The organism is Candidatus Limimorpha avicola (assembly GCF_056978975.1).
This window is the reverse complement of the sequence record NZ_DBMCYK010000007.1, coordinates 1-57,671: the sequence shown is the minus strand read 5'-3', so window position 1 is coordinate 57,671 and position 57,671 is coordinate 1. Positions and strand designations below refer to the sequence as shown.

General features: G+C 39.2%; 45 protein-coding genes (1 of these 45 running past the window's edge). 15 read left to right on the top strand and 30 right to left on the bottom strand.

Features of this window, described 5'->3' with window-relative positions; translation table 11 throughout:
- From ACZOVS_RS04885 to ACZOVS_RS04830, 12 genes are all read right to left on the bottom strand, one after another.
- On the bottom strand, positions 1-672 hold the 5' portion of the coding sequence (locus tag ACZOVS_RS04885; RefSeq protein ID WP_483996107.1) for a tyrosine-protein phosphatase. 78 nt of this gene lie to the left of the window's left edge; only the first 672 of its 750 coding nucleotides appear in the window; the start codon lies at positions 670-672; its stop codon lies off the left edge, out of view.
- Positions 673-864: 192 nt separating this feature from the next.
- Positions 865-1,953 carry a glycosyltransferase family 4 protein gene (locus ACZOVS_RS04880; protein WP_483996106.1) on the bottom strand — a complete coding sequence of 363 codons (1,089 nt, stop codon included), beginning with the start codon at positions 1,951-1,953 and terminating at the stop codon, positions 865-867.
- Positions 1,954-2,370: 417 nt separating this feature from the next.
- The gene (gene kamD / locus ACZOVS_RS04875; RefSeq protein WP_483996160.1) at positions 2,371-3,924 is read right to left on the bottom strand and encodes a lysine 5,6-aminomutase subunit alpha; all 1,554 of its coding nucleotides are present in this window, start codon (positions 3,922-3,924) and stop codon (positions 2,371-2,373) included.
- 2 nt (positions 3,925-3,926) lie between these two features.
- Entirely contained in the window at positions 3,927-5,294 is a 1,368-nt protein-coding gene (locus tag ACZOVS_RS04870; protein WP_483996105.1) for a MutS-related protein, read from the bottom strand.
- Positions 5,285-6,298, bottom strand: a complete 1,014-nt coding sequence (gene kamB, locus ACZOVS_RS04865) for a lysine 5,6-aminomutase reactivase subunit KamB (protein WP_483996104.1) — start codon at positions 6,296-6,298, stop codon at positions 5,285-5,287. The genes ACZOVS_RS04870 and kamB overlap by 10 nt, the downstream gene beginning before the upstream one ends.
- A 48-nt stretch (positions 6,299-6,346) precedes the next feature.
- Positions 6,347-7,639 carry a lysine 2,3-aminomutase gene (kamA, locus tag ACZOVS_RS04860; protein WP_483996103.1) on the bottom strand — a complete coding sequence of 431 codons (1,293 nt, stop codon included), beginning with the start codon at positions 7,637-7,639 and terminating at the stop codon, positions 6,347-6,349.
- Positions 7,640-7,713: 74 nt separating this feature from the next.
- Complete coding sequence (kdd, locus tag ACZOVS_RS04855) at positions 7,714-8,757, bottom strand: L-erythro-3,5-diaminohexanoate dehydrogenase (RefSeq protein ID WP_483996102.1); 1,044 nt, start codon at positions 8,755-8,757, stop codon at positions 7,714-7,716.
- Positions 8,758-8,808: 51 nt separating this feature from the next.
- Positions 8,809-9,636: a 3-keto-5-aminohexanoate cleavage enzyme gene (gene kce / locus ACZOVS_RS04850; RefSeq protein WP_483996101.1), complete on the bottom strand. Its 828-nt coding sequence runs from the start codon at positions 9,634-9,636 to the stop codon at positions 8,809-8,811.
- 1 nt (position 9,637) lies between these two features.
- Positions 9,638-10,036, bottom strand: a complete 399-nt coding sequence (gene kal / locus ACZOVS_RS04845) for a 3-aminobutyryl-CoA ammonia lyase (RefSeq protein ID WP_483996100.1) — start codon at positions 10,034-10,036, stop codon at positions 9,638-9,640.
- Positions 10,037-10,044: 8 nt separating this feature from the next.
- Complete coding sequence (locus ACZOVS_RS04840; RefSeq protein ID WP_483996099.1) at positions 10,045-10,695, bottom strand: CoA transferase subunit A; 651 nt, start codon at positions 10,693-10,695, stop codon at positions 10,045-10,047.
- Between the two features lie 1,249 nt (positions 10,696-11,944).
- Positions 11,945-12,145 (bottom strand): hypothetical protein, encoded by a 201-nt coding sequence (locus ACZOVS_RS04835; RefSeq protein ID WP_483996098.1) that lies wholly within the window; start codon positions 12,143-12,145, stop codon positions 11,945-11,947.
- A 70-nt stretch (positions 12,146-12,215) separates the two neighbouring features.
- Positions 12,216-12,803: an RNA polymerase sigma factor gene (locus tag ACZOVS_RS04830; protein WP_483996097.1), complete on the bottom strand. Its 588-nt coding sequence runs from the start codon at positions 12,801-12,803 to the stop codon at positions 12,216-12,218.
- A 192-nt stretch (positions 12,804-12,995) separates the two neighbouring features.
- Here ACZOVS_RS04830 and uvrA point away from each other — a divergent pair, with 192 nt between their 5' ends.
- Positions 12,996-15,797 (top strand): excinuclease ABC subunit UvrA, encoded by a 2,802-nt coding sequence (gene uvrA / locus ACZOVS_RS04825; protein ID WP_483996096.1) that lies wholly within the window; start codon positions 12,996-12,998, stop codon positions 15,795-15,797.
- A 193-nt stretch (positions 15,798-15,990) separates the two neighbouring features.
- On the opposite strand, the gene ACZOVS_RS04820 is transcribed toward uvrA, so the two are convergent.
- Together ACZOVS_RS04820 and ACZOVS_RS04815 are read right to left on the bottom strand one after the other, a co-directional pair.
- The gene (locus ACZOVS_RS04820) at positions 15,991-16,701 is read right to left on the bottom strand and encodes a peroxiredoxin (RefSeq protein WP_483996095.1); all 711 of its coding nucleotides are present in this window, start codon (positions 16,699-16,701) and stop codon (positions 15,991-15,993) included.
- A gap of 273 nt (positions 16,702-16,974) precedes the next feature.
- Positions 16,975-18,867: a PEGA domain-containing protein gene (locus ACZOVS_RS04815; RefSeq protein ID WP_483996094.1), complete on the bottom strand. Its 1,893-nt coding sequence runs from the start codon at positions 18,865-18,867 to the stop codon at positions 16,975-16,977.
- A 939-nt stretch (positions 18,868-19,806) separates the two neighbouring features.
- Here ACZOVS_RS04815 and ACZOVS_RS04810 point away from each other — a divergent pair.
- Positions 19,807-21,063: a T9SS type A sorting domain-containing protein gene (locus ACZOVS_RS04810; protein WP_483996093.1), complete on the top strand. Its 1,257-nt coding sequence runs from the start codon at positions 19,807-19,809 to the stop codon at positions 21,061-21,063.
- A 122-nt stretch (positions 21,064-21,185) separates the two neighbouring features.
- On the opposite strand, the gene ACZOVS_RS04805 is transcribed toward ACZOVS_RS04810, so the two are convergent.
- Positions 21,186-22,751 carry a sulfatase gene (locus ACZOVS_RS04805; protein ID WP_483996092.1) on the bottom strand — a complete coding sequence of 522 codons (1,566 nt, stop codon included), beginning with the start codon at positions 22,749-22,751 and terminating at the stop codon, positions 21,186-21,188.
- 189 nt (positions 22,752-22,940) lie between these two features.
- Here ACZOVS_RS04805 and ACZOVS_RS04800 point away from each other — a divergent pair, with 189 nt between their 5' ends.
- The gene (locus tag ACZOVS_RS04800) at positions 22,941-23,807 is read left to right on the top strand and encodes an aldose 1-epimerase family protein (RefSeq protein ID WP_483996091.1); all 867 of its coding nucleotides are present in this window, start codon (positions 22,941-22,943) and stop codon (positions 23,805-23,807) included.
- A 129-nt stretch (positions 23,808-23,936) separates the two neighbouring features.
- Here ACZOVS_RS04800 and ACZOVS_RS04795 read toward each other — a convergent pair whose 3' ends face one another.
- The 3 genes from ACZOVS_RS04795 to dnaE form a co-directional block, all read right to left on the bottom strand.
- The gene (locus ACZOVS_RS04795) at positions 23,937-24,866 is read right to left on the bottom strand and encodes a DUF58 domain-containing protein (RefSeq protein ID WP_483996090.1); all 930 of its coding nucleotides are present in this window, start codon (positions 24,864-24,866) and stop codon (positions 23,937-23,939) included.
- A gap of 139 nt (positions 24,867-25,005) precedes the next feature.
- Positions 25,006-25,323 carry a thioredoxin gene (trxA, locus tag ACZOVS_RS04790; RefSeq protein WP_483996089.1) on the bottom strand — a complete coding sequence of 106 codons (318 nt, stop codon included), beginning with the start codon at positions 25,321-25,323 and terminating at the stop codon, positions 25,006-25,008.
- 41 nt (positions 25,324-25,364) lie between these two features.
- Positions 25,365-29,945 (bottom strand): DNA polymerase III subunit alpha, encoded by a 4,581-nt coding sequence (gene dnaE / locus ACZOVS_RS04785; RefSeq protein WP_483996088.1) that lies wholly within the window; start codon positions 29,943-29,945, stop codon positions 25,365-25,367.
- Positions 29,946-30,403: 458 nt separating this feature from the next.
- Here dnaE and ACZOVS_RS04780 point away from each other — a divergent pair, with 458 nt between their 5' ends.
- Positions 30,404-30,976, top strand: a complete 573-nt coding sequence (locus ACZOVS_RS04780; protein WP_483996087.1) for a 30S ribosomal protein S16 — start codon at positions 30,404-30,406, stop codon at positions 30,974-30,976.
- 69 nt (positions 30,977-31,045) lie between these two features.
- On the opposite strand, the gene ACZOVS_RS04775 is transcribed toward ACZOVS_RS04780, so the two are convergent.
- The gene (locus ACZOVS_RS04775; protein ID WP_483996086.1) at positions 31,046-32,137 is read right to left on the bottom strand and encodes a hypothetical protein; all 1,092 of its coding nucleotides are present in this window, start codon (positions 32,135-32,137) and stop codon (positions 31,046-31,048) included.
- A 285-nt stretch (positions 32,138-32,422) separates the two neighbouring features.
- Complete coding sequence (clpB, locus tag ACZOVS_RS04770) at positions 32,423-35,011, bottom strand: ATP-dependent chaperone ClpB (RefSeq protein WP_483996085.1); 2,589 nt, start codon at positions 35,009-35,011, stop codon at positions 32,423-32,425.
- Positions 35,012-35,464: 453 nt separating this feature from the next.
- Between clpB and ACZOVS_RS04765 the strand changes: the two genes are divergently transcribed.
- Genes ACZOVS_RS04765 through coaE form a run of 5 tightly spaced genes read left to right on the top strand, consistent with a single transcriptional unit; the run spans position 35,465 to position 38,893 of the window.
- A complete protein-coding gene (locus ACZOVS_RS04765) occupies positions 35,465-36,511 on the top strand; it encodes a T9SS type B sorting domain-containing protein (RefSeq protein WP_483996084.1) in 1,047 nt (348 codons plus the stop codon).
- Positions 36,512-36,547: 36 nt separating this feature from the next.
- Positions 36,548-37,000: a DUF1573 domain-containing protein gene (locus ACZOVS_RS04760; RefSeq protein WP_483996083.1), complete on the top strand. Its 453-nt coding sequence runs from the start codon at positions 36,548-36,550 to the stop codon at positions 36,998-37,000.
- A 15-nt stretch (positions 37,001-37,015) separates the two neighbouring features.
- The gene (yajC, locus tag ACZOVS_RS04755; protein WP_483996082.1) at positions 37,016-37,327 is read left to right on the top strand and encodes a preprotein translocase subunit YajC; all 312 of its coding nucleotides are present in this window, start codon (positions 37,016-37,018) and stop codon (positions 37,325-37,327) included.
- Between the two features lie 19 nt (positions 37,328-37,346).
- Entirely contained in the window at positions 37,347-38,291 is a 945-nt protein-coding gene (locus ACZOVS_RS04750; protein WP_483996081.1) for a YbbR-like domain-containing protein, read from the top strand.
- A gap of 8 nt (positions 38,292-38,299) precedes the next feature.
- Positions 38,300-38,893, top strand: a complete 594-nt coding sequence (gene coaE, locus ACZOVS_RS04745; protein WP_483996080.1) for a dephospho-CoA kinase — start codon at positions 38,300-38,302, stop codon at positions 38,891-38,893.
- 15 nt (positions 38,894-38,908) lie between these two features.
- Here the strand turns inward: coaE and ACZOVS_RS04740 are convergent, their stop codons facing one another.
- Positions 38,909-40,948, bottom strand: coding sequence for an alpha-L-fucosidase (locus ACZOVS_RS04740; RefSeq protein ID WP_483996079.1), 2,040 nt, complete (start codon positions 40,946-40,948; stop codon positions 38,909-38,911).
- 122 nt (positions 40,949-41,070) lie between these two features.
- Here ACZOVS_RS04740 and galK point away from each other — a divergent pair, with 122 nt between their 5' ends.
- The 4 genes from galK to ACZOVS_RS04720 are packed head-to-tail and all read left to right on the top strand — an operon-like array spanning position 41,071 to position 45,506.
- Positions 41,071-42,219 (top strand): galactokinase, encoded by a 1,149-nt coding sequence (galK, locus tag ACZOVS_RS04735; protein ID WP_483996078.1) that lies wholly within the window; start codon positions 41,071-41,073, stop codon positions 42,217-42,219.
- Positions 42,220-42,238: 19 nt separating this feature from the next.
- Positions 42,239-43,138 carry a nucleotidyltransferase family protein gene (locus tag ACZOVS_RS04730; protein ID WP_483996077.1) on the top strand — a complete coding sequence of 300 codons (900 nt, stop codon included), beginning with the start codon at positions 42,239-42,241 and terminating at the stop codon, positions 43,136-43,138.
- A gap of 24 nt (positions 43,139-43,162) precedes the next feature.
- Positions 43,163-44,218, top strand: coding sequence for an aldose epimerase family protein (locus tag ACZOVS_RS04725; RefSeq protein ID WP_483996076.1), 1,056 nt, complete (start codon positions 43,163-43,165; stop codon positions 44,216-44,218).
- 10 nt (positions 44,219-44,228) lie between these two features.
- Positions 44,229-45,506, top strand: coding sequence for an MFS transporter (locus tag ACZOVS_RS04720; protein ID WP_483996075.1), 1,278 nt, complete (start codon positions 44,229-44,231; stop codon positions 45,504-45,506).
- Positions 45,507-45,643: 137 nt separating this feature from the next.
- On the opposite strand, the gene ACZOVS_RS04715 is transcribed toward ACZOVS_RS04720, so the two are convergent.
- Together ACZOVS_RS04715 and ACZOVS_RS04710 are read right to left on the bottom strand one after the other, a co-directional pair.
- Positions 45,644-46,048 (bottom strand): YkvA family protein, encoded by a 405-nt coding sequence (locus tag ACZOVS_RS04715; RefSeq protein WP_483996074.1) that lies wholly within the window; start codon positions 46,046-46,048, stop codon positions 45,644-45,646.
- Positions 46,045-47,133 (bottom strand): phosphotransferase enzyme family protein, encoded by a 1,089-nt coding sequence (locus ACZOVS_RS04710; protein WP_483996159.1) that lies wholly within the window; start codon positions 47,131-47,133, stop codon positions 46,045-46,047. The genes ACZOVS_RS04715 and ACZOVS_RS04710 overlap by 4 nt, the downstream gene beginning before the upstream one ends.
- Positions 47,134-48,061: 928 nt before the next feature.
- Here ACZOVS_RS04710 and ACZOVS_RS04705 point away from each other — a divergent pair.
- The gene (locus tag ACZOVS_RS04705) at positions 48,062-49,492 is read left to right on the top strand and encodes a Gfo/Idh/MocA family protein (protein WP_483996073.1); all 1,431 of its coding nucleotides are present in this window, start codon (positions 48,062-48,064) and stop codon (positions 49,490-49,492) included.
- Positions 49,493-49,507: 15 nt separating this feature from the next.
- Complete coding sequence (locus ACZOVS_RS04700) at positions 49,508-50,050, top strand: ferritin family protein (protein WP_483996158.1); 543 nt, start codon at positions 49,508-49,510, stop codon at positions 50,048-50,050.
- A 363-nt stretch (positions 50,051-50,413) separates the two neighbouring features.
- Here the strand turns inward: ACZOVS_RS04700 and ACZOVS_RS04695 are convergent, their stop codons facing one another.
- The 7 genes from ACZOVS_RS04695 to ACZOVS_RS04665 all read right to left on the bottom strand — a co-directional run bounded on the left by ACZOVS_RS04695 (position 50,414) and on the right by ACZOVS_RS04665 (position 57,500).
- Entirely contained in the window at positions 50,414-51,352 is a 939-nt protein-coding gene (locus tag ACZOVS_RS04695) for an LpxD N-terminal domain-containing protein (protein ID WP_483996072.1), read from the bottom strand.
- A gap of 15 nt (positions 51,353-51,367) precedes the next feature.
- Positions 51,368-51,934 carry an elongation factor P gene (gene efp / locus ACZOVS_RS04690; protein ID WP_483996071.1) on the bottom strand — a complete coding sequence of 189 codons (567 nt, stop codon included), beginning with the start codon at positions 51,932-51,934 and terminating at the stop codon, positions 51,368-51,370.
- Positions 51,935-52,042: 108 nt separating this feature from the next.
- Positions 52,043-52,333, bottom strand: a complete 291-nt coding sequence (locus ACZOVS_RS04685) for a DciA family protein (protein WP_483996070.1) — start codon at positions 52,331-52,333, stop codon at positions 52,043-52,045.
- Entirely contained in the window at positions 52,330-53,430 is a 1,101-nt protein-coding gene (recF, locus tag ACZOVS_RS04680) for a DNA replication/repair protein RecF (RefSeq protein WP_483996069.1), read from the bottom strand. The genes ACZOVS_RS04685 and recF overlap by 4 nt, the downstream gene beginning before the upstream one ends.
- On the bottom strand, positions 53,430-54,494 hold the full coding sequence (gene porQ, locus ACZOVS_RS04675) for a type IX secretion system protein PorQ (RefSeq protein WP_483996068.1): 1,065 nt from the start codon (positions 54,492-54,494) through the stop codon (positions 53,430-53,432). The genes recF and porQ overlap by 1 nt, the downstream gene beginning before the upstream one ends.
- 43 nt (positions 54,495-54,537) lie before the next feature.
- Positions 54,538-55,500 carry a transcription antitermination factor NusB gene (gene nusB / locus ACZOVS_RS04670; RefSeq protein ID WP_483996067.1) on the bottom strand — a complete coding sequence of 321 codons (963 nt, stop codon included), beginning with the start codon at positions 55,498-55,500 and terminating at the stop codon, positions 54,538-54,540.
- A gap of 44 nt (positions 55,501-55,544) precedes the next feature.
- Positions 55,545-57,500 carry a glycosyltransferase family 2 protein gene (locus ACZOVS_RS04665; RefSeq protein WP_483996066.1) on the bottom strand — a complete coding sequence of 652 codons (1,956 nt, stop codon included), beginning with the start codon at positions 57,498-57,500 and terminating at the stop codon, positions 55,545-55,547.
- Positions 57,501-57,671: the final 171 nt, after the last annotated feature.

The window sequence follows — 57,671 nt, the reverse complement described above, 5'->3', positions numbered from 1 at the left end:
TATCCAATTCAGGAAAACTTTGAGATTATGTATATCGGATGCCACAAAAGTATAAATATCATTATCAAGCAGGTGCAATGCCTTTTTCTTCACCGACAAACCATAATAACCTGATAATGAAAGTATATTCAATTGAAACAGACAGCCTGTTTTTAGATGTAGCAAGAACAGATCCACATCGTTAAATTTATGAAACTCAGGATGAGCGAGTACAGGAATCTTTCCATCGGAACAGACCTGCATCAGTCCATCATGGAAAAAGCTCTCCGGTGTCTTCACAGAAGTTTCCATCAACACGTAGTTGGATTTTCCAAGTGTCATGAAGCCGTCGTTTTTATGAGACATAAAACCGTCATCTATTACATACTCTGCAGCCACGTCAAGTTTCATTTTAGTTTTTGTCTGCATTATCGTCCTGTTAAGATGGAAAAACTCCGCTGTCACTGCCGGTTTTCTGTTATGACTGTACCCTACTGTAAAATGCGGCGTCATTATCATTCTTTTGATGCCGACAGCTTCAAAACGTCTTATCACATCCACAGTCTCGCACATCGACTGTACTCCATCATCTATACATGGCATTATATGTGCATGTATATCACTTGTCCCGTCGAACAAACCCTCAGGTAATTTCTTTTTTATCACCTTATCTATGACAAAAACATTTTTCATCTTATGATATACAGGACTTTAAAACATATTTTACAACATTTTATCTATAACATGTTACGGTAGAATGAAATACGAGCACGATATTCACATCCTATCATAAAAAATAATCATAAATCAAATAATAAAATCCAACAATTTTATCTTCAACAGATTACTTTTGACATGACAAGTCAAAACGACAAGAATATTTTGTCAATTAACGATATCTTCATAAACATTTTTCATTTTCGTTATATACGAAGAAGCGTTATACTGCACGTTCACCTCATTTTTCACCACTTCGGCAATGAGACGGGAATTTTCGTTACGCATGACGGCATTAGTTTTTTCTGCAAAATCATTTACATCGTCGGTTTTATACAGATATGCATATTTCCCGTTATGAGACAATTCCCTTGTAACTTCTGTATCGTTTACGACAACGGGAACACCCAATGACATAGCCTTTATCATGTCAAAACCGACATTATCAGACTTTACGACATATACGAAAACATCAAACTGTTTCATGACACCGTCATAATCTCCCGTGTTAATCAATGTAACATAATCCAAAATACACTTTTTAAGACAATAAGAAACGCATTCATTATAAAGACCAGAAATATCCTTGTTTCTTCTACCTGCAATAACACAATGGAAGTCACGACCTTTCTTCCAAAGTTGTCTGACCATTTTGCAGACAAAGAGAAAATCTCTCTCGGCTGTAAAATCACCCACAGTGCCGATGAGATAACAATCCGATGGAAGAAAAAGTTTATCTCTCAATGACTTTTCTTCGACAGTATCGACTTTGCGTGGAAACAGACAATTGGAAACAAGAAAGTTTTTCTTTTGATAAATGCCATATCTTGACATGACATTCTTTCTTTGTGTATCCAAAATGAAGAGAAGAGCATCTGAACGACGTAATAAACAAGGAACCATCAACTTAAAAACACCATTGACATCCAATGCTTTATCCTGAAGTGTCAAAACAGTTTTCACCGGCAGACGCCATGATGCCAATTTAGCGAAGATAACATCAGTAATATGCTGTACATGAATGATATTGACTTTATTTTTTACAAGAAAAGACCTGAAGCGCACAAGTTCAAAAGGATTATAACAGCACAATTCTGATTTATTTAACGGCATGTCAGTTTCAGCATCCGACAGTGGTTTGGCAGCAAAAACGCCCACAATGTCAAATACGGATTTTTCAGTCTTTCTGACGATCTCCAAGGTCATATTTATTACATCAGGATTATTGTCTTTGCCAAGAAGATAAACAACGCGCATAATTCTGAATCATTTTTCAGACATATTAACAAAAACATGTGATAAAATGTTCAGCAAACACAATAGAAGCAAAGCAATAAGAGATGAGTTTTTAATACATTGGTGACCGATAAAAACCGTTATATGTAAAATCATTATTTAACCCACCAGTGCCATCTTATCAACATATTGCAGAGACGCCATGCTATGACGTCTCTACGTGTATGAATACAATCATTGTAAATACTATAAATAATTGATTATCAATAAAAAAAAACATGACAATACATCTGTTTTTCAGACATAAAATCATATTTTTAGATATTATTCAAAGAGAGGCAAAAAAATTTATAGAACATTGATAATTGAAAAAACAAAATCCCCTCCTGTTGGAACATGTCTTCACAGGAGGGGACAGTTACAAATTCATCGAAAAAATTATCTTTTTCCTTTCATCAGTTCCACAAACGGATTATAATAATTCTCGCCCTTAGCTGTCACGCCTTCGAGGCCTTTACCACCATTTTTAGGACGTTTGACATCACCGAAAATGCCTTTTTCGAGTGCTGTAAACAACCCTTCTTTGTTTATCTCCTCGAGCAATGTTATAGTATTGTCCAAAACGAGTTTTGCCCTGTTGCGACAGATGCCGTTTTCTTTAAACTCCATCTCATCGCCTATGCTGCGCATATTGTTGAATATGTATTTGGCATTTTCAATAGACAGATAACGGTCGCTCATAAAAGGCGTATGGATTGCCTCTGTCGGCATGCCGAGGAGCTGGATACCCTGATGTGTCCAGATACCAATCATATTGAACAAGGCGTCCTGAATATGACCGCGGAAGATGTTACCTGTCATAAACTTGGTAGGAGGCATATATTTCAAGGTAGCCTTAGGGAATATCTCTCTTGTCATCTGAGCCTGAGCCAATTCATAGAGGAAGCCGTTTTCGAGCATGGGGTCCATCTCGAAAGCATGCCCCAGCCCCATCTGTTCCTCTTTCAAACCGGCTATCAATGCAAGTTGTTCGTTGATAAGGTCAGAAGCCAAAACGGTATGAGCCGCTTCCACTGCATCAGCGGTAGTAAGATAGTTGTCTTCTCCCGTGTTGATGATGACGCCGGCAAAACCGTTTATAATACGAGACATATACTGGTCGATGAGGGTACGCTGCATGTTGATGTCTCTGAACAGTATGCCGTACAAAGCATCGTTCAACATAACGTCGAGACCTTCAAAAGCGCCCATTATGGCAATCTCCGGCATACAAAGTCCGGAGCAATAGTTACACAGTCTGATATAACGGCCGAGTTCCTCGCCCACCTCATCCAAAGCCTTACGCATGATACGGAAGTTCTCCTGAGTGGCGAAGGTGCCGCCGAAGCCTTCAGTAGTGGCGCCGTAAGGCACATAATCCAGGAGGCTCTGTCCCGTAGTCCTGATGACGGCGATGACATCGGCGCCCTGTCTTGCGCCGGCCTGTGCCTGAATGACATCTTCGTAAATATTGCCTGTAGCGACGATGATATACAGATAAGGTTTCGGTCCCTCACCTATGGTGTTGAGATAATGTTCCCGACGTTCTCTGCGAGTTCTGATGCGGTTGATATTCTCATCCACCACCGGCTGGAGCACGGCAGCGATCTCTTTGGCATCTCTCGTCACCACCTTGGTAATATCCAATTTTCCCAACGCCATCTGTTCAGCTATCTGTTGTGGTTTCAAGCCCGTCTGTATCATGGCATTGGCAATGAAAAACAGCACGCCTTCAGCGAGCACGCCTTTGTCTTTCAGATATTCAACCACAACATTGGGCAGCGGCACCTGATTGTCATCAACGCCGTCGATACCCATGAGACGGCATAGAGTACGTTCCACCGCCACTGTCGTATATTGGTCAACAAAACCCTGCACCTGAACGGCAATATTCTTTGCAAGTTGACGCGCATGTGCTACTTTCTCGAAATCTAATCCTATCTTACTATTCATATTCATATTTTATTTATTGTATTTCCATTATATTCATCATCAAGAAGCATCTTGGCATCAGCTATCCATTCTTCATCCACTCCGAGTGCTTCCGCAATATTCAATGCCTCATGAGGCACGTCACCTTCCTTTGCCTCCACAAGACTGTAATTCATCTTGCCATTCTCGAAACCTGTCACTCTGAGACATCTGCTGTTGAATGTCTTTATATTGTAATGTGTCACTATCACAAGGCTCAAATCCTTGTCCTGCAACAGTTTCACCAAAGCCGACACCAGGGCGGTACCTTCTGTCGGATTTGTGGTCCTTGCAGGTTCATCTACAAGAGCGAGGAAACGTGATTCTTTTCTCGAAGCCTTTATAATAGCGTCAATATTATGCATCTCTGCTGCAAACGACGACAAGCCCTTTTCTACAGACTGTTCATCGGTAAAGCAACAAAAAACATCATTTTGTAACATTATACCGGCTCTCTTTGACGGTATGCCCATGGCAAACTGAAACAAGAACTGACATAAAGCCAAAGTCTTTATCACTACAGTTTTCCCACCCATGTTGGCACCCGTTATTATAGTAGGCATCTTGCCTAAACATATATCAACTGCCTGATAATCTTTATTGTTTTTATTCAATATAGCCTTCACCTCCGGGTTAAACATTCCCTCATACCATGTTTTATCATCTTCAACAGAAGGAAAACACAAACCCATTTTTGTCATCTGTCTTGCTTTTGCGATATTCAAGTCTATAATTGCAAGAGCTTTCTGTGCATCATGCAAAGCGTCTGCATATTGCTGCAACGAAGCCGACAAATGTCCTCTTATCTCATCTTCTATCTCAGCTATCTCATTGAAAACATCTTCATCGACAGTCTCGCTGTTTTTCATTATCCCTCTCAAATATTTCAGTCTGTCGGAGTAGGAATCGTAAATATAAAATGATGCAATACGAAGTCCATCAGGGTCCAGCAGACTCACCACCTCGGCGAGGTCGGGAATATGCACATATTCATCCAAATGCAACTCTCGCATAACAGATTTTATCTCGGCAGACAAGATGGCAAGATATTTCACCTCGAAAAGTTCTATCTCATTCAAGACGCTTTTATTTCTGAGGCTGCGGAAAGTGCCGGCGAGGTCTTTTAGATTACACAATTTAAACATCAAAGTGTCAACAGATATTCTGTTTTCAGAAGACGACACCGCATCATAAAACGCTGACAATACAGAATATTCATGTTCAAGAACATTTCTGTCCTTACACATCTCCGAATCGAGCAAAAGACGTCTTGCATAACCCGAATGTATCTCCAAGTCATCTATCATGAAGCGCAAACCGCAAGGTATATCAGTCAATTGTCTCAGTTGCATAAATTTTTCTTTAAATCATATACCGGAAGGTTAATGGCTTCCGACAACTTGTCACACAATTTCTCCGAGTCAAGGACAATGCCGTTAGGTGAGGTAGGATTCACTGTCACAGCAATAAGTTTACTTTTTTGCATTACGCATAATCTGTTGCCGCCACCGGTGAACATCCTGTAAGTCAAAGGAGATATAAATATCTTTGTAAAATCTCTGACAACGAGTTCAACCCCTTTAAACACCTTATTCCGGCGCAGTCGATTCAAAAAAGCATCTGTCAATGCGCCGGTCACGAACAATGTCCTGCAATGCTGCATGTCACCAATATCAAATTCAGGAGACAATGAAGATGCTGCATGCATATCTCTCAGTCTTCCTTCATCGTCAACAGCCCAGACTCCTGTTATAATATCATTAAATCTCAAGACGTTATCATCCGATGTCCTGTCGAGATTTATCATTTCCACCATGAAAGCGGTTTTTTGAACGAGATTCATGATATTGGCAGACAAGGCAGCGCCGGTTGACAATATCATAGACTCGCTTATCGCAGGTGAAGCAAGGCTCATGCGTGACAATGCCCCATCCACGATAATCAAGTCAACATCATATTTTTTCATAGAGTCCATCCATCTCTTCAATCCACTGCCCGATGAGGGTCCGGACAGGAGCACCTTACCATTTGACAATGCCTTTGCTGTCACCACGTAACCCAATGATGTACTCTCGTTGCCGACTTCAAGCAATTCCGACAACACCTTTCTCATGAGATAATGTTTCTCGCTTGTAGCAAAATACATGCCCTCTCTCAACATTATCTCCGGTTTTGCCGTATGAGTCACCTGGTCGGTAGTCTCTCCGTCTATGCCAATAGAACTGACAGCGACTTTTATTATGTCTAACGGCAATCTTCTCATCACATAATTGAGACACTCCGTTTTGCCGGTATTTTTTTCCATACCGACAATGGAACAACTGCTGTATTTCATCAGTTCATCAATGAAAGGCATAGCAATATCATTAACTGTCAATTGTCAAACGACTATTGACAACACTTGTCATTTCAGTTTCTTTTGGCGTTCATGACGGTTAAGATGAGCCGGTTCAATGTTCATCTTCTCGCCTTCGAGCAAAGAAATAACACCATCCACCGGTTTATCCTTGTCTGTTTCTTCACGGACAGCCATCTCCGCCATTCTGCGTTTCTCACATTCGGCACAATGGCAGTCGTTGTGATATTCAGCAGGTTCTGTATATGTAGTGATAACGCCTTCGAAGTTACGCAACACCACTTTGCCGGGAGCCTGTGATATGACATACTGAGGCATAACGGGAGTCTTGCCGCCGCCACCGGGAGCGTCAATAACGAAAGTAGGTACGGCATAGCCTGAAGTATGACCTCTGAGACCTTCTATTATCTCAATGCCCTTTGAGACAGGAGTACGGAAATGTTCCAGCCCCATCGAGAGGTCGCATTGATAAATGTAATAAGGTCTGACACGCATCTTAACCAAAAGATGAACAAGATGTTTCATCACATGGACACAGTCGTTGACATCACGGAGCAACACGCTTTGGTTTCCGAGCGGCACGCCGGCATTGGCGAGCATCTCGCAAGCCCTGACAGCCTCCGGAGTCACCTCGTTAGGATGATTGAAGTGTGTATTCAACCAAATAGGATGATATTTCTTCAGCATCTCACAGAGTTCAGGAGTGATACGTTGAGGGCACACCACGGGAGTACGTGTCCCAAGACGCACTATCTCGACATGTGGTATGGCGCGAAGACGTGAGATGATATATTCCAATTTCTTGTCGCTGACCATAAGAGCATCACCGCCAGACAACAGCACGTCGCGCACCTCTTCAGTCTTCTCTATATATTCTATAGCTTTCTCTATTCTGTCGGCAGGAGACTCGTCATCTTTCTGTCCGGCAAAACGGCGACGGGTACAGTGACGGCAGTACATGGAACACATGTCGGTGATAAGGAACAGCACTCTGTCCGGATAACGGTGTGTCAGTCCGGGTACAGGAGAATCCTCATCTTCATGCAACGGGTCCAACAAATCGGCACGTGATATATGTGTCTCAGCAGCTGTAGGAATACATTGACGACGCACCGGGTCATGAGGGTCGTCAGGATTTATCAGACTCAAATAATAAGGTGTTATTGCCATACGCAGTGTTGTCAAAGCATTACGCACGCCGTCCTCTTCCTCAGGAGTGAGTTTGATATATTTTTTCAACTCGTCCAATGTCTCGATACGATTCTTAACCTGCCATTTCCAATCGTTCCACTGTTCGTCTGTCACTTCGGGGAACAATTGTTTTCTTCTTGATTCTGCCATAATATTAATACTCCATAATTAAAGATGTGGACTCATACATCTCTGCACAAATCCACATCATCATTTCAAATCATTTAAGCATATAGTTCTTCAAACACCTTACGGAGTTCAGCGTTCTCGCGCAACTCCTGCAATGTAATCTCGGCATGGCCTTTAGTATAGCCATTACCTATAATCATATTGACGTCGGCACCAACGCCTTCAGCACCGAGGGCTGCCTTGGTGAAGCTTGTAGCCATAGAGAAGAAATACACAGTACCATTTTCTCTCGTACACAACACCGATGTCATCTCAGTATCCGGTATGTTAACATTGTTGATGGTGATATCAGCCATCTTGCCGTTTGTCAAATCGCTTACGATTTGCATAGTCTCAACCGGGTTTGTAGCATCGCCCGAGAACACATGGTCGCAGAAGCCGAGTTTTATCAAACGCTCTGTTGACTTAGGGCTGTGGCACATTCCAATGACCTTACCTGTCACGCCGACACGTTTCTTTGCCTCATAGCAGCATAGCATGCCTGACTTGCCACCTGCGCCAATGATAAACACTGTGTCACCGGGTTTGCAAAGTTTAGCTGTCTGTGCAGGAGCTCCGGCTACGTCGAGAGCCGACAATGCGAGTTTCTCAGGCATATCGGTCGGTATCTTGGCGTAAATGCCGCTTTCGAAAAGTATGGCTTTACCTTTTATGTCAACCTGATCGACATCAGGACGTATTTCAAGAATTTCATCGATGCGAAGAGGTGTCAATGACAATGATACCAGGGTAGCTATTTTATCACCTTCCTTAAGGTCGATCTTTCCCTTCAAGGCATCTCCTATTTTCTCAACTGTACCAAGCAACATACCACCTGAACCTGTCCATGGGTTGCGGTGTTTACCCTGTTTCTCAACGATTTCTAACATTATCTTCTTGATTTGTTCCGGATCGTGGTTAGCTCTGTTGGAAATATCTGTAAATGAAGCTGAGTCTATATTCAAAGTCTTGACATCGATTAAAATCTCGTTATCGTAGATTTCATCCATGTTGTTATCAATCTTGTTAGCCGGTTGTGGGAGAACGCCTTTCGGCTCAATTACACGGTGTATACCGTATTTATTACCATGTTTTTGCATAAAACTTAATTTAATTTTGTTGTTAGATAATTTTAATTATTTAATATTCAATTATTTTCTTGGTTTAAGTCCCAATATTGCGCGAGCCTCTTCCGAGGTAGCCACCGGACGACCGAGTTCATTGGCGATACGGACTACTTTAGCCACGAGTTCGCCGTTTGATTTAGCGAGTACACCTTTGGAGAGGTACAGGTTATCTTCGAAGCCAACTCTTACATTTCCGCCCATTGCTATTGCTGCCGCTGCCATAGGGAAAGCATGACGACCTATGCCCGTCACTGTCCAGGTAGAGCCTGCCGGTATGGCATTCACGAGCCAGCACAGATTAGGCACTGTAGCCGGAGTACAGCCGGGAACACCGAGTACGAAGTTGAATTGCAGCGGATTGCCGGGCACCTCGCCTTTACGTACCATGGTAAGTACCGTATCGAGATGACCCATCTCGAAGCACTCGTATTCCGGTTTTATGTTATTCTCCATCATACGTTTGCCAAAGGCTCTCATCATCGGCATGGTGTTGTCGAAGATTTCGTCGCCGAAATTACATGTGCCGCTGTCGAGCGTTGCCATCTCCGGGAACAACTCCGTAGGCTGCAGTCTCTCTTCAGCCGACATTCCCACTGCGCCTCCTGTAGAAGGAATGAGAATGACCTCGGGACATGCCTTGTATATGGCGTCAATACACTCTTTGAAACGGGCCTTGCTCTGTGTAGGAGTGCCATCGTCTTCACGTACATGAAGATGTACTATTGCAGCACCTGCATCCACTGCCGATTTCGCCTCACGCACTATCTCTTCCACTGTATAGGGCACCGCCGGATTCTGTTCTTTTGTTACTTCAGCACCGCATATTGCTGCTGTTATGATAAGTTTATCCATATTACTTGTTATTTCTTTGACATTCTTTTAATGTAACACATGTTCCCGATGCCCTGCACACCACCACAGGTTCTGCAAGTACATCGGCAGCCGAATCGGAGATGTCGGGACGCGGCATGATGACTTTTCTTGCCTCGAAGACCATCTTACGCGAAGTATTGCCTTCCGACACTATCTCACCGACAGCCTCTATATAGTCGCCGGCATAAACAGGGGCCAAAAACTCCACGTTGTCGTATGCTCTGAAGAGACCCTCGTCGCCGTCACGCATTATCAACAACTCGGTAGCCACATCGCCAAAAAGATGCAACATGTGAGCACCATCTACCAGATTACCTCCGTAATGAGCATCTTTGGCACTCATACGGACTCTGATCATCGATTTATACTTCTTTTCCATTTCCATAATTATTTCTCTACATAAATACCATTCACGAAAATTCCCGACACATGAACATGTTCAGGAGCTATCTCTCCCGTTTTGACCAACTTCTCCGCCTCAACTATCACATAGTCGGCTGCCATTGCCATCAGAGGGTTGAAGTTCTGTGTCGTTCCTATGAACACCATATTACCCTCTTCGTCCACTATGTTCGCTCTCAGGAAAGCTATGTCTGCTTTAAGAGGTTTCTCCAACAGATAGTCTTTACCATCCACATTGATAATCTCTTTTCCTTCGGCTATGACAGTACCAAGACCTGTAGGTGTCAGAACTCCACCCAAACCGGCGCCGTAAGCTCTGATACGCTCTGCCAATGTCCCCTGAGGCACATATTCCACTTCCAAAGTGCCTGCATTCTTCTGTGCCGCTGTCTCCTTGTTGGTTCCCGTATGAGACACTATGGCTTTCTTAACCTGATGATTAGCAACAAGTTTACCATGTGCGACATTATCATACGCCGTATCATTTGAAATGATGGTTAAATCTTTTACGCCTTTTTCCACCAAAGCGTCTATGATTTGAACTGCACTGCCAACACCAAGGAATCCACCAAACATAATTGTCATTCCATCATGGACTCTCGAAATGGCTTCTTCTAATGTAATCTGCTTATTCATAGCTGTTTATATTTTAAATTTTATTACTTAACCTAAGTTTAAGACTGCAAATTTAGTAAAAATTCTTTAGAGTTTCACTTTTTATTTATTAATATTTAATGTTTTTCGTTTAATTTGTGTTTCAGATTGCAAACCTAATCTTTTCCGGCATTCATGCAATGCCCTTGCAATAAAAAATCCATTTCTCATCAATGATTAGAAACTTATCATGACCATACAAAAATCCTTAAATCAGAAGCATTCCATATTGTTCATATTTTAATGTCAAAATACAATAAAAAATCATTGATTTAATATACAAAAAAAACAAAATCATCTTTTCCTTTTAAATTTCATGAAATCATCAATCATAATTGAATATAAAATTCACTTTTAACTCGATAACAAACGGATATAATCATCTCAACATATTACAAATCTTTTCTTCGAAAACAATTATCGCAAAATCAAGTACGATCAACGATTTTCACTTAAAAACATCGACTATTAAGTCAATGAGTTTTCAAATATCTATATTGAACAGAATCACAATCTTATTACATTTCAACCGCAGTGTATTATTTTTATTTCAATTCTTACCTGATAAAAAAACATCATTGACATAAATTCTTTTCAAATCATAATATTAAAAACAACATAAAAAAATTTAAAATCTTAATAATTATACAATTCCGAAATGATTAAAACATATACTTTCTTTCAACATTAATGATTTTCAGAACATGTTGTCAACTTTTTTTAAAAAAACTGTTATTTTTTCTTGACTTTTCATAAAATTCAACTTATCTTTGTCACAAATTTAAAACTTGTCAGGTTATGTTGACAATAATGATTTTAACTATTCTTGTGTTCGGATTGCAACTTGTAGTGTCACACTACACAGAGGAAGGCGATATACCTTCAAAAAATTCATACAAAAGGAATATGACAATATACATAATAAGTGCCATTGTCTGTACCATTTTGGCAATACTTTTCGGTAAAAACATTTACGACAAATGGATTGAGGGGGAATCGAGCATAATATTGATAGCGATATACATTGTCTTTATAATCGGAAGTACAATTCATTTTATACATAGTTTCAGGAAAATAAAAAATCAATCATTATAAAAACCGTTCTATTCATTTCTTTTACAGTGATTTATGAGCATCATCGATGATGCTGTATTTCAAGAAGAAAAGAAATTTCAGCAAAAAACGCGAGTTTGAATATCAGACCCGCGTTTTTATGATTACGATTGTAAGTTTAATTTAAAATAACATCCACATTTCCGATCTTGGTATCGAGACATTCATAAGATGCCGCATATTGCAATATGGCAATTCTGACTTTCTCACTTGGTTTAGCATCACTACAAAATGCGCGTACCGAATCTTTAATGCGTGCCTCAAAAGAGACGTCATTATCACAATGTGATGGTAAAAAATGTGTAACTTTTAAACTCATAGGCGATATTTTCGTTAACAAATACGGAAATATAACGGCTATGAGTTTTATTTAGTATGACGATACAAAATTATTTTATCGTCAGCACCAAATCTTTCTCTTTCACCATTTTACGCATATTAATCAAGGCATAGCGCATTCTTCCGAGAGCAGTATTGATACTCACGTTGGTAGCCTCCGCTATATCCTTGAAAGACATCTCGGAATACATTCTCATGTGCAACACCTCTTTTTGTTCCGGCGGAAGAAAATCAATCATTTTACGCACATCTTCATAAATCTGTTCCGTAATTATGGTTTCCTCTATAGACGGGTCCGCCAGTTTGGCGTTGTCCATAAGGTCGTATTCCTTGTTAACAGCCTCAACGACAGGCAGACGTTTCGATTTGCGGAAATAATCAATGACAAGATTATGCGATATACGCATCGCAAACTGTATAAATTTGCCTTCCTCCTTATAAGAGCCGGCTTTTATTGTTCTTATTATTTTAAGTATGGTGTCCTGATAAATGTCATCGGCAAGTTGCTTATCCTTCACAAGCATCAAGACATAGGAATAAATTTTATTCTGATGACGGTCAATTAAAATTTCAAAACTTGAAATATCACCTTTACGGTAATTTTCAACCAACTGTCTATCATTTAATATCTCAGACATATTTCCTCCCTTTATTTAATGGTTTCGTATGTAAAGGGTAAAATCTATTCTATAATGTCTCTCCTATTTTTTAACTGTTTAACAATTCGACGACTTCTTCTATTTAATTTTCTGCAAATTTAATGCATTTTTTAATGATGTCAAGGTTTTTTTTGTATTTTCGTGAAATTTTTTTCGAGAAGGTATAGAGTGATGAAGAAATCAGACAAGATAGAGATACGTGGTGCAAGAGTCAATAACTTGAAAAACATCGACATAGACATACAGAAGAACAAGTTGACCGTTATCACCGGTTTATCGGGTTCCGGAAAATCGTCTTTAGCTTTCGACACCATTTATGCTGAAGGACAGCGTCGTTATGTCGAAAGTCTCAGTGCTTACGCACGACAGTTTATGGGCAGACTGCGCAAACCGGATGTTGACAGAATATCAGGTCTGTCTCCTGCCATTGCCATCGAACAACGCACCAATTCTTCCAATCCTCGTTCTACAGTTGGCACTACTACAGAGATTTATGAGTATTTGAAACTGCTTTTTTCAAGGGTGGGTCATACTTTCTCTCCCATATCAGGTGTGGAAGTAAAAAGCCATCAGGTCGGCGACGTGGTGGATTTCATCTTCTCTCAAATCAACAATGCGGTATATATTCTCTCTCCTGTTATCCTTCCTGAAGGCAGAACATTGAAGGAACATTTGGAGATATTATTGCAACAAGGATTTAACAGATTGATTGTCAATAATAAAATTATACGTATCGAAGATTGTCTCAAAGAAAACATAACAGAGAACACCGACAACATCAGAATCTTGATCGACAGACTGAAAGTCAATGACAAGACACAGGAGCTTGTGGGACAGATTTCCGACTCGGTGCAGACAGCATTTTACGAAGGTAAAGACAGCTGCATAATACTTGTGGATAATAACGGAAGTTTCTCCGAACATTATTTTTCTTCACGTTTTGAAGCTGACGGCATGACATTCGAACAACCGTCGGTACATCTGTTTTCATTCAACAGTCCTTACGGGGCATGCAGTGTCTGCGAAGGGTTCGGCACCATCATAGGCATAGACGAGAATTTGGTTATTCCAAACAAAAGTCTGTCATTATACGACAATGCCGTTGCCTGCTGGAGAGGCGAGAAAATGAGTGCATGGCGCGATGCCATCATCAAGAAAGCTCGAAAATGCGACTTCCCCATTCATACTCCTTACAATCAGCTTACTGAAAAACAGAAAGACTTGCTTTGGAACGGATGCAGTTATTTCCAAGGCATTAATGACTTCTTCAAAGAGGTTGAGTCTCAGACTTACAAGATACAATACAGAGTGATGATGTCTCGATACAGAGGCAAGACAACATGTCCGAAATGCAAAGGCATGCGACTGACAGAAGCCGCTCAATATGTGAGAGTAGGCGGTAAAAACATCAATGAACTTGTATCCATGCCGTTGGAGAAACTGAAAGACTTTTTCGACAATCTAACGTTATCTGAAACAGAACATTCCGTGGCGGAACGTCTTCTCGTTGAGATACGCAACCGTCTTGACTTTCTAATAGACGTAGGTCTCGGGTATCTCACATTGAACAGGACCTCATCCACCTTGTCAGGCGGTGAGTCGCAGCGCATCAACCTCGCCACCTCGCTCGGGAGCAGCCTCGTGGGGTCCATTTACATACTCGATGAACCGAGTATAGGGCTTCACTCCCGTGACACACAACGACTTATCAAAGTACTAAAACATCTGCGCGACATAGGCAATACCGTCATTGTTGTGGAACATGACGAAGATATAATAAGAAGTGCAGACGAGATAATCGACATAGGCCCATACGCCGGAGTTTTCGGCGGAGAACTCGTATTTCAAGGCGACATAAACACCATGCTGAAAGAAGGGAAAAGTCTCACTGCCAGATATCTCTCGGGCGAGATGAGTATCCAAACACCTGCAACACGCAGGAAATGGAACAATTACATCTCTTTTAAACACTGCTCTGAGAATAACCTCAAAGATATTACAGTAAAAATACCTGTCGGCATAATGACAGTGATAACGGGTGTCAGCGGCTCCGGGAAGTCATCATTGGTTAACAACATCATTTACCCTGAACTGAAGAGATATTTGGACGGCACCATAGACAGAAGCGGAGTTTTTGAAAATATCACATTGACAACCCATCAGTTAAAAGCCGTAGAATATATAAACCAGATGCCTATAGGCAGGTCGTCGCGCTCCAATCCGGTAACATATATAAAGGCTTTTGACGACATACGACAGCTGTTTGCCGAACAGAAACTTGCCAAAATGCGTGGATATAAGGCAGGATATTTCTCTTTCAATGTTCCCGGCGGACGTTGCGACAATTGCGAGGGTGAAGGACAACTGAAAGTGGAGATGCAGTTTATGGCAGACGTTTATCTCATTTGCGATGTTTGTCACGGGCAACGTTACAAGGAAGAGGCGTTAGAGGTGAAGTTCATGAATAAAAACATAAACGACATTCTTAACATGAGCATTGACGAGGCTCTGGATTTCTTTTCCCGTCCCAACGACTTCAGCAACATAACGGAAAGGATAACAATGAAACTCAAGCCACTGCAAGATGTGGGGTTAGGTTATCTGAAGATGGGACAGCCTTCATCGACGTTAAGCGGCGGTGAGGCACAACGTATCAAATTGGCATCTTTCCTCGTAAACGGTTATAATGAGAAACCTACCCTTTTCATTTTCGATGAGCCTACTACAGGACTTCATTTCCATGACGTCAAAAAACTCCTTGCCGCCTTCGACGCACTGATAAAAAACGGCCATTCCATCATTGTCGTGGAACATGACCCCGATGTCATAAAGTCAGCCGACTGGATAATAGACCTTGGTCCGGAAGGAGGCGACCTCGGAGGGAACATCGTATTCGAAGGCACTCCGGAAGAACTTTTGAGATGCGACAAGTCTTATACTGCCGAGGTTTTAAAAAGAGTGATGAACAGATAACAACTGCCTGTAACTCATTTATTTACTACTGTCAAGATAGCGAAAAACCTTTGAAAAATCATCAAAAACGACAATCTTTCAAAGGTTTATTCATTCCATTCATATCCCGAAGTTATTTCAGCTTCATAAGAATTTCATTATCTTCAAGATAAATTAACAAGGCGAGTAACGGAACAATACACGCCGGCAACAATTATTTTTTTACTATTTTACGTTCTATCTCTTCCACCGGCAATTCTTTAGTACACAAGAACCAGTCGTGACAGCGGACATTTTTGTCATGACCTTCCATACGTTTCTGTGCTATGCCGCAAGAATTGGCAGTAGGGACTATCACATCGTCGCCGGGGCGCCAGTCTGCCGGCAGGGCAACGCCGAAATGGTCTATGGTCTGCAGTCCTATAAGCACGCGTTTTATCTCGTCGAAATTGCGTCCCAAAGCGAGGGGATAATACATAATACAGCGTATCTTGTCTTCCGGGTCTATGAAAAATACAGTCCTCACTGCCGCCGTATCAGTCTCGCCCGGATGTATCATGCCATATTTTTTTGCTATATCCATTCCAATATCCACTATGACAGGGAACTGCACCTGTATGTCGCTCATGCCGTTGAATTCTATCTTCTCTCTAATAGTCCTGAGCCAGGCGATATGGCTGTACAGACTGTCTATCGACAATCCGATAAGTTGACAGTTAAGCTCTTCAAAAGTCTTTGCCATACTGCCGAAAGTCATGAATTCCGTAGTACAAACAGGTGTGAAATCAGCAGGATGGCTGAATAAGATTTTCCATTTCCCCTTAAAATCTTCAGGGAATGAGATATTGCCCTGAGTGGTGACAGCAGTAAAATCAGGAGCATAATCTCCTATCCTTGGCATTGTGTTTTCGTTTCTTGTTTCCATATTCATGTTTTTAAAAGGAAACAATCATCATTGATTAAAGATTGAAAACAAAAGTTAAATTAAAATCTTTCTTGTAAATTTGATGTACAAGATTCATAGAGAACCATAGATACTGTTCCAAAAAAGTGTGTAAAATTCAAATTTTATCATTTTTTCGATGTCGCTATTTTTGAAAAAATTTCCGACCGCCGAAAGGCGGTATCTTTATCGTGCGGCTTTTAAATGCCGCACGAATAAATCAAATGAACCAAATAAATACAACGCGCTTCGCTTCTATTCTGAAACAGGGCGCACGGAAAGACCGTAGTAGCGGATGTTCCAACCCGTGCCGTGATTGTCACTGATGAAGTAAAGGTTGTACGCGTCCTGAGTATTGCTCTCGTACGGCGTAGAACTCCAATAGTATCCGTTCGAACCTGCGTCGTAAAGCGACGTCCCGTTACGGCCACCCGCAGCAGGAAGAAAAATACTGTTACCATTTGGGCCGATTACCTTATAACCTTTATTTCCGTCTTCATTCGTCATTATCCATGTACAGTTTTTCAATAATTCATCAAACTCCGCTTTTGTCGGCATTCGCCACGTCCCTCCCCAATTGGCTCTCGCTGCATCGTAACTCGCATTACCTCCTATATCTCCAATCTTTTTATTATATGTTTTACTGTTTTCATAAGTATAACTCGTTTTTGTCGTCGTTTCTCCCCAGGCATAATAATCACCGTATTCCGATGGTGAATTAGCTCCCACATTGCATGTAGCCCATTTCAATCCGCTCGGCAACCCAAGGTCAACATATTCATGCCCGTTAATCTTGTTTTCCGTAACTTCAAAATCATATCTCGTAGAACCATTCTCCGTCTGCACATACTCTTCTTTTTTTTCAACATGAGTTTTTTCATCCTCACTCGAGATTTCTCTTTTAACAAAACTCAATTTCTCATTCACATTCAGCACTTCTTTCTCTATTATTGTTATTTTCTTGCTCACTGTTTCATATCCTTGTTTTTCAAGTCTCAACTCTCGGGTACCCACCAATATGTCGGTGATATATTCCGGCGTCGTTCCAAGCATTTTACCATCCACGTATATATCGGCTCCCATCGGCGTCGTTGCCACATCCAACGTACCGTACACCGGCTCAGGATTCGGTATCACCACTCTCTCTTCCTTTCCTGTCGTCAGTCTCACATTCACTGTCGCCGTAATATGAGACTCCTTTCTCGCCTCAAACAGATGTTCCCCTCCCATCAGTTTTCCCATCCAGCTCCCGGTTCCTTTATATTCATTGTCAACATATATTTCTGCTCCGGCTTCCGTTTCCACTGTCACATTTGCATAATTTCCCCTCATCTCCATCTTTGCTTCCGTTGTCTCTCCATCCCTTACTACATAAGTCCTCTCCTCAGGATAATACATCTCTTTCACCACTCTCACCTTATACTCACCACTCTTGATTTTGTCTGCCTTATATGGTGTCTCTCCCATCTTTATTCCATCAACATATACGGCAGCTCCGCTCTCCGGCATGCTCGTAACATTAAGACATCCAAATGCAGGTCGCATTATCTTATCTATCACTGTCTTTTCAGTATAACTAATCTTAACCTCTCCGCTCTCCGCATGATACATGTTGCATTCTATCTTCCACCTGTGTGTCTCTCCCGCATTGTATAACAGAAACACTTCTTTCTCCCCTACAAAGACATCATCAACATATATCAACGCATTGGGCTGGTCCGCTTTTATTATCAGATAGTTTCTTACTACATTATTAACTTCCTTGTCTGCCGTTATTACCATGGCATAACACGTCTTCTCTTTCAGTGCATACGGCATGTCGTATATGGTCTTGCCATAGTCGTCATGTCTTATCACCAACTGGCTGCGTCCCGGTGACAGATACACCCATATCTCTCCGGGTGGAAAACTGACATCTACTATCTGCGTCGCCATATCTCCTGTGAAAAAGAACTTCCTCCTCTGCTCTCCGTCTATTCCCATTGTCGTTATCTTCAACAATGCACAATTGAACCCGTTACGGTCCTGCTTGGGATTTATCCTCGCCGTAAGGTCTGCCTCGTCAGGTTCTATGGACAATACCTTTATCTGAGAATATGAAACCATTGTTACAAACAAAAATAAAACGGATATAAGTATTTTCTTCATGGTTTACATTTATTTTTTGCAAAAATATAAAATAGGCCTTTTATTTAAAAATTTATTTGTAAAAAAATTTACAATAATTTTGTAGAAACGGCATAATATACAGCCGTATAGAAATGGCATGTACATACGATGAAATATAGTCTTTTCTTTTTGGATTTTTCAAGACGCCATACCATGATGTCTCTACATGTAAATCATATTTGGATTTCATTGGAATCCGATATTGACAAATTGTTTTGTGGCAGAATGAACATTATTAAGGAACAATATCAGGATTTGAATGAAATGGAGTTCAAGATATGTATTCGGTCACATTTTGATTTGTCCAAAAAATAAGAAACCGATTTCATGCATTGTTCTGTTTGTAACATAGATAAATACAGTTCCAAATTATGCGGTAAAATGACGAAAACAAACAGTAATACCATGTAAATGCCGAAAAAAAGTTTGTAAAAAACGCCTTGTACTTTCTTCATATAATATTTATAATCAACATTTTATATATATAACTGTACTAAAAAAAGTTTGTAAAGCTTTTTTCAGCCTGTTTTTTTCATATTTTATTCATTAAATTTGCGTAATTGAAAAAGAAAAAAATGTTATGAAATTAAATTCAGTAAATAAGGAAGCATTACTGAGAGAGAACAGGCCAAAAAAAGTTATTCACAAAATTTTTGGAGGCAATGTTTACGACGAAGTAACAGACAACGGAGTACGAAGTAATATAATAAAAATATAAAACATCAATTCATGAAACGTATATTGAAATACATTGATAAAGTCTCCGCAAAAAGAGTTGCCGTTTGCGAAGACTATCAACGACTATCGGAAAAATAATTTGAAACGACTCTTTGTCACGAAAATAATGACAGTATATGCCATGAAGAAAAGTAAATAAAAGACATATAATCTGATTAAAGAAATCTAAAAATCAATGTTATGAAAAAATTTTATACAACTAAGAAAGTGATAATGCTATTGATAATGGCAATGACAGCAACTTCGGTTTTGCAGGCACAGACAATGAAAGTAAAAAAGATTGTCAGTGAAGCAAAAGATGAAAAGAAAGAAGTTTATGAAGATGTAAATCAGCAGAGAGACAGGAATCCCGTCACGGATTTGGAGTTGGAGAGGAAGGAGAACAATGCTGTATTGTTGACATGGAACTATCCCGAGGGATTTATTCCCAAGGAGAGGGCAACATTGTCGTGGAGCGGAGATTTTAGCAGTATGGTTGCAGCAGGACAGTCAGAGGGAGATATAGCCCACAGATATGAAGTCTCGGATTTGCAGGACTATATAGGATGGAAAGTAAAATACATAGGGATTGTGCCAATAAGTGACGGACATTATCATTCGGTGAGGATATGGGAAGGACCGGAGGGAGACAGTCTGGAACAGGTGGCGGACAACCTGACACTGATATACGAAAAATCAGCAGAGAATCTGTCGTATAATGTAAGAAACTACATTCCGATAGATAGTGAAATAACGATAGAGGAAGGGAAAGAGTTTTGGTTTGGAATACGGACAGTACCTATTTACATGACTTTTCAATATACATGGCCTATTGATGGAGGTCCTGTAGTGTCAGAAAAAGGAGATCTTTATCGGTATGTTGATGGATATTATGAGTATGAATGGGAATCTTTGTTACTATATGGTGGTATTAATTCCAATTTCTGCATAGAAGTTATATTGGAGAATCCTGATGGCAAGATGGTAAGAATGGGATACGGGAATGGAGACGATGAGACGGAAGAGCTTGAGGGTTATGAGATATATGCCGATGAAGAACAGATAGCAGTAATAACGGACCCTCATTTTCTGGAATATGAGGACTATCGTTTTGTGAGAGGAGAAGTAAACTATTGTGTAGAGGCGGTATATACGACAGGCAATGCGGAAGCCGTATGCGGAAGCATAGAGATATTGACAACGGAAGAAGGAGGGATGACAGAAACATCAATATCGAAAGTATATCCCAATCCGGGAGAGAATATCTTGAACATCAGGACATCATTTCCGGAAGGAAGGATAGAAATATATGACATTCTCGGGAAAATGATATATAAACAGTATATCACCGAAGAGGTCACGAAGATATCGACAGAAGGATGGGCAAAAGGGATGTATTTGTGGAAAGTTTTCAGTGAAGGAAAAGAGACAGAAAGCGGTAAATGGATAAAGCAATAGTAGTTTTTAAGAAATAGTTAAAAAAACATTATAGATTAAGAGAGGCTGTTTGACACTTTTATTGTCAGGCAGCCTCCACTCTACTATAACGTTTCCACGGTGTGTTTGTCTCAAATACTGAATTATTTCACTTCATCAGGATAAGGACAGATAACTCCTGTTGCCTTATAAGACGGCCGTTGAGCATTTGACGTTTTCAAACAATCCGTCAATTCTTTGGAAAGTTGTTTTACTATTTCCGGGAACTCCCGTGCAATATCGTTTTGTTCACCTATATCATTCCTGACGTCATACAGGCGTTTTTGTTGTGTTTCCCAATGATAAATCAAATGGTAATCGCCTTTCAGTATGGCAGAATATGCGCCATAACCCTCTTCCGTATTCTGAGTCTCGCCCCACAAGTTAGGGAAATGCCATATCACTGGTCTCTCACGTTTTATTGAGGGGTCGCGCAACACATCGGCGAAACTGATGCCGTCAACAGTCTGTACTGTCTCATAATCATGCACGCCGGCCATTTCCAGGATGGTAGGAAAAAAGTCTTCAATCATCACTCGTTGAGATATTTCAGTGCCTGCTTCCGTCACACCCGGCCAATATATCATCATGGGTTCTCTTACGCCACCCATGAAGGCAGACCCTTTTCCTGCGCGTGCCGGATAATTCTGGTCACGGTTTTCCAAGCCTTGCCGCACATTATTCAATGCCTGTCCTCCATTGTCCGACATGAACAATATTATCGTATTGGCAGCCACTGCAGGTTGCGACTGTAAGAAATCCATAATATCGCCAAGACTTTTATCCATACCTTCGACCAGAGCTGCATATCTTGCTTCATTTTCGTTCAAGCCGGCATTGAGTTGTGCATCATATCTGCCACGATATTTATCGCTGAACCGGGCATCGTCGTTATATGGAGAATGTACTGCATAATGTGACATATATAAGTAAAACGGAACATTTTCCCGTATAGGTTTTTTCATTGCCTCAACAGCTTCCAATGTCAAGGCTTCCGTAAGAAAGATATCCTGTCCATGATATTTTTCCAATCCGCGCACCTCGAATGCCGTTCCTTCACCGAAATTCTCAGTACCGAGATAGCTGCCCGGAGCTCCATTTGCTCCACCTCCAATATTAACGTCAAAACCCATGTTATCGGGGTCTTCTCCGGAAGTATTCCTTGCTCCGAAATGTGCTTTCCCGCAATGTATGGTATAATAACCATGCTGTTGCAGTATCTTTGGAAAAGATGTTATCAAAGCGGTGTTTTTCAAATCATCCGGATTATCTGTGCTGTCCGGCTGTATTCCGTTGTAGTTCCATTCAGGCAATTGAAGAACATCGCTTCCGGCATCCGTCTTCTGGTCATAGTTCAATGTCCAGTTTGTTACACGATGACGTGCAGCATTCATGCCCGACATCAGACTGCAGCGTGTAGGCGATGATATGGCACAAGCGTATGCCTCGGTAAATCTCACACCCATTGCCGCCAAACGTTCCATGTTAGGTGTATGATAACGGGCATTCAAGGCTGTGGAATCACTATAAAATGGAACCGAAGTATCTTGCCATCCCATGTCATCTACCAAAAACAATATAATATTCGGACGTTCCTGCGCCTGTATGGCTCCGACACCTGCCATAGAAGCCAGAAACATGACATTTTTCAAAGCATTTTTGTGCTTCATGATTCTTTAGTTTTTGCAATTTAAAATGCAATATTAACAAAATTCCTACAAATAACAAATCGTGTTAAATTTATAATTTACAAAAAATTCATAAAAACAGAAAAAACATTCGTTTTCATATATCAAGATGAGACAAATATTCTATTTTTGCATAAAATTGTTTTTAAACCACCAACAACTATTCTTATTATGGTTTACACATTATCCAATTCCGAACTTTGTATAAAAGTCGATTTGCATGGGGCAGAATTATGCAGCATCAGGCGAGGCGACATAGAGTATTTATGGCAAGCCGACCCTCAATATTGGAAAAGGCATTCTCCTATTTTATTTCCAGTCGTTGGTTCGGTCTATCAGAATTGTTACCGTCTCAACGGTCGTGAATATCAAATCTCTCAGCACGGATTTGCACGCGACATGGATTTCGATTTTCTTTATGCAAAAGATGATGAATTGCGCTTTACCTTGAAGGACAATGAAGAGACGCAAAAGAAATATCCTTTCCCATTCGAGCTTGAAACAGGATACAGACTCGATGGCAAAACCATTGAAATATCATGGAAAGTCTGCAACACAGGTCAAGAAATCATGCCTTTTCAGATAGGCGCCCATCCGGCTTTCAATCTCCCGGATTTCATGCCGGAAGATGCGATAAAAGGATATCTCGGCTTTGACAATCAAGATATCAGCTATATTCTTATCGACAACGGAGGTGCTGATACGGAACGGAAACATCACTTGACACTGACAGACGGCATCTTACCACTGACAGAGCAAATTTTTGAAAAAGATGCACTAATAATCGAAAACAGTCAGATTCACGATGTTTGTCTCTACGACAAGAAACACAACCCATGGCTTTCCGTAAGATTCGAAGCACCGGTAGTGGGTCTGTGGTCTCCACCAAAAAAGAACGCTCCGTTTGTATGTATTGAACCATGGTACGGCCGTTGTGACAGAACCGGTTACACAGGAGAATTTGCCGACAAGGACTGGATTCAGAAACTTGCTCCTAAAGAGGTCTTTGTAAAAAACTATATTATTGAAATTTATTAATTGACTTTCAAAAGACAATAATATCGATTTAATGTAATATCAGACAAGAAATTGCACCGTATTGAAAAAATAGTAAAGGCAATTACATAACTCCGTAAGGCAACAACAATACATCGAGTACCGATAACATCAATTCAACCTTTTTCGTTTAACGAGATAGGCTGACAGTATGTGGTCGAAAGACTTATTGATATCCGCCTCGACATAATCTATCTTATATTGATAGCAATGCCGAAGTATGTCGTCTTTACGTTGTCTCATAATCATAGAATAACGCTCTTTCACCTCAACGGGGTTCAATTTAATCACCTCTTTAGACTCGAGGTCAACGAAACGATAAGGACGATTTTCGAACTCCAAATCCTGTTCAAGAGAACCATCAAAAACATGAAACAGGACCACCTCATGTTTATTGTATTTCAGATGTTCGAGGGCATCATAAAAGGCATCGAGCGACTGAATGTTGTCAAGCATATCGCTAAAAACAATCACAAGTGAGCGACGATGCGACATCTCGGCTATCTTATGGAGAGTGCTGACGGAATCAGTAGGTATTTTAGACACTTTGTCATAAGGAAGCAGCAATCTCTCCAAATTGGAATAAAGCATGGCGACATGAGGTTCCGACAACTTAGCCGGAGCATGAAAAGAAATATCATCATCGAAGAAGTCGAGACCTACGGCATCACGTTGCCGGCGCATCAGTTCTATCAAGGATGCAGCACTATATACCGAGAACCATAACTTGTTAAGATTATCGATATCAAGACGTTCTCGAACGGGAAAAAACATACTTGAACTTTTGTCAATGACTATCTGGCAACGTAAATTAGTCTCTTCCTCATAACGTTTGACAAACATCTTATCTGTACGGGCGTACAATTTCCAATCTACATTACGCACAGGTTCGCCGGCATTATAGGGACGATGTTCGGCAAACTCTACTGAAAAGCCATGAAAAGGACTTTTGTGAAGACCGGTAATAAAACCCTCCACTATCTGTCTTGCATGAAACTCAAGACTGCCGAAGTCTGCTATGTAATTGTGATTTATTGGCATAAAAGAAAAATCATTGTGTCGGACGGCGACATACATCAATTAGCATGTTCGATTTATGCAAATGTATCTCCCCGTTCCAACACAACACAAGGAAGGCATGTCAAGCACTACACCGACATTCCCTCATAAAAACACCATACTACAAAAACTTTTTAAGTTTGTCTTCAAACACTTGTTTTGGAGCACCTCCAACGTGTTTTTCGACCACCTGACCATTCTTGAAGATAAGCACTGTAGGAACATTTCTTATACCGAATTTGGCAGCAAGTTCGACGCATTCATCAACGTCTGCCTTGACCACTTTAGCTTTTCCGGCATATTCCTCAGCAAGTTGATCCATATATGGAGCTATCATGCGGCAAGGACCGCACCATGTTGCACCAAAATCCACCATTACCGGGAGTTCGCAATTGACAACTTCTTGATCGAAAGTTGCATCTGTAATTTGAATTGCCATATTGATAATTTTTTAGTTTATAATTTTTGCAAAGATACAAATTATTTTAATAATTCATATTTGACATAATCAAGTTTATCCAAAATTTCAAACAACGTCTCAGCATTGACGCCTCCTTTTTGAGCATTCATCATACACGACATATTATTCTCATCATCAACAAAAGCTACGGAAAAATGTTGTTTTCCTTTGTTGTTTTTTACAATTTTTATCAACTCTTTACATCTTTCGGAATCAAGTTTATTTACATCCACAACAAGTTTCACTTTGCGGTTAGTGTTGGCCAACAAAGATTCAAGAAGCTGAACATCAGTAATAAAAAACTCATTGGCATTATCTCTAACGTTATCATGATTATCAGAATTATTATCTTTTTTACGATATAACTCTCTCACTTCCCCTGTAAGCAACACTGAAGAACCCATGTCCAAGTAATGACAAAAACTCTTATATTTCTCACTGAACAAGCTAAACTCATATCCGCCACTGTCGTCTTCAATACGGAACCTTCCATATTGTTTTCCTGCCAAGGATATTTTATGTTCCACCATGGTGACAAAACCGGCGACCTTTATTTTAGCACCTCTCCTATTCCTGATTATATCGTCCAACTCTTCCAGTCTGATATTGTCGGCAAACAGTTCTATTGTTTTTCTGAATGTATCGAGAGGATGGGCGCTCATAAAGAATCCTATCACTTCTTTTTCATTTTCAAGTTCTTTAATCTGAGCCCAGCGTTCACATTGAGGTATTGGCAAAGTCAATCCGACATTGACATCATCCTGTTGAAAGCCGAACAAGTCTATCTGCGCGGCATTTTTCCTATCAATTATTGTATTTGCCATTTTGATGGATTTCTCGAGGAAAGTAACCTTCTCACCCGGAGCAATATAAAAATAGGCAGCTCTATGCAGTTCCTTGAAGCAATCCAAAGCGCCGGCCTTTATCAAAGACTCCAAAATATTTTTGTTAAGGTCCTTGGCTCCCACTCGCATCATAAAATCGGCAAAACTCTTGTATTTTCCATTTTTGTCTCTTTCTTCCCTTATAACAGTAGATATTTCGCCAACGCCTTTTATTCCTCCTAAACCGAACACAATCTTGCCGTCTTTATTGACGATAAAACTATAATCCGACTCATTGACATCTGGAGGGAGGACATCTATTCTCATTCTTCTGCATTCTTCAGTCATCAAGGTGATCTCCTTGCCATCGTTGATACCGCTGTTCAACACGGCAGCCATAAACTCAGCCGGATAATGAGCTTTCAAGTAGGCAGTTTGATATGACACCCAAGAATAACATGTGGCATGAGACTTGTTAAAAGCGTATGAAGCGAACTTCTCCCAATCTTTCCAAATTTTCTCGAGCACTTCTCTGTCATGTCCATTTTTCTCGCCTTGAGTAATAAACTTATCTTTAAGTTGAAGCATCTTATTGATATCTTTTTTACCCATAGCCTTACGAAGTGTATCTGATTCTCCCCTTGTAAAACTTGCGAGAAGACGCGACAGTTGCATCACCTGCTCTTGATAGACAGTAATACCGTAGGTATCTTTCAGATAAGTCTCCATCTCCTTTATAGGATATTCTATGGGAGCTCTTCCCTGTTTTCTGGCTATGAAGTCCGGGATATACTCCATAGGTCCTGGACGATAGAGGGCATTCATAGCCACGAGGTCTTCGAAAACAGTAGGTTTAAGTTCCTTAAGATATTTTTGCATTCCGGGAGACTCGAACTGGAATGTTCCTATGGTATTGCCTGAAGAATACAACCGGTAAGTCTCCTTGTCATCTATAGGGATATGGTCAATATCCAAATCTATGCCATGTGTTTGTTTTATATTAGCCAAAGCACCTTTGATTTGTGTAAGGGTCTTTAGTCCGAGGAAATCCATCTTAATAAGTCCGACAGACTCCACAAAATGGCCATCATATTGAGTGACAACGACTTTTTCTTTAGTTTTCTTATCTTCTATGACACTCAAAGGCAACAGATTTGTCAAATCCTGGGAGCCAATGATAACGCCGCAGGCATGAATGCCGACCTGTCTGTTGGTATCTTCCAACTCCTGGGCATATTTAAGCATGGAAGAAATGTTCTCGTCATCACCTTCCACGAGAGCTTTTATCTCGGGAACATACAAACAACAGTTCTTGATATTCACCTTAGGAGATTTACCCTTGCTGTCTTTAATATTCTCGGGGAAGCTCTTCTCCGGAATATAACTCTTGACGAGATTCACCTTTTCTCTCGGGACACCCTGCACCTTGCCCACGTCGGCTATTGCCGATTTTGAGGCCATAGTACCGAAAGTGATGATATGAGCAACTTTCTCCTTACCGTATTTTTTGACGATCCAGTCGAGTACTCTGCCTCTGCCGTCATCATCGAAATCCACATCTATATCAGGCAGTGAGATACGGTCCGGATTAAGGAAACGTTCAAACAGCAAATTATACTTGATAGGGTCTATATCAGTGATTCTCAGACAATATGCCACCACAGAACCTGCAGCCGAGCCTCTTCCCGGTCCTACTGACACACCGAGTTCCTCACGCGCAACACGTATATAATCATAAACTATAAGGAAATAACCCGGGAAACCCATGGTTTTCATTATGTGCAATTCAAAGATAATACGCTCTTTCAGTTCATCTGATAGTTCTTCACCATAACGCATCTTAGCACCCTCCCATGCAAGTTTCGCCAAATAATCAGCCTCCAACTTTATCCTGTACAACCTGTCGTAGCCTCCGAGTTTGTCGATTTTTTCCAAAGCCTTGTCTTCCGTCATGACCACATTGCCATGTTCATCACGAGTAAACTCGTTAAAAAGGTCTTTTTCGGTATAACGTTCTCTATAACTCTCCTCCGTACCGAACTCTTCAGGAATGTCGAACACCGGCATATAAGGGTTGGAGTTGATAGAATAGCTCTCCACCTTGTCGGCAATCTCCTGAGTATTAAGCAATGCCTCAGGTATGTCGGCAAACACCATCGACATCTCTTCGGGCGACTTGAGCCACTCCTGTTTGGTATAGCGCAAACGTGACTCATCGAGTTTCTTCTGTGTGCTGACACAAATAAGACGGTCATGGGCTTCGGCATGTTCCTCCTCCACAAAATGCACGTCGTTTGTTGCAACGACTTTGACACCATGCTTTTCAGACAGTTCTAACAGCACTTTGTTGACTTCTTTCTGTCGTTCATAAACCTCTCTGTCACCACCTTCCTTATCAGTCTTATGCCTTTGCAATTCAAGATAATAATCATCGCCGAACAATGACTTGAACCACAGCACGGATTCTTCCGCACCTTTAAAGTCGCCGTTCATTATCTTCTGTGGCACCTCGCCTCCAAGACACGCGGAACATACTATCAGACCTTCTTTGTACTGCTCCAACAATGAATGGTCGATACGAGGCTTGTAATACAAGCCGTCTATATAGGAAAGCGAACTGAGTTTACAAAGATTTTTGTATCCGGTCTTGTTCTTTGCCAATAGAATAAGATGCCAACCGCTGTCAGAACGGCTTTCACGTTTTTCTATACTCACCGGAGCACAATAAGCCTCAATACCGAAGATGGGTTTAAAAAACCTGTTTCTTAAACTGTCTATAGAGTTTTGAATCTCCACTTTCTTTTCTTCATCAAGGTCATCATCTTCGAGTTTTTTCTCCAACTCTTTAATCTTATTCCTGTTAGTATTATTGACATTATCTACATAATCGGCAAACTCTTTGATACCGAACATGTTGCCATGATCAGTAAGAGCCATGGATGTCATGCCTGTTCTGAGACATTTGTCCACGAGGTCAGGTATTTTAGACAAGCCGTCGAGTATGGAATAATGAGAATGTACATGTAGATGAGTAAACTTATATGTTTTTATATCATTTGCGGTACTCTCCGGCTCAACAGTATCTTCATTTGAATTTTCACTTTCGTTAGAAATGACCTCAATATTTGCAGATTGCACGACATAGGGATTAGCCTCTTTGAACTTTGTAAAAAAAGAATCCTCTTCCTTAATTTCATCATGATTGATGACACCAAGTCGCAACAATTCAAGAAAGACACGAGCCGTGGCACAAACGTCTGCAGAAGCATTATGAGCAGAATCGAAATCATTACCAAACAATATGTTATAAATCTCCGCCAATGAAGGCAGTTTGTATCTGTTACGCGATTTGGACACCTTGCAGAAATTGGCAGTTTTCTCTGTACAAGTGTCCACATACAGCCATTTCTCAATACAATTGACACCTTTGACACGCAAAAACTCACAACCAAGGACACTCAAATCGAAAGACACATTATGTCCGACAAGATATTTAGCCTTCTTAGCCGATTCAAGAAAAACATCCAATACTTTTTCAAGAGGCTCGCCAACTTCCATGGCATGTTTTGTAGTAATATGGTGTACCATAGTGGCATTTATAGGGATCTCAAAACCATCGGGACGTATTATATGGTTATGCGATTCCACAAAAACACCTTTCTCATCATGAATCTGCCAAGCAAGTTGAACCATACGCGGCCAATTGCCGAAATCGGTCAAAGGAGCATTCTTATCTATTGGCAGACCCGTGGTCTCAGTATCAAAAATCAAAAACATAATACACTACCGTATTTATCTGAAAAACGACATACATATATGATTGTCAGGAATATACACAATCACATACTTTTCTCCAAAAGTAAATATATTTTTATGACCACAGGATTTTTTTCATCTGTTTTTTTCAACAATTTTAAAAAATCACTGTTGATTTCTATAATTTATCTTAACTGAATTTTTCGAAAGAAAAAATTGTCAAGACAAATACCGAATCCTGCAACAAAAAGAAAAACGAGTAAAAAATTCTAACAACATTCACAGTATCACATTCATTATCAATAACATAATAAACATATTATAAAATATCATCAAAACAATCGTAATAATCATATTGATTATCAAAAAATTTTATTCAAAAGGTATGTATAAATAAAAAAAGTCGTATATTTGCACCCGAAACCTCGGGTAGGTTTTAGCTTAATTAAATAATTAAAAATCAATTAAAAAAAGTTTTTATGCCAGCAAAAATCAGATTACAGAGACATGGCAAGAAAGGTAGTCCTTTCTATCACATTGTAATTGCAGACAGTCGTTCACCACGTGATGGTAGATTCATTGAAAAGATCGGAACTTACAATCCATTGACAGATCCGGCAGAAATAAATTTAAAATTCGACAAAGCCATTGAATGGCTTGACAAAGGTGCACAACCAACCGACACAGTACGTTCCATATTATCGAAAAAAGGCGTATTGTTGAAGAGACATCTTTTAGGTGGGATCAAGAAAGGTGCTTTGACACCGGAACAAGCTGAAGTTAAATTTCAAAACTGGCTGAAAGAAAAAGAAGCCAAGAATGCCAAGGAGATTAAAGACAATGCTGAAAAGATGAGAGAAGATCGTAAAGCAAGAATCGAGGCTGAATGTAAGGTTAAAGAAGCACGTGCTGCTGAGATAGCCAAGAAAAGAGCTGAGATAGAAGCACAAAAAGCTGCTGAAGCCGCTGCCGCCAATGCAGAAAATGCTGAGACATCAGAAAATGTCGAAGTATCGGAAAATACGGAAGCAACAGAAGCAACTGCTGAATAAATCGATGAAAATCCACAATGACAGAGACGCTCGCAAGGCGTCTCTGTTTGTTTTTTCAACACCTAAATTTCATTTCAACTTGCGATACAACAGCAGGTCGTCCGCCACACATTGCAATTTTCTGCTCCTGCTGACATTTTGTCCCGACATTGCCACAGCATCGGCCTTTTCAAAATATTCCTGTATGCCGGTACATACATACAAGGCGGAGAATATAAAAGCCTTTGTCTCGATATTTGTCACAAAGACAAGACTTTTGACAGTATTATCGACAGCTGATTCAAGTTCTTTTCCATTGCCAAGAATATAGTGGAGCATCATCATCATGGCATTAAATCTGCCATACAGTTTTTTCGACTCCAATTTCACCTTTCCATAACGCGTCAGATAATATCGAGCCAAAGCGATATCGTCTGTTTTCAACACATCATTGACCCTTTTGTGCATCAAATCACGAATATTGTCCTGCAATTCATCAAGTACATCATATAAATGAGTGCCATTCTTAGAAAATTCCAACACTTCAATATGCTTGGGAGAAACTGTCAACAAAGGCACCGTAATAAGATTACCGACAGGAAACATCACTATCTCACCATTACGATTATGACGCTGCAATACTCCCTCCACACCACTGAAATCACCATCGAGGATACGTACTTTGTCGCCTTTCAGCAATGTAGTTTGAGATGACAACAATGTAGGTACATTATTACAATATGCCTTGGCAACAACGATAAAACTCTCCATCTCACGGTCAGGAACATACATATAAGGGTCTTTCGTCACATTATCACTATCTGCTCCTTCATTTTCATTTTTTCCATCTTTTAACGATGTTTCAGAAGAAACATCCCACCTTTTAAGTAGTTGAAAATTAGTATGTATCAAACGAAATTCCTTAATATCCTTTATGTCGGAATGAACAAAGACATAGTTCAACACCAACGGCTGCTGCATGGTTTTCTTCGTCTTTCCTTTACTACCGACAATGATATTAGGAGCAAAATATTCCAACTCCGGCATCGACATCTTTTTTCTTCTCTTATTCTCCTCTTCTAATTCAGAATTTTGATTTCTTCCCATAGAAAGATAGCGCATGACATACCATCTGACTATACCTTTATGTTCCGTATCACTTTGATTTCTATTGTCTTCCAAAATATTCAGTGTTTGGTTTATTAACAATATCCCACATTTTCAATATCAAATAAAAATATAAAATACTGATATTCAATACAATTTAAAATCATCTAATCAAACCATATTTCTTCACTATCTGATGATTTAATGTTTTTGCAAAAATATAAAAATTCCTCAAATTATAATATAAAAAATAAAATTATCAAAAAGAACATGGTGTATATTACACATATTCAGATACAATAAAGGCGGTGTGCCATAAAAAGGACAGACACACCGCCTCAAAAAAACAATTATAGAATATCAGTTTTTAAATACAAGACCTTTATCATTTGCATCAACTATTATTGGAGTATCCTTGTTGACTTTATCAGAGAGCAACATCTTTGACAAGTCATTAAGCAATTCCTTTTGCATCATTCTCTTGACAGGACGGGCACCGAACAGCGGGTCATAACTTATTTTTGCGATATAATCCACAGCATCAGGAGTCATCTCTATATCAATATCATTATGTTTTAGCATATTTTTAATGATATTGAACTGCATCACGACCACCTCTTGTATCTGTTTTTCTGTCAAAGGTCTAAACACAATTATGTCATCGATACGATTAAGAAATTCAGGACGCATATATTGTTTAAGAGCATTCATCAACTCCTGTTTCATGGTATCGAAAAGTCTTTCAGAAGGTTCATTATTGATATCTGAGAGTTTATCTTGAATAATACTTGCACCAATATTAGAAGTCATGATAATGATAGTATTTTTAAAGTCCACAAGACGTCCCTTGTTATCAGTAAGTCGTCCGTCGTCAAGCACCTGCAGCAAGATATTAAACACATCGGGGTGAGCTTTTTCTATCTCGTCGAGCAATACGACTGAATAAGGTTTACGACGCACAGCCTCTGTAAGTTGGCCGCTTTCCTCGTATCCGACATATCCGGGAGGCGCTCCTATCAAACGAGATACTGCATGACGTTCCTGGTATTCAGACATATCGATACGAATCATATTATTTTCATTATCGAAGAGGAACTCGGCGAGAGCCTTAGCCAATTCCGTTTTACCAACGCCTGTCGAGCCGAGGAAAATGAACGAGCCTATAGGACGACGCGGGTCTTGAAGACCGGCTCTACTTCTGCGAATGGCATCTGCCACAGCTGTTATGGCATCATCCTGTCCAACGACTCTTTTATGCAATTCCGTCTCGAGATTCAGCAGTTTCTCTCTTTCGCTCTGCATCATCTTATTGACGGGTATGCCTGTCCAGCGTGACACTATCTCAGCCACATCGGCAGCAGACACTTCTTCATCGATAAGAGGGGCATCGCCCTGAACCTGTTTCAGTTCATTTTTGGCCTTCTCTATTATCATCTCCGATTCCCTGATTTTACCATATCTCAGTTCAGCCACCAAGCCATAATTGCCGTCACGTTCAGCGGCATCAGCCTGTATGCGGTAACGCTCTATGTTCTTTTTCTCTTGCTGTATCTTTTCCACGAACCCGCGTTCTGTTTCCCAACGAGACCTTATCCTGGCTCTTTCATCATTAAGTTCTGCCAAAGCCTTGGATATGGTATCGAGTTTTTTGACGTCGTTTTCTCGCTTAATAGCCTCACGTTCTATCTCCAACTGACGTATCTTGCGTTCCACATTCTCCAATTCCTCAGGCAAAGAATTAATCTGAAGTCTCAATCGCGATGCAGCCTCATCAATAAGGTCTATTGCCTTATCGGGGAGGAATCTGTCGCTGATATAACGCACCGACAGTTCGACAGCAGCTATTATTGCCTCATCGAGGATACGCACCTGATGATGTGTCTCATATTTTTCTTTCAGACCTCTAAGAATAGATATGGCTGACTGTTCATCAGGTTCATTTACCATCACTATCTGGAAACGACGTTCGAGAGCCTTATCTTTCTCGAAATACTTCTGATATTCATTCAATGTAGTAGCACCAATTGCGCGCAACTCCCCACGGGCAAGAGCCGGCTTCAGAATATTGGCAGCGTCCATAGCACCCTCTCCGCCTCCGGCGCCCACAAGGGTATGTATCTCATCTATAAAAAGCACCACCTCGCCTTGACTATCAACGACTTCTTTGATAACAGCTTTCAGACGTTCCTCAAACTCACCCTTATATTTAGCCCCAGCCACCAAGGCTCCCATGTCAAGGGAGAATACCTTCTTCGATTTCAAATTCTCCGGCACATCGCCACTCACTATTCTTTGTGCAAGACCTTCTGCTATTGCCGTCTTACCAACACCCGGTTCACCTATTAATATAGGATTGTTTTTAGTACGACGCGACAATATCTGCAACACACGCCTGATCTCCTCATCTCTTCCTATCACAGGATCCAACATTCCTTTCTCTGCCAACTCATTGAGATTACGCGCATAACGATTCAAAGAATCGTAATTCTGTTCCATATTCGGAGAATCCACCTTTTTGCCATTACGGGTTTGTCTTATCACCTCTTTAAGTTCCTTTTGTGTTATACCGTTATCTTTCAATATAGAAGATGCCGTTCCTTTGGATTCAAATATAGCAAGCAAAATATAATCTATTGAAACATATTCATCGCCTGATTCTTTGGCAATATTGATAGACTTCAAAAGTGTATCATTTGTCTCGGAGGATAGATACATTTCTCCTCCTTCAACCTTAGGCAATGCTTTTATAGCATCCTGTACAGCCTCTGAAAAAACAGGCATGTTGACACCCAATCTTTTCAGCATATTAGGTATCAGATAATCATCGCAATCTATAATTCCTTTCAACAGATGCACATTCTCAATAGACTGATTATTATTGAGTTGTGCAATCTCCTGAGCTTTCTGTATAGCTTCTTGAGCCTTAATTGTAAATTGATTTAGATTCATTTATTAAATTCCTTTCACTTGTTTTACTTTATTCTTAACAATTTCTTTTCCAAAATCAAAAATGAGTTATTTTGTCACATTTATTCTAATCATTCATATTTACAACATGTCATTTTGTCATAATTTCATTAAAAAATACTAATAAATAGAAACAATGACAGATTGATAATGTTAATAAAAAAAAAGAAAAAAAACTTATTCAGGAAAATTAAAAAAAGTCGTTCAAAAAAAATAAGAAACAAAACAATAAAACTCTTCAAAACACATTTATTAATAATAAAAAATAGTATCTTTGCAAAAATTTCATATTGATATTGAAAAATGACGAATCGCACCGGAAAAACAAAAATCAACATAGCAACATGTCTAATTGTATTGTTTGCACTTATGGTTTTCCCAAAAAGTGCAAGTTCACAGATAAATTGCGAAATACAATTAGATGAAAATGTGACCATGCCTGTATGTTATGGAACTGAATTGGTACTCAGTGTTGAGTTCAATCCAGATTATGAATATGAATGGTCCACGGGAGACACCGAAAACATTATCCTCGTAGAAATACTTGAAGACAACGTTCAATATTCCGTCGATGTAAGAAACAAGAACAATCCAAATGATTTTTGCCACAGCAGCATCACCATAAGGATGTATGAACCTTTTGAAATAGAATTTGAACAGACGCAGTTGACATGCAGTGACAACAATGCCGAAAACGGACAAAATGCAATAGTGGTGGCGACGGCAAAAAGCGACATTTACAATTCTTTCACATATCAATGGCAAAATGTACCGTATTGTCCAAATCCCAACACCGCGATGGGATTAATGGCATGGAGAGAATACGAAATATTGGTTACCAATGAAAACGGTTGTGTACAGACAGGTACATTCATGCCCGTTGCATATCCAAATCCGAAGATTGAAATTTCAAAAGATCCCGGAGACACCATTTACATACAAAATCCTTTTGCAAGTTTTTCTTTTGAAAATATGACTGACTCAATAGAGGTGACAAATTTCTTCTGGGAATTTTTGGACGACAACACCACATCGACAGCTGAAGAGCCAAGAAAAGCATATTCGCAGGAAGGAGAGTTCGAAATCAGTCTCACCGTCACCAACCCACAAGGTTGCGACACTGCATATTTGACTTCCATACAAGTATTGCCTGTTAAATTGAAAATACCCAACATTTTCACTCCCAACGGTGATGGCATAAATGATTATTTCATTATCGGATATGATGAAAGTGGAGGTTCAAACAATGAAAAGAGACTTGAATACGAACCATATACCACATTGAACGAATACTATATGAGGACTAAACTCGTTATATTCAATCGTTGGGGACGCATCGTATATCAGTCTAATGATTACAAAAACGACTGGGACGGAGGCAATCTGCCCGACGGCACATATTTTTATGTAATAGAATGTGTAGGCGCACAAAGCAACCAGAGATACCAGGGTTCTGTTAGTATTTTTGCAAGTGGAAGATAAAATAAAACTTTTGACAACAAAGAGAGTTATATAGTTATGAAAAATTTGGTTATATCTGTTATTTTGATATTATTGTTAAGTGCATGCGGCAACGAACAGAGCAAAATAAGCACAGACTTAGTCCACAATCCGGCTACTGCCGGCACACCTAAATCGACGGAGAAAGAACCAGTTCTGACATTCAGTGTCAAAGAACACGATTTCGGCAGATTGATACAAGGCGAACAAGTCAGTTATGCTTTCAAGTTCAAGAACACAGGAGATGCTCCGCTTATTATTACAGCAGTGGAAAAGACATGCGGATGCACTAACACTCAATATCCCAAACATCCCATAGAACCTGGCGGAGAAGACAAAATAGTCATCACGTTCGACAGTAGCGGAAACAGAGGTTTTCAAAACAAACGCATTGTAGTGAAAGCCAATACCAACCCTTCAGAGTCGGTGATACGTATCAAAGCCCAGGTTGAAACAGTAGATACCTTTTAATAAAAACACATTAATATGACAACATTAAATTTATTCTTACTACAACAGACAGGCGGTACCAGCCAATGGTCAGGCATTATCTTGATAGCAGTACTTTTCGTGCTATTCTGGCTGTTCTTCATTCGTCCTCAGAACAAGAAAAACAAAGAACAACAACAATTCCGCGAAAGTCTTAAAAAAGGCGACAAGGTAATAACAATAGGCGGACTTCACGGCATCGTTGACGAAGTAAAAGAACGTACCGTTATTCTTTCCGTTGACACAAATGCAAAAATTGAAGTGGAGAAATCTTCAATAATAGCAAATCCAAGCGACATAGCTCGTTAATATTTTTACTTCGAAAAAAATGGCAAAAGATAAAACAAACGGAGGTCACAAGATTAGTGAAATACTGTTTTTCATCTTTTTGTCAGCATTATTGTGGCTGATAATCAAACTATCAGCCACATATACTGTTGTTGTACCTTTTGACGTACATTTTACCGATGTCCCGGCCGACTATATCATTGACAAAGATGATTACAAAGTTGAAGTTGCCATGACAACAACAGGTTTCAAACTTTTGAACTACTATCTCAAGACTCAAAAAAAACGAAAAATAAACATATCACTGAAAAACAACCAATACATTTATAAAGGTGATAATGTATTTTCTTTAGGAAAAAGTCAAATCGAAGATGCCGTAAGTTCTTTCATGCAGATTCATAAAAACGAAGTCTCAATGGAAGACAATGAAATTATATTTGTAATGAACGAATTGGCATTTAAAAAAGTCAAAGTCATCCCTGACATACAGGTACAATACGAGAAACAGTTCAGTAATTACGGTCTCACAAAAACATCGCCTGATTCTATCACAATTTTTGGTCCACAAGACATTTTGGACGGCATAAATCATGTCTATACTCAATTCAAATTCATAAAAAACGTCAACAAAGACATTCAAATAAGCATTCCCGTATCCTTAGATCCAAGACTGCATTCAAATATTGACAATGTCAATGTTTTCATCGATGTTGAAAACTTCACAGAGACAGAAACAGAAGTACCAATCAGCCTGCCTGCCAACTGCTACCTCAGACTGTTCCCTGACAAAATCAAAGTCAAATATGTAGTTGCTCTTAAAGATTACAGCAATATCAACAGCATGTCGTTTCATGCCGAAATCGACACAATATCTCTTAAACAAAAAGAAGATTTACTGCCGGTACAACTTACAATATATCCCAACAATATTCAAAACATCAGTTTCTATCCTTCAAAAGTAGAATATATCATAACCAACGAATAACTCCATCAATGATAAGGGCAGGCATCACCGGCAATATTGGAAGTGGCAAAAGTTTCGTATGTAATATCTTCAAAAATAACGGAATACCGGTATTCTATTCGGATGAGGAAACAAAATTACTATATCTTGTTCCTAAAATAAGAGATATTATAATAGAACATTTCGGTGAAGAGACTTATTTTGAAGACGGTTCTCTCAACAAAAAAATAATGTCATATCTTCTTTTTAAAAATAAAGATGCTTTAAAATTCATTGAGGACTTGTTATATCCTGCACTAAATCAACGTTTTGACGAATGGTGCAATGCCCAAAATGCAAAACTTGTATTGTTCGAATCGGCTATACTGTTCGAGAAACATTACGATTCTTTTTTCGATACTGTTATTTTCGTCAGCGCCAATGAACAAACAAGAATCAAAAGAGTGATGAAACGCGACAACTGCAGTGAAGATCAAGTAAGAACAAGAATGGCACTTCAACAAGACGAAACTCTGAAAATAATGAAATCAGATTATGTCATATACAATAACGAAGACATCGACATAACCGGCAAAGTGAAAGAAATCATCAGAAACATCATTACAGACTTTCACTTACAATAATTTATCACATTCGTTTCATTCTACAATAACAGAGAACTCCGCCACATTACAATATCCGGCATTATCAGTATTCCTGACAGGTACGAACCTGACAGTCTTACCTGTCACAGGCTCAAATTCAACGACCTGCTCAATGGGATTGTTTTCAATATTGCCAAATGAACCGGAAGAAACGAGTTTTCCATCAACATAAAACAGATAATCCGTAATAATTCTTGTAACATTTCTATTCTGTGACGGAAGGTATCTAAAACCGGATATCTTTTGTTTATCATTGAAAGTCAGCTCTATAAATGACTCATTCATTTTCAGATTCAAAGACGACAGACCGTCGCCGTCAAAAATCTTATCATAACTGTCACTCGGGGAAGACACCACAAAAGAAGATGCAGGCAAATCAAGATGTCTCACAGCGACATCACTGTATTTATCATTAACAGAATCATAAGTAACAGCCTTTATCACACCTTTATCATTAAACATGAACGGCTTATCATATCTTGTCGAAGAATTGTCCGGCAAAGAGCCATCGACAGTATAATACACGACAGCTTCGTCATCGGGAATATTCAAATGTACAAAACCATAATAATCACGTTTTATTACTGGAGGTGACAAGAGAACAGGAGCACAGAAAGCCTCTATATTATTGATACACAAAGGACCTTTTGATTTTTCGAAGAAAATCATCAATTTGTCGAGTTCAACAGTTTTAAAACGCAAAATACGTTTGTAACCTATTGTAGTCATAGAGTCAGAGGGCATGATTTTAAACCATTTGCCGTCAAGTTGACCTTCCAAATAAAACTCCTCCACCCTTTGCCCGAGTGGAATATACTCCTGAAGCATCAATCTGTTCATTCTCACCGGTTTATCGAAAGAAAACACTATAAGTCCGCCATCATAACCGTCTTTTACCGACCAATAAGAATCCCAATCATCATCTATTACATTATCAGGAGAAAAATTTTTACCTCTCACATTATCAGCAGTGACCGTAGCATTTTTCAATACATTATGTCTCAATTCATTTTTAATAATGTCATGCCATGTCACCACCCGCAAAGAATCGGCAGGAGATATTTTGCCGTTCAGAGCCACCGGAAAATTCAGCAACAGGTTTGCATTTCGCCCCACACTATTATAATATATGACCGACAACGATGCCAAAGATTTAAGCAAATGGTCTTCTTTTTTATGATAAAACCAGCCGGGACGTACACTAACGTCAACTTCGGCAGGAAGCCATACGTCGCCATCGGAACAACCGTTGTACAAACTAATATAATCATTATTATCCACAAAAGAAGTACACCAATTAGTAGCACCGGCCTCTCCATGTTCATTGCCGACCCAACGTATAGTTGGTACTGTGCCGCCGAAAATCATACAATTAGGATTATTTTCGTAGATAATATCGCGAGCCTTCTCGTAATCATAATACTCCTTGGGATTAATAGAACGAAGCTCACAGGCACCGCCGTAATAACCATCACCGCCATTGGCACCATCAAACCAAAACTCGAAAATTTCACCATATAATGAAGTAAGTTCTTCTATCTGTTTATGATAAATTTCCACATATTCCGGATAACCGTAATGGCTGTTGTTTCTATCCCATGGAGAAAGATACAAGCCGAACTTAAGACCATGTTTTCTGCAAGCATCTGATAACTCTCTGACTATATCACCTTTACCATTCTTATATGGAGAATTGCCAATGTGATAATCTGTAGTTTGCGTCTGCCAAAGGCAAAATCCGTCATGATGTTTTGCTGTTAATATCACGGCTTTCATGCCGGCATTTTTCATGGTTAAAACCCATTGTTCACAATCGAGGTCTGTAGGGTTGAAAGTAGAAGGCGGAGTATCACCCCAACCCCATTCCATATCGTTAAAAGTGTTAAGTCCAAAATGCACGAAACCGTAAGTCTCCATCTTGTGCCATTCAATCTGGGCGGCAGAAGGCACAGGTTGTAACGGTGACGGGGCTTTGACACAAGAATAACAAAACAACCAAAATCCTAAAATAAAAATCCCATTTACGTATCTCATCATTTTAATAATAAGCATAAAAAACTGTAACAAAAATAAAAAAAAATCAAAAATGAAATAAGCCCGTAAAAATTGTTTTATTTAATAAATTTTTATTATATTGCGCCCCTAAATGAAATAAAATGGATACTACAATAATAGAAAACAAATTCAAATCACTTTTCGGTAATGAATACCGGGTATATACGTCACCCGGACGTATCAATCTAATTGGAGAACATACGGATTATAACGGAGGTTTTGTCTTCCCGGGCGCAATAGATAAAGGCATTTATGCAGCTATACAACCCAACGGCACTGATAAAGTCAGAGCTTTTTCAATCGATTACAATGCTTATATCGAGTTTCGCATCCAAGAGGAAGACTGTCCTGATGAAGCTTGGGCACGATATATTTTCGGTGTATGCAGAGAGATACAAAAAAGAGGTTTTGAGATTCACGGCTTCGACACTGTCTTTGTTGGTGATGTGCCGCTTGGAGCCGGGATGTCATCTTCAGCTGCTTTGGAAAGCACCTTTGCATTTGCTCTTAACGACATTTATAATCTCGGAATAGACAAATTCGAATTAGCTCGTATAGGACAATCAACAGAACATAACTATTGCGGCGTAAAATGCGGCATCATGGACCAGTTTGCATCAGTATTCGGAAAAAAAGACCATCTCATAAGACTGAATTGCAGCAACATGGAATTTGAATATTTTCCATTTGCTCCCGAAGGTCACAAGTTGGTTTTGCTCGACACTGTGGTGAAACATGAACTCGCATCATCAGCATACAACAAAAGAAGAGAATCATGCGAAAATGTTTGCGCACATATCAAGGCAAGACATCATGAAGTGAATTATCTCAGCGACGCAAGTGCGGATATGCTCAAAGAAGTACAAAACGAGGTGTCGGAAGAAGATTATAAAAGAGCATCATACGTCATAGGCGAGAAACAGAGAGTACTTGATGTGTGCGAAGCATTAGAGAGAGGAGACTATCAGACCGTTGGCGAAAAGATGTACGAGACGCACAGAGGCATGAGTAAAGAATATGAAGTAAGTTGCGAAGAACTCGACTTTTTAAATGAGGTGGCAAAAGAATGTGGAGTTACGGGGTCGAGAGTCATGGGCGGCGGTTTTGGAGGTTGCACCATAAATCTCGTAAAAAAAGAACTTTACGACAAATTCATAAATACGGCAAAAGAAAAATTTTACAAGAAATACGGTCATGAACCCAAGGTTTATGATGTAGTTATCTCGGACGGAGCAAGAAGATTAAAATAACTTACAAAAGCATATAAAAATGAAACCGACTTTATTAGTATTAGCTGCCGGAATGGGTTCAAGATACGGGGCATTAAAACAGATGGACGGAGTAGGTCCTAACAACGAAGCGATATTGGATTACTCTATTTATGATGCCAAAAGAGCAGGATTCGGCAAGGTGGTCTTTGTAATACGCAAAGATTTTGCAGATGCGTTTAAAAAAATCAACAACAGTGAGCGTTTCGGGCTGCCTGTGGAATATGTTTATCAAGGATTGGACTGTCTCCCTGAGGGATATTCGGTACCTGAGGGAAGAGTCAAACCATGGGGAACAGGACATGCCGTTCTGATGGCAGCTGACGTCATAAAAGAGCCTTTCGCAGCGATCAATGCCGATGACTTTTACGGCAAAGAGGCATACGAAGTGGTTGCCAAGTATCTGGAATCATGCTATGGTAAAACAGGAGAATACAGCATGGTGGCATACAAGTTGAAAAACACATTATCAGATTTCGGCACCGTATCACGAGGTGTCTGTACACAAGATGAAAACCACTATTTGCAGACCATTGTGGAACGCACATCAATTGGTAAAACAGAGAAAGGCGCTGCATATAATGATGAAGACGGCAGCCATGAGTTAGACATGGAGACTCTCGTTTCCATGAATTTCTTCGGCTTCACACCCGATTTCCTCACACATCTGAAACAAGGATTCAAGGATTTCCTGGATGGTCAGGCTAAAAGCAATATCAAGGCGGAGTTTTATATTCCATTGATGGTCAATAAACTTATCAACAGCGGCAAAGCCAGATTAAAAGTTTTGTCAAGTGAAGCTGTATGGTTCGGCGTAACATATAAAGAAGATAAACCTGCAGTTGTAAAAAACATACAGGCCCTTATCGACAAAGGTATTTATCCTGAAAAACTCTGGTGATTTTTAAACTAAAAGTACTTTAATATGAGATTAGAAAGAAGAATATGGGGGACCACGGAAAATGATCTTGACATCATACTGTACACATTAACCAACGACAATGGAGCGAGTGTTTCATTATGCAACATAGGAGCCGGCATAGTATCCATTGTAGTACCGGATAAAAACGGCAAGATGGATGATGTTGTACTCGGATACAGAGATCCCATGTCGTATTTCGGCGATGGACCGTGTGCCGGCAAGACCCCCGGACGATTTGCCAACAGAATATGCAACGGCACTTTTCGCATAGGCAACAAAGACTACCACTTGGTTTTAAATACAAGTGACGGCAAACATCATCTGCACGGAGGGCCCGAAGGTTTTGCCAATCAACTATGGACAGATGAGATCCTTGACAAAAGCATACTCTTCGGATACATCTCACAAGAAGGAGAAGCAGGTTATCCTGGAATGGTGCTCGCCAAAGTGAAATACACCTGGAACAACAACAATGAACTCATCATAGAGTTGACAGCCCGTTCCAACGAGACTACAATAGTAAATCTAACCAATCATAGCTATTTCAACCTCAACGGAGAAGGCAATGGCGACATATTGGAACACAAACTAAAACTCAATGCCCATAACTATCTTGTCGCCACTAATGAATTAATACCTACCGGAGAGATAGCACCGGTAAAAGACACGCCTATGGACTTCACTGAGTTTAAACAAATAGGCGCTGACATCAACGCTAACTTCGACGCCATTATAAACGGGAAAGGCTATGACAGTTGTTGGGCATTAGACAATTACAAGGAAAATGAACTCAATCACGCAGCCACTCTGTTGAGTGATGATTCCGGTCGTAAAGTCGATGTTTACACCACTCAACCAGGCATACAGATATATACCGGAAATTGGTTGAACGGTTCACCTATAGGAAAGTGCGGTAGAAGTTACAAGGATTATGAAGGTGTCGCCATGGAATGTCAAGGATTCCCTGATGCTCCCAACAAACCCAATTTCCCGAGTGCATTGTTGCATCAGGGCGATGAATACAGACAAATTATCAAATTCAAGTTTTCAATAATATAAAATGCAAAAAATGGAAAAGAGTAAGAATTATGCATTGCCTATAGCAATGATGTTTTGTCTCTTTGCGATGATATCATTTGTCACAGGATTTCAAAATCCTTTCGGTGTCATTGTAAAGAATCAGTTTGAGGTGAGCAACTTCATGTCTCAACTTGGCAACTTTGCCAACTTCATAGCTTATGCTTTCATGGGAATACCAGCCGGCATAATGCTAAAGAAAATAGGTTACAAAAAGACCGCATTATGGGCAATAGTTGTAGGTTTTACAGGTGTTTTAGTCATGTTTTTATCCGGTGTGATAGAGAGTTTCGCCATATATTTGACAGGAGCTTTTATTGCCGGATTCTCCATGTGCATGCTCAACACTGTCGTCAATCCCATGCTCAACACACTTGGTGGTGGCGGCAAGAAAGGCAATCAGCTTATACAATTCGGAGGAGCATGCAACTCCATTGCAGCGACCATAGTGCCAGTACTCGTTGGTTATCTTATGGGTGATGTATCCAAAGCCACTATTAAAGACGGCAATCCTGCTTTATTCATAGCAATGGGTATCTTTGCATTAGTATTTATAGTTTTATCTTTCGTTTCTATACCGGAACCTTATGTTGAAAAAGACGACAACAAAAAAGACGCATACGGACCCATGTCATTCCGTCATTTCAGACTCGGCATCATTGCCATCTTCGTATATGTCGGAGTTGAAGTTGCCATACCGAGTATAGCCAACCTTTATATGACTGAACCTCAAGAATTAGGGGGACTCGGACTTTCTGCGGCAGTGGCAGGTACATTAGTCGGTACATACTGGTTTTTGATGTTTGTCGGTCGTCTTATCGGAGGTGTGATAGGTGGCAAGGTGTCTCCCAAAGGCATGCTTGGATTTGTTTTGGGACTTGCTGCACTGTTCATCTTGCTTGCAATACTTCTGCCCAACGACATACTTGTCAAGATGCCGGTTTTCCGTGCAGACATCTCTTTCGGACTTGAGAGTGTGCCACTACCTGTGATGTTCTTGATTCTGTGCGGATTATGTACTTCTGTAATGTGGGGCGGCATTTTCAACCTCGCTGTTGAAGGTCTTGGCAAATATACCGCCATAGCTTCAGGAATCTTTATGGTGATGGTATGCGGAGGTGGCATAATTCCTCCTGTTCAAGGTTGGATAGCCGACTTGACATCAAATTACATCGCAAGTTACTGGATAATTTTCGCAGGTATTGTTTACATGTTATATTATGCCTTAATAGGTTCTAAAAACGTCAACAAAGACATTCCTGTAGATTGACAACAAACAAACGGTAACTATTTAACCATAACGGAATCGGTATAATTTTGCCGATTCCATTTTTTATTTTTCATTATATAAAATGCATATATCGTTCCCATCATGCAAAATCATGCTTCTTATTATCAAGAAATTGATTAACAGGTCGAAGATTCAGGACTTTGGTTATTCTTCCAATAAGAATATGAATTTAATTCATCTTTCAATGCTTTGGCTGCCCATAATACAACACTTATATCATCGGTAAAACCAATCAATGGAATATAATCGTTCAAGAAATCAAATGGAGATACCACATATACAATAGCTGCTACCGCAAGTGTAAGTTTAACAATACTGTACGTTTTATATCTTCCTTTAATAGAATCTTTAACATAATTATACAACAACGACAAAGAATCACGTACCTTGGAGAAAGCGTTTTTATTCAAAAAAGAGTAACATTTTTCAAGAATGCGAGACATTTTTTTCTCGTCGTCTATACAATCCTTAGCCTTTTTCTCCCAACGATCATCATTTTGAAATCTTTGAGAATAATTCATGAGATTTTTATCGATGATATGATACGTTTCATTTCATGTTTTTTCTGTTCCGCTCTTTCGAAGAGTCGCCACTGTGCCTTGGTTCTTACAAGGTTATGTTCAGGATACTTTATCTTGTAATACTTATCACCATTAATATAATCGGCAAGAAAACGCACTGTCTGCATATAAGGGAACAACAAGGCGGCGTAAGGCAGATTCTCTTTTTCAATATCAGTAAGAAAATCTTTGGTTCCAATAAGATAACCTTTGGCAAAAGCCTCGAATATCTCCATATTGAAATCAATATTGTCGAGACATTTGTCGTCCTCAGCACCGGTATTGGCTGCAGAACGCAGGAAATCGCCGAAATCCGAGAATACGAAACTTGGCATAACAGTATCTAAATCAATGACACACAGCACATTACCATCAGAATCGAATAACATGTTATTCACCTTTGTATCACAATGGCATACTCTCTTGGGCAATTTCCCTTCACGATATAATCTCTCTGACAGACACATCATCTCGGCTTTTTCTTCAATAGCATCAATAAAATGTTGCACTTCACCCACTCTTCCACATCTATTTTCTCTCACTGCATCACGCAACTGAGACAGTCTGAACTCTATATTATGAAAATTAGGCAACACTTCACCCAAAGGTTGTTCCATGTCAGACAATAACGACTGAAACTCACCGAAAGCTTTTCCAGCATAATATGAATACTCAGGTGTAACAGCCTCATAAGTATAAGAATCCGGAATAAACAACATCATTCTCCAATATTTACCATCAGCGAAATGATAAAGTTTTCCGTCTTTTGTCCTAAGAAAACGCAAGACTTTACGTTCAATATCTTTTTCACCTTTGTCAAGCATCTTATTATGAATATGGCTTGTAACTTTATCAATGTTATCCTGAAGCATATCTACATCAGTAAAGATTGAATTATTGATACGTTGCAAAACATATTTTGGCACATTACTGCCCACAACAAATACTTTAAAAGAATCATTTATCAATCCATTGCCCAAAGGTTCGATTCTATCAACCTGACAATCAATAGCAAATGCTGATACTATTTCCAATAAATTCATAATATGATAATTTTGTCGTAAAATTACAAATTTTTTCACAAACAGATGACAAAAATCAAAAATGTCGAACAATAATTTCTACAATTTTATAGTTGATTAAATATAATTGATTTCAGACAACAACTATTTGAATATTAATAATTATTCATACTTTTATACAACTCATTTTTTATAAATGAGTACATGAAAAGAAAAAAATAATTCCATGTATGGCATAATCTATTGCAACAAACTATTTTCATTGAATCCAACTCCATGCGCTCCGCGAACAAGAAAAGAACTGTCAATATACTAATGGTTCCAATTTACCGTATATTCCGTATCTTATTCAGAAAAATGTATTTTAATGGACATTCTTTTACAAATTACAAATAACATTACAAATTTTTAATGTAACGGGTCATAGACTTATTTATCTTTCATCAATGACAGCAGATGTTTCATTGACAGTGCTTATTTTTCAAAGATTTCATACAATAGACAATCCCAATTTTCCAATAGCATATTGAGAAATAATGGAATCAGGATATTTGCAAATAATTATGAGTCCGACATTATGGAACAGTTTAGTAAAGCAGCACCAAAGGGAGAATCGAAAAACATTATATTTTCCACTAAAGGAACAAACAGCAATTATCCTACTATATCAAAATTATCATAATTCACTCTATCCGAATAAAGAAATTAATAGGTGATTATTCAGAGTCATTAAAAATGGAAGGCATAACATGAGAAAATTAAATCAAACTCAAAATAAATATAGATAGAAACTCACGCCTGCAGAAACTTCTATAATTATCACATTAACAATATTTTTCCAAATTCTCATGTATCAAGACTTTTTTTTACAAAAAATTATAGATAATCAAAAAATTCTTATCTTTACAAGATGATTTTTCTTAAAAAAAGTTAAACTAAAACCATGATAATCATGAAGAAAGCATTATTTTATTTAATCACTTTGTCTATTTTGACACTTGGGTTGACGCAATGCGGCAGCAACACAAAAGAGACAGGCAAGCCTTATAGTATTGTTGACAACACAATAGTATTTGATGAGCCGGAACGTATCGAAGGACAAAAGAGTGTACTTCAGTTCTCTGTAGATCCAATAGATACGGTAAGGATCGGTTTCATTGGATTAGGCATGAGAGGTCCGGATGCTGTAAACAGAATGACCTATATCAAAGATGTTGAAGTAAAGGCATTATGCGACTTGTTACCGGAGCGTGTCGAGAATGTACAGAAAAACGTATTAGAAAAGAAATCACTTCCAAGAGCTGCTGAATACAGCGGAGAAGAAGGATGGAAAGAGCTATGTCAAAGAGATGACATAGACCTTGTATATATTTGTACCGATTGGAAAAACCATGTCCCCATGGCAGTATATGCCATGCAACATGGCAAACACGTGGCAGTAGAAGTCCCTGCTGCTACATCCATAGAAGAATGCTGGCAACTTGTCGATGTAGCTGAACAGACACAAAGACATTGCATGATGTTGGAAAACTGCTGTTATGACTTTTTTGAGATGACATGTTTAAACATGGCACAACACGGACTTTTCGGAGAGGTGATACATGGCGAAGGTGCATATATTCACAACTTGGAACCTTTCTGGGAATATTATCAAGGCAATTGGCGTTTGGCTTTCAACCAGGAACACAGTGGAGACGTTTATGCAACGCATGGGTTAGGACCTGTATGTCAAGTACTTGACATACACCGCGGCGACAGAATGGAATATCTCGTCTCCATGAGCACTCCGTCTATCAATGGCAAGAAATTAGCAAAAAAAATGATGAACGTAGATACTTTCGCCAACGGCGACATGACAACAACTCTAATAAAAACAAACAAGGGGAAAACCATCTTGTTAGAACATAACGTTTATACCCCAAGACCATACAACAGACTTTATCAATTGACCGGAACAGAAGGTTTTGCGAATAAATATCCTATTGAAGGATTTACTTTGAAAGGAGAGAATCTTCCGGAAGGCATGGTACCGGATCATGAGAAGTTAGACTATCACGACTGGGTCCCTCAACATATAAAAGACTCATTGTTAACAGTTTACAAGCACCCAATTGTTGCTGAGATAGAAGAATTGGCTAAAGAAGTTGGCGGACATGGTGGTATGGACTTCATCATGGATTATCGTCTGATTTACTGTTTGCAAAACGGATTGCCATTAGATCAAGACGTATATGATGCTGCTGAATGGTCCTGTATCGGAGAACTCTCGGCTGCCTCAATAGAAAATAATGGCATGCCTGTCAAGATGCCGGACTTCACAAGAGGAGATTGGAAAAAAGTAAATGGATTCCAATTTGCAACAAAAAAAATAACAACTGATTAAAAACGTAATAAAATGATTAAAAAATTTGTATGCCCAATATGCGGCTATGTTCACGAAGGTGAAACGGCACCTGAAATTTGCCCTCAATGCAAACAAAAGGTAGAATGGAAAGTTCTTGAAGAAGGAACGAAACTCAATTTTGTCACAGAACATATCATAGGAATTGCAAAAGGTACCGGTGACGATATGATTAAAGACCTAAATGCCCATTTTATGGGAGAGGCTACAGAAGTAGGAATGTATCTTGCCATGAGTCGTCAGGCAGACCGCGAAGGTTATCCAGAGATAGCTGAAGCATTTAAGCGTTATGCCTTCGAAGAGGCAGAACATTGTGCAAAATTTGCCGAATTGCTCGGCGACGTGGTTTGGGATACTAAAACAAACCTCGAGAAACGTATGGTGGCAGAATGCGGAGCTTGCGAAGATAAAATGAGAATCGCCCGTATAGCAAAAGAACGTAATTTGGATGCCATACACGACACTGTTCACGAGATGGCAAAAGACGAAGCCCGTCACGGAAAAGGCTTTGAAGGTTTGTTTAACAGATATTTCAAATAATAATATCTGATTATAACTCAGATAAACTACAACATTGAACTTTAATAAAAAGTCCGGCATAACTTCCGGACTTTTTTCATTTCATTCTGAAAACTGCTGTCCGGTAAAAATCTTTATATGGTATCTAAATAAAAAAATCATTTTAAACACATCAACATCATATTATCGACATATTGTTGTAATCCGACAAATTATCACAGATTGTCGATTATCAACACAAAGCCATAATATTAGTGCTCTATATAATTTGCCGGCATATAAATTTTATTTTCAAGACATTATAAAGGAACCTGAAATTTACAGGACATAGTGTAACGATATATAACAAAAAAGCCTCTCAGCAATTGAGAGGCTGAATAATTTTTATTTTTTTATTTGGGAAATAATATCCGGAAGACTTCTAAGCGAAGCTAATTCTTTCCATTTTTTCTTCACCTCTTCAGCAGGAAGTCCGAAATAAGTGACACCAGGTTCGGTATCCTTATCAACGGCAGAATAAGCGAGTATGGTAGTACCTTCAGCAATGACAAGGTCTTTATTGACAGCTGCCATAGACCAGATAGATACATTATCTTTAAGCACCGACACACCACCGACGGCACTATGCGCTCCGAGGAAACAATACTTGCCTATCTTGGCATCGTGACCAACCTGTACATGATTATCAGTCTTAGTCCCCTTACCAACCACTGTATCGCTTGTGACACCGATATCTATGGCACACAAGGCTCCAATCTCGACATCATCTTCTATTATGACACGACCGCAAGATTCAAATTTCACGAAGTTATTCTTGCGACGCTGGAAATAGCAAGCATCAGCACCGATAACGCTACCACTTTGAATAATAACGTTATCACCAATTATCACATGATTATATATCGAGACATTGGAATGAATGATACAATTTTTTCCAATCTTAACATGTTCCGCCACGAAAGCGCCCGGTTCTATCACGGTGCCCTCTCCTATCTCAGCTTTAGGACTAACCATAGCCGTTGCAGGCTCAAATTTCCTGTACGACTTTATCAATTTGATAAAAGCATCGAATGGGTTGTCATGAATCAAAAGAGCCTTGCCTTCAGGGCAAACGACATCTTCATTGTTGATTATGATAGTAGTAGCTTTCGAATTAAGGGCCTTGTTATAATATTTCGGATGATCGACAAAAGTAATGTCACCTTCTTCAACTTCATGAATCTCATTAAGACCGCTGATGATATGATTAGGATCGCCTATCATCTTTTTAGCCTCTATGAAGTCAGCAACACATTTAAGTGTCGTATTTGGTTGTATCTTCATCAGGTAAATTTTCTATTATTCTTTTACTCTTTCTGTATATTCGCCGGTACGAGTATCAATACGAATCTTGTCTCCGGTATTTATAAACAATGGGACTCTTACCTGAGCGCCTGTTTCTACCGTAGCATACTTCATGGCATTGGTTGCGGTATTGCCTTTCTCGCCGGGTTCGGTATAAGTAACCTCCAGAACTGTCTTAACCGGCAATTCTGCATAAAGCACTGTTTCTGTCGAAGCATCGAAAACTATATCGACCACATCACCTTCTTTAAGAAAATCAACACCGGTAATCAAATCTTTCAAAACAGGAATTTGTTCATAATCTTCCTGATTCATAAAGATATAGTTTTCTTCTTCTTTATAAAGATATTGATATTGACGATGTTCAACACGAACATCCTCCAATCTTTCACCTATGTCAAAACGACGCTCCAAAGTACGACCGGAAACAACATCTTTAAGTTTGGTACGCATGATTGTATTACCTTTACCAGGTTTCATGTGTTGAAAATCAACACAAAAATACAATTTACCGTCCATACGAATACATGTTCCGATTTTAATGTCCTGTGAATTAATCATATTTACAAAGTTAATATATTGTACCTAAGTTTATTAATGAAAGAAAACTCTTCCAAATTCAGTTTGCAAAATTACAATTTTTTTTATTAAAAACAAATTTTATCTGAATTACTTTACAACAATATTAGTAATTATTTGTTTATCAGCTATTTTATTTAGATTTTTTATTAGCAGAGACTTAGAGAACATCAATTCCGACCGTAAGGAATCCGCATCTACACGTACATACAACACTTTGTCTTTTACATGCAGACTCAGAGTATGTGAAGCAATAAATTTACCGACGACTTTTTCCCAAGAATTTATCATTTTCATCTCTTCAATGAAATCCTCTTTGTCATTGTCTTTATAAAAGCGACGGATAAGGTCTCCAATTTTCACTTCCTGATTGTCTCTCATGATACAACTCCATTATTAACTTCAAATATTTTATGGTTCACATTAACATTGTCGAGCAGATATTGCATTCTCTGTCTCTGTGTATCAGTAATAAACACCTGTCCGAAATAATCTTCTCCTACAAGTTTTACAAGTTGTGCGACTCTGTTATTGTCGAGTTTGTCGAAAATATCATCGAGCAACAAGATAGGTTTAAAACCCTTCATATTATAATTAAAATCGAACTGTGCCAATTTGACAGCTATAACAAAAGACTTTTGTTGTCCTTGCGAGCCATAACGCTTAATCGGATATCCATTGATTAACAAGTTAAAATCATCTTTATGAATACCGGAAGAAGTAAATGTTGACATTCTGTCCTTTTCCAAATTTCTTTGTAAAAGTTCAGAAAATGTATTATTTTGCAGTTCAGAAACATAAACCATCTCGACTTTCTCACTGACATCAGATATTATATCATAATATTTTTGCAGTACTGGCACGAAGTCAATGACAAACTGCCGTCTTTTCTCAAAAATATATTGCCCGAATGTAATTAATTTATCATCCCATATCGACAACAAATCTTTATCAAAACAACCATTGTCGATAAAAGATTTCAACTGTACATTACGTTGCAGAAGCGTCCTGTTATAATTAAGCAAGTTATTGAGATACAAGGCATCGAACTGTGAGATGACGCCATCTACAAACTTACGTCTCAGTTCGCTTCCGCCATTTATCAAGTCACTATCGTATGGAGATATTATCACAAGAGGGACTTTGCCAATATGGTCTGAGAGTCTCTCGTATTCTTTTTTATTTATCTTAAATGACTTTTTAGAATTTTCCTTTTGGACACAAGAAATAACATCCACCACTTCGTCATCTCTTTGCAATTCGCCATGAATAGCAAAAAAAGTCTCTCCATGTTTGATATTAAGTTTATCTGAGGAAGAGAAGCAACTCTTACAAAAAGCGAGATAATATACAGCGTCGAGAATATTTGTTTTGCCGGCGCCGTTAAGTCCTATAAAACAGTTGATTTTCTCTGACAATGACAATTCTGCTGACGAGCAATTTTTAAAATTTGTCAGTTTTAATTCTTTAAAGTACATTATTCCACTGTTTTATTTTTGCTTTTCACGAAACGGTCGAGATTTGTCGTAATAGATATATAATTCGGGGCTCCATGTATATGCATCTCGGAGCGGGAATAGTTGATATTAAACTTATATAACCGCAGTCCGACACCATAAGAGAAGCCCACCAAACCTTTTTTTGTAGGCGTTTTCATTGTCTGGCGCAGACCATAATTATAACCGGCACGTATGACAAGATTTTTACCTATATACAACTCTCCGGCGACCACTATATGGCTAAAAAAATTATTTGCGAACTTGGCGACCTTGCTTTTCTCTCGTGTCTCACCGGTGATAGGGTCATAATTACCTTCCAAATCGAGAGGATCATCATAGCTGAGGTCCCATTTTTGCAGATTATCATATACAATCATGAACAAAAAAGGAAGATGTTCCAATTTCTTCGACATGCCGAGTTGCATTCTGAACGGCAAAGTACTTTTTACACCATCAAGATTATTATACAACTCATCTCCAACATTTCTGACAGCAGCAGATAACATCAGGTCATTGCCGAGGTCATAATTGGCAGCCACATCGACAAGAATTGCGAAAGTAGAATACTGTTCATACTGCAATCCTCCGAAACGAAGGTTTGCGCCAATACTGAGTTTAGGATTAAGCTGTCTTCCCCATCCCAAAGTAAAACAATAATCTGATGGAGAGAACACAGTACCATCAGTATAACCAGACTCATCGGCATAGTAAAAACGTCCATAGTTCTGGAACTGTACCGTAGCAACGAAAGAGCCTATCTTATCAAAAGTCCTGCCATATTGTATTGAAGCAAAATTAATGTCCGAATAATAATCCACATAGGACAACGCAATAGCATTATTCATCTCGGCATTGATGAGTGCCGGATTAAATACAGTCAACTGAATATCGGAATCTTGAATAGGCACCAACGTACCACCGAGTGCAGCAACACGAGCTGAATGAGTAGTGTTCAGAAATCCGTATGTACCGTCAGAAACCTGGCTTCGGGCATTAAAAAACCCTAAAAACATCAAGAAAGATATCAGTAAATATTTTTTCACATCATAAAATTTTGTTTATAACGACAAAGATAGCAAAATATTATTATTTATCGAGAAGACCGACTCCTTTTTTAACAATTTTATTCTCTTCATTAAGTTGATTCATCAATCGGTCAAGAATACCATTGACAAAAATCTTACTTTTAGGGGTACTGAAATATTTTGACAGTTCTATATATTCATTAATAGAAACCTTAACCGGGATCTCATGAAAACAAAGCATTTCAGCAAGAGCCATTTTCAGGATTATCATATCCATCACACAAACACGTTCTTTCTCCCAATTAGATATATTTTTACCTATAAGCCTGCCATATTCATCGGAATTTTTTATAGTTTGACGGAACAAATCTTTTACAAACTCTTTATCCTCATTAACTTCATTTCTCTCGGTGCGATAAATGGCTGGCAGATGAGAATCTATTCCAAAGTCCTGTTTAATATCGCTGAGAAACCTCTGTAACATTGAAGTAACGAAATGATAATCATCGACAAAGAAGATACTTTTCTCTCCATAATAATCCTGCAGCACCTCAAGGTCGGAAAAATAGTTCTCAACCATACTGATAAGAAAAGCCTTGTCATTACTGAAAGAATCCTTTTCGGTATCCATATAGGCGAGATATTCCGGAGTAGAGCGCATCATGTTATAGTATTTTCTCACTATATCCTGATCATCAGCCCAGTTGATTTTAAGAGCAGTTTCTTTTTTTCGAAATTCCTTGTTATCCTCTATTGCAAGAAGCACTCTGTTGTTGACATAACGCATGTTGGGATTCAAATCTTCAGGTGTAGGGATATGTTTATGTTTGTTTTCATCAATTCTTCTCTCTGCAAAACGTTTTGTTTCAACGAGGAAAGACAATTGCCAGATAAACAATTCATACAGTTTATCAATACTTTCAAGCAGATATTTAACTCCTACTTCAACATTTTCCTCACCTGATTCGACATAAGCATATACTGCTTGCAAAACCTTGGCTCTTAAAACTCTTCTATTCAACATAACTAAAATATTAACACACAGAACAGGCTGCAAAGATACAAAAATCAACGATTCAACAATGCTCTCAGCAGTATATTAAAATCTTTTAAGACGGTATAATCTCTTGCATAAATGACATTAAGCCTTTCGAGGGCAGAGTCATTGAGTTCATTATTCACAATGGAGGCAGGATTGTAGATACCTTTTTTTATCTCCGGAAGTTTCTGACTGTCAGTATTTTTCACCTGACAATAACCAACCCATGAATATTTGCCGAACAACACCATAAAACAATTTTTCAAAAAGGTGAACGGTTTTTTAATGAACCAAGCAACAAACACCCAAAACAATATTCCGGTAACAGAAGACATGAAATCGAACAATCTTTTGTACCTTCTATTGGACACGGTACTAATTGTCTTAATATCAACGGTATATAAGTCGCCTCTTGTATTTATGGAATTGCTCCCAATAATTGATAATGTATCTTCAGGAGCTATTTTATAATCGAGATGAGGTTCATGCCACTCCTCCATCTTGTCTATTATCATACCATGAGATATATCTTTGGAACAAAAAATAATCTCTGTTATCTTATAAATAATGATGATATCGGGCACCTGTCGAATATTGCCAAGATAGTTGTCCGGGACTTCAGAATTGTTATCAGGAGTCACAAGTCCTATAAAATCAGGTTTTATAGAAGTACTTTTCAACAATCGTTCTACCCGTTCAGTTTCTTCTACGCTTCCGATGACAAGAAAACGTTTTTTTGCATTCTTTCCATAACGGTAATTAGGCAATTTAAAAAAGAATCCTATGGCACGAGTTAAAGACATTTCCAATATCAGCCACATCATGCCGAACAATATCAAAGCCCTCGAAAAGCGGAGATTCTCAGGCATAAGGGCATAAATGACCAATACTACAAGACTGCCAAACAACACGCCTCCGACAACGGGATATATCTTGTACGGTTTGTCATATCCTCCTGTAAAATAAGACATCAGCAACCATATCAGCAGATATACAGGCAGGATGACAGCAAACAATATGGTAGGATAACTCCCCACTCCGTCATATACTGTAACATTACCCCAAACATAACTAATGGTTGCGAGACCTGCATAACCCAAAACGGCATCGAGTATAGGCTGCACCGCCTTGTTCAAAAACTGCATTATCAAAGCTATAAAAGCCCGGAAATAAATCGCTATATTGATAAAGAAAGAAAACATTCTGGCTCGTTTCTGTCCGAAATGTTTCTTTGCAAAAATCTCCATTGCCTTATAAAACACAAGTACATAGTTGACACTTGTCTTTTTTGTACTTTCTCCTTTATAATGAATGATACGTGTCTCCGGGAAATAATAGTTGTTGTAACCGGCAAGCGTTATCCTGTACGAGAGGTCTATATCTTCGCCATACATAAAAAATGTCTCATCGAGCAATCCGCATTTGTCGAGAGTTTCTCGGCGCAGCAACATAAAAGCCCCGGCAAGTATATCAACCTTATTTATCTCGTTCTCATCAAGATATCCAAGATGATATTTGGAAAAACGACGGGAATGAGGAAAAAGGCTTGACAAGCCGAATATCTTGTAAAACGCTGTCTCCGGTGTCGGCAATCCTCTCTTCGATTCAGGCAAGAAACGACCTTTCCCATCCACCATCTTAACGCCAAGACCACCGGCATCAGGATGAGAATCCATGAAATTCAAAGTCTTGCTGAAAGTATCGTCCTCCACCACAGTGTCAGGGTTAAGCAACAGTACATATTCACCCTTTGAAATACGTATAGCCTGATTGTTGGCACGACTAAAACCCACATTGTCTTTGTTAGCAATAACTTTTACCTCCGGAAACTTCTCGGCAAGCATCTTCAAAGAACCATCAACAGAGTTATTGTCAACTACGAAGACCTCTCCTTCAATACCTTTCAATGCTCTTCGAACCGAATAAAGACATTGTTCAAGAAAATGCTCTACATTATAGTTAACTATGACTATAGATAATTTCATGGATATATTTTAGATTGCAAATATACATCTTAATTTCGAACTGAAAAAAATCTTTAAAAACTTGTTCAACTCGGTAGAGTCAAACAGCAAGTGCAATATTACGAAATAAATTTGAAGAACTCCTTTTTTGGAGTGGAGAAGTTTAATTTTTCCCTTGGTCTTCGGTTAATT

Excerpts from the sequence above, each read along its gene's own strand:
- kamB (WP_483996104.1), bottom strand. The coding sequence starts at position 6,298 with ATGCCTTTCATTGATGAACTGATGAAATACAGCAGTTGTTCCATTGTC.
- kce (WP_483996101.1), bottom strand. The coding sequence starts at position 9,636 with ATGGATAAACTTATCATAACAGCAGCAATATGCGGTGCTGAAGTAACA.
- ACZOVS_RS04695 (WP_483996072.1), bottom strand. The coding sequence starts at position 51,352 with ATGAAGATACAACCAAATACGACACTTAAATGTGTTGCTGACTTCATA.
- kal (WP_483996100.1), bottom strand. The coding sequence starts at position 10,036 with ATGGAAAAGAAGTATAAATCGATGATCAGAGTCCGTATGAGTGCCAAA.
- ACZOVS_RS04805 (WP_483996092.1), bottom strand. The coding sequence starts at position 22,751 with ATGAAGCACAAAAATGCTTTGAAAAATGTCATGTTTCTGGCTTCTATG.
- ACZOVS_RS04870 (WP_483996105.1), bottom strand. The coding sequence starts at position 5,294 with ATGCAACTGAGACAATTGACTGATATACCTTGCGGTTTGCGCTTCATG.
- dnaE (WP_483996088.1), bottom strand. The coding sequence starts at position 29,945 with ATGTTTTTGATTTTTGATACTGAGACCACGGGTCTGCCAATAGATAAG.
- ACZOVS_RS04810 (WP_483996093.1), top strand. The coding sequence starts at position 19,807 with ATGAAAAAATTTTATACAACTAAGAAAGTGATAATGCTATTGATAATG.
- ACZOVS_RS04750 (WP_483996081.1), top strand. The coding sequence starts at position 37,347 with ATGGCAAAAGATAAAACAAACGGAGGTCACAAGATTAGTGAAATACTG.
- ACZOVS_RS04720 (WP_483996075.1), top strand. The coding sequence starts at position 44,229 with ATGGAAAAGAGTAAGAATTATGCATTGCCTATAGCAATGATGTTTTGT.
- ACZOVS_RS04665 (WP_483996066.1), bottom strand. The coding sequence starts at position 57,500 with ATGAAATTATCTATAGTCATAGTTAACTATAATGTAGAGCATTTTCTT.
- clpB (WP_483996085.1), bottom strand. The coding sequence starts at position 35,011 with ATGAATCTAAATCAATTTACAATTAAGGCTCAAGAAGCTATACAGAAA.
- uvrA (WP_483996096.1), top strand. The coding sequence starts at position 12,996 with ATGAAGAAATCAGACAAGATAGAGATACGTGGTGCAAGAGTCAATAAC.
- ACZOVS_RS04780 (WP_483996087.1), top strand. The coding sequence starts at position 30,404 with ATGCCAGCAAAAATCAGATTACAGAGACATGGCAAGAAAGGTAGTCCT.
- ACZOVS_RS04820 (WP_483996095.1), bottom strand. The coding sequence starts at position 16,701 with ATGGAAACAAGAAACGAAAACACAATGCCAAGGATAGGAGATTATGCT.
- ACZOVS_RS04815 (WP_483996094.1), bottom strand. The coding sequence starts at position 18,867 with ATGAAGAAAATACTTATATCCGTTTTATTTTTGTTTGTAACAATGGTT.
- kamA (WP_483996103.1), bottom strand. The coding sequence starts at position 7,639 with ATGGCAGAATCAAGAAGAAAACAATTGTTCCCCGAAGTGACAGACGAA.
- ACZOVS_RS04705 (WP_483996073.1), top strand. The coding sequence starts at position 48,062 with ATGAAGAAAGCATTATTTTATTTAATCACTTTGTCTATTTTGACACTT.
- ACZOVS_RS04835 (WP_483996098.1), bottom strand. The coding sequence starts at position 12,145 with ATGAGTTTAAAAGTTACACATTTTTTACCATCACATTGTGATAATGAC.
- ACZOVS_RS04765 (WP_483996084.1), top strand. The coding sequence starts at position 35,465 with ATGCCTGTATGTTATGGAACTGAATTGGTACTCAGTGTTGAGTTCAAT.
- ACZOVS_RS04880 (WP_483996106.1), bottom strand. The coding sequence starts at position 1,953 with ATGCGCGTTGTTTATCTTCTTGGCAAAGACAATAATCCTGATGTAATA.
- ACZOVS_RS04760 (WP_483996083.1), top strand. The coding sequence starts at position 36,548 with ATGAAAAATTTGGTTATATCTGTTATTTTGATATTATTGTTAAGTGCA.
- ACZOVS_RS04740 (WP_483996079.1), bottom strand. The coding sequence starts at position 40,948 with ATGAGATACGTAAATGGGATTTTTATTTTAGGATTTTGGTTGTTTTGT.
- yajC (WP_483996082.1), top strand. The coding sequence starts at position 37,016 with ATGACAACATTAAATTTATTCTTACTACAACAGACAGGCGGTACCAGC.
- recF (WP_483996069.1), bottom strand. The coding sequence starts at position 53,430 with ATGTACTTTAAAGAATTAAAACTGACAAATTTTAAAAATTGCTCGTCA.
- ACZOVS_RS04800 (WP_483996091.1), top strand. The coding sequence starts at position 22,941 with ATGGTTTACACATTATCCAATTCCGAACTTTGTATAAAAGTCGATTTG.
- efp (WP_483996071.1), bottom strand. The coding sequence starts at position 51,934 with ATGATTAATTCACAGGACATTAAAATCGGAACATGTATTCGTATGGAC.
- ACZOVS_RS04840 (WP_483996099.1), bottom strand. The coding sequence starts at position 10,695 with ATGAATAAGCAGATTACATTAGAAGAAGCCATTTCGAGAGTCCATGAT.
- ACZOVS_RS04830 (WP_483996097.1), bottom strand. The coding sequence starts at position 12,803 with ATGTCTGAGATATTAAATGATAGACAGTTGGTTGAAAATTACCGTAAA.
- ACZOVS_RS04685 (WP_483996070.1), bottom strand. The coding sequence starts at position 52,333 with ATGAGAGACAATCAGGAAGTGAAAATTGGAGACCTTATCCGTCGCTTT.
- kamD (WP_483996160.1), bottom strand. The coding sequence starts at position 3,924 with ATGAATAGTAAGATAGGATTAGATTTCGAGAAAGTAGCACATGCGCGT.
- ACZOVS_RS04730 (WP_483996077.1), top strand. The coding sequence starts at position 42,239 with ATGAAACCGACTTTATTAGTATTAGCTGCCGGAATGGGTTCAAGATAC.
- nusB (WP_483996067.1), bottom strand. The coding sequence starts at position 55,500 with ATGTTGAATAGAAGAGTTTTAAGAGCCAAGGTTTTGCAAGCAGTATAT.
- ACZOVS_RS04795 (WP_483996090.1), bottom strand. The coding sequence starts at position 24,866 with ATGCCAATAAATCACAATTACATAGCAGACTTCGGCAGTCTTGAGTTT.
- ACZOVS_RS04715 (WP_483996074.1), bottom strand. The coding sequence starts at position 46,048 with ATGAATTATTCTCAAAGATTTCAAAATGATGATCGTTGGGAGAAAAAG.
- trxA (WP_483996089.1), bottom strand. The coding sequence starts at position 25,323 with ATGGCAATTCAAATTACAGATGCAACTTTCGATCAAGAAGTTGTCAAT.
- kdd (WP_483996102.1), bottom strand. The coding sequence starts at position 8,757 with ATGCAAAAACATGGTAATAAATACGGTATACACCGTGTAATTGAGCCG.
- coaE (WP_483996080.1), top strand. The coding sequence starts at position 38,300 with ATGATAAGGGCAGGCATCACCGGCAATATTGGAAGTGGCAAAAGTTTC.
- galK (WP_483996078.1), top strand. The coding sequence starts at position 41,071 with ATGGATACTACAATAATAGAAAACAAATTCAAATCACTTTTCGGTAAT.
- ACZOVS_RS04725 (WP_483996076.1), top strand. The coding sequence starts at position 43,163 with ATGAGATTAGAAAGAAGAATATGGGGGACCACGGAAAATGATCTTGAC.